The following is a 57,671-nucleotide window of genomic DNA, read 5'->3' as shown; positions in this document are numbered from 1 at the left end:
TGACATCGAAGCCGGCGCCGCACAGGCCTTCGACATCGAACTCCATCATGCGCTGGGCAACGAACTGGATCATTTGCTTGAGCAGATCAGCATCTGCCCCTTTCTCAACCAACTCGGTCAATGCGATAGTGGGCTTGGTCATCGTGGTTTCTCTGGTGAAGGTTAAGTCCGCAAACTCAACGTTAGCCAAGAACCACGATGACCATCCTCTTTCGCCCGCAGGGCGCCTTCGGCTGGTTCAGTTACACCACTTCCCGGGACACCATCGCCGACCCTATTGGCGGAGGCATGGAGGCATGGAGGCATAATAGCAGAGGTGGCCCGGCGGGGGATGCCTGAGGCGCAGCTGAACCTTTCAGTACGACACTCACCATTGGCATGAATGCAGTAGTCAAGTGGGCTGCTGGTCAGTTGTGGAGCTGACATAATGTGAGCCAGGAATGAGCTGCACCGACAATTGAGCGGTTACCTGCCAGAAGTCGATGCGCGCTTCTCGCGAGACAAGCGCTCTTGTCGTGACCAATAATTCCCATTGCTTTTAACCGCATCGCGGATTTCGCGGCGCAAAGGACCCGCGAAAGATGACTGAGAACATCAAGAAAACAGCAATCCCAGCCTCAGGCTACATCTATCAGAACCGGCAAGGGCTGCGGGTGTTGTGCGATTGGCTGGATGCACCGAATCGCTACGTAAAGATTAAGTTCGAGTGTGACGTTGGGGCGGATGCGCCGTCTGCTTTGGACGACATCGTGATCGAGCGCACGGATGGACTGCAAGATCTCATGCAGGTCAAGTTCACGCCAAACCCTGATGCACATGCGCTCTCCTGGGATTGGCTGCTTGAGAAATCCGGTAAGACGGAGCGATCCCGGTCGATGTTGAGGAAGTGGTTTGACGCGTATAGGTCGCTAGATCCTTCACGCATTGGCGAGCTCTCGCTGCTAACCAACCGGCGGCCGGATGCCGAGATCGAAGCTTGTCTCGCCAAGGGGAAGATTGATTTTTCCAAGGTTGCTAAACAGAGGTGCGCAGCGCTAATTACTGAATTAGGCGGCGACAAAAGCTGCGAGGAGTTTTTCGGCCGGCTGCTGATCATACACAGCGACAAGGGCTACAAGACCCTTGAACATGAGATTGACTCTCGGTTGCGCGCGCATGGTACGCCCGAGGGTATCGCCGTCCTCAAGAATGTCGCCCTGAACTGGGCCGTGCAGAAAAATTCTCCGCCACCGGCAGGTTGGATCACATTGCCGGACCTTTACGCGATTCTCCAGGCAACGCCGCCGGCACCACTGCCAGAGGACTTCGCGGTTCCTAGGGGCTATGAGGTTCCCGACGCGGATTTCCACGCCGCTTTCGTTGACGACACGCTGCATTCAGCAGGCAAGGCGATCGTCCTGACTGGTCCGCCTGGTCGCGGTAAAAGCACATACCTCAGCGCCCTGTGCGACACCCTCGCAGATATGGACGTTCCAACGATCCGCCACCACTATTTTCTATCGACAACGGAGCGTGGGCGGGATCGCATTCACAGCTACATCGTGGAGGAGTCTATTCGATCCCAGATCGAACGATTTCATCCTGAAGCCCCCCGACCGGCTGGTCTACGCGCGCTTTTGGAATCCACCGCTGCGCACTATAAGGCTCTCGAAAAGCCCTTCGTTCTGATCTTGGATGGCCTAGACCACGTTTGGCGCATTAACGCCGAGGACAAACAGCCCCTTGATGACCTGTTTGCGCAGTTGGTGCCATGCCCCGAGAATCTTGTGCTGCTCGTTGGCACTCAGTCGGTAGATGACGCTCAACTGCCGACAGACCTTCTTATTGTGGCTCCAAAGGCAAGCTGGAAGACGCTTCCCGTTATGTCCAGCGACGCTGTCCTTTCCTACCTGTGGCAGGCAGTGAAGGCCGGTCGGCTGAGCACGGGTTTCGAGCCAGCAGAAATCGATGGATTGGAGGTTGTTGAGGTGTGTGAGGGTGCTGCCGCGCACCATTCTGTTGCAGAAGCGGAGCTGCAGAGGGCTGCGGCCGCTCTTCGCATTAGAACCAACGGCCACCCACTGCACATCATCTACGCTACCTCCGCCTTGGTGCTTGCTGGTGGCAAGGCAACACGGTGGGACGTCGAACAGCTCGCCGGAGACCTGAGTCAGGACGTGAAGTTTTACTACGGGTCACTTTGGGAGCGACTATCACCCAGCCTGAAAGATGCGCTGCGACTGATGTGCGCCTTCCCGTTCTTCTGGCCGCGGGCTGCGTTCGGCGAGATCGCGACCGCAATGAAGCTGGCTGTGCCCGAGATCCAAAAAGTGGAGCATTTGCTTCACTCGTCGGCCGCGGGTCTGAAGGTTTTCCATGAGAGTCTGGCTGTGTACGTGCGGTCAACTGATGGTTACGTCGATCGCATTGTGGAGTTGCGGCCAGAGGTCGCGCGTTGGCTTGATATCTCTGCGCCCAAGGCATTGCGGGTCAACTGGCTTTGGACGGTGCAGGCGCAGCTCGGTGATCCAACCCAGCTGATCGCTGGCCTGACGCGAGACTGGGTGCTACTGCGGCTGGAAGAGGGCTATCCGCAATCTCTGTTTGACACGCTAATCACTGACGCCTTGGTTGCAGCGCTAAACCGGGCTGAGTTTGGGCAGGCATATCGACTCCAGCACTTGAGGGCCCGCATGGTTGAGGGCAGTCAGTACCAAATGCAGGATGAAGACATGGCCCGGTTGGTTTCTTACACGTGGGCACTGGCGCCGGACGACGGGGTGCTCCGCGAGGCTATTGCTTCTAGGCACGAGACAGATATCAAACTTGTGGCGGCACTGGGGCTGGCGCTGCGAGCACGCGGTGACCATATCGTGGCTCAGGTCTGTGGCGAGGAAAGCTTACGGCGCTTTCGCGGGGCGAGTCGGTTCTCGAATGAATACGCCACGGGCAACGGCTTGGATGCTTTCAGATTCTTGGCGGATGCATTTGCGCGTTTAGGCGCGGTTGGGGCGACACAGGAAGAACTCGAGCAGCTCGTGACACGAGTGCACCCAGAGGCGTGGTTGCCGCGCGTACGGTTGATGGCTAGGGATGGGTTAGTGGACGAGCTGATGTCGCTCGCTGCTTCTATGGGTGACGGCCGGAGCAAGTCCGTGGTCAGCGATGCCTGCCTCCGGGCCGCAGCTCAGGTCAATGTAAGCATCGTTGAGCGCCCCGACTTCAATACACTTGCCACAACATCGTTCGTAGCTGCCATGGAGGCGGCTCACACGCGGACCGCGACGACCTTAGGCGCAGCGATCCCAATCGATTGGCTGGGGCTCGACTACCGCGAGCGCAAGCTGGACCTTGCAAGGCTGGTGCACCACTGGTTCTTCAGCACTGTGCATTTGGCTTTGTGCATGGCCGCGGATGGGCAGACCCAGTTCAGTTTTGCACGGGCACCTGTCTATGCCGACCGAGAGAACGTCACGACCTTCTTGAACGGGCTCTCGGGCGTCGCCGCTCAAGTGGCTCTTCACTGGTGGCGTGGTGAGTTCGTGGACTTCCATGAGCTTTACGAACTGATGGACTCCGTGGAATTCCGACATTTTCGACAAAGCCATGACTGGCAATCGGCGGCCGACGACTTCCGGGCATCTTTGCATCGCGTGGCCTGTGATGTTCAGCTGGGCAGCATCCTGTTGGGTCATCCAGTAGAGGCTGAGCTGACGGAAGTAACGGTGACCGCGGCGGGTACTTTCAAATGGTTTGACGCCGCATCCTTCTGTGAGCAATACGTCGCTGGGCTACTGACGAAGATGTCCGATGAGGCCGCATTGACCTTTGTGCGATCGCAACACGAGCTGTTCGACGCGGAGGTCCGCCAAGAGACCAGTGTGCATTTGCAGAAGCCACTGCAGTTGTGTGGAATCGCAGTCGCCCACGGTTTGGTGGATCCAGCGCGCAAATTATGCCGGCAGACCTGGGAGCTGGCATCGGGCTTCTCGCATCGCAAGGATCCTACGCTGAATAACACCCTCGATGCGATTGGATACCTGGTTGAAGTCTCACCTAATGAGGCGCGTCGTCTGCTGGCGCAAATCTCCTCCCAAGTCCAGTCGGTGCTGGACTACACCGATGGCAGTGGCACCCGGCATGTGCTTACCAAAGCTGATGCGCTGCTGGGCAAGCTAGCGCCGGCCGCGCTAGTGGCTAAGTACGAAGAACATGTAAATGCTGGGGAATGGTTTGAAGCTGAAAACTGTCTGGGTGCCTATATAGAGCAGGGTGTGAAAGCTGGATGGCCGCTTGATGCGCTGATGCGCACTGGCTTGCACCCGAAGATTAGCGCTGTGCTGCATCGTCTTGCCGAGAAGGGAGTTACTGGTGCCACAGAGCGTTTACAGGTAATCAATGCTCATGCAGGGTGGGATGTCGGCGTGCTGTGTCGCGAGGAGCATGCGGGTTCGAGTATGAATCGCAAGCCCTTCGATGGTGATGTCTCGGCGTTTGAGCCTGAACAGCTGAAGGCCTTGCTTGATAAGTTATCGGGCGGTTCCTTCGATAAGGATGCGGCACTTGTGGCTTGGTACAGGCACTGGGAGGCTAAAGGCCAGGGGAAGCGGTTACTCGAAGCGCTCGATGACTCGCTCTTGTCCGGCCAAGGTCGAGGAGGTGGCCTGCTTGACCTCTCCGGTCACGCCTTCCATACCCGCCGCAAGCTAAGCGGGCCGAATGCAGCCTGGAAGTACCTCGTTAGCGCGCAGATCAACAGCGGCGCCTGGATTGGATACATGGAGCGCGAGGAGAAGACGTTCGCCCGACTGGACCTTGTGGCCAAGTACTATCCGAGTCGGTGTGACGAGTTCGTGATTGATACAGCATATGCCATGTTCGGTGAGCCAGAGCGACCGCGTTTCGCGCCGGGCGAGGCCATGGTCTACTTCTACGTGAAGCAGGGTCGCATTGATGAGGCAGTCGCGTTCGCCCAAGTCATGGTCGACTGTGTGCTCGAAGACACCCGAACCCTCCCGTTAAATATTCCGCGCTGGGGGGGCGAACTGGCTGCGGCAGGCGCTCAGGGGGAGATGGATGAGCTTCGATTACTCATTGCTCGTCTCGGATGGCCCATACCGGCTGTCCGGTGGTGGACCATTCAGGAGCTAGCGACTAGGCTGGGCGACCCTGCGACTACGGCTGAGACCGAGGCCGCGCTACTGCCATTGCTGCATTCGCGCAAACTTGAGGCGGAAGTCGTGGAGGTGCTGTGCATATTTTGGACGGCTGCAGGCGCGAATGGCTACGCTCCGAATGTCGAGCTACCAGCGCACGCGCCGAAGCCGTCACTTCTGTCCAATTTATTTATCGAGACGCTCGGTTTCGCGGCGCAGGCGCTCGATATGGACCTCAAAGTGGCGCCTAATGACTTCGAAACTCCAGTTGATTTCGAAGGTGTGCAGGGTGTGGATCTGGCCAGTATTTTCCGGAACACACTGGCCAGGCTTGAGTTTCGGACCAAACTCCCACTAATTCGGCAGATGGCGTTCGAGTGGGCTCAAAATCAGGCGACCTATCCTGACTCTCCCCTGCAGGCAGACCTTTGGCACTTTGCTCGGGCGCTGGGCGACGGTTTCGTTGGTCCTTACTCCTCCCGCGCCGCCCTTCGGGCAATCTCAGCCTATCTACGCACATTGGCGGTAGCGGAACGGTTGTGGGGATTGCCGTCTGCCGTTGTGCGTCATCACTCGCTGCTGGCGTTGCCCATTAATCCAACGCTCGCTGCACTAAGGTCGTCGCGTCCAGCATGGGTGCCAGTACAGAGGGACTTCAGCGGATCCACCAAAGCGATCGAAGGATGTCTGCGAAATATCGTCGATCGCGTCGCGGCCGAGCGCCCCGGCGATGAGCTGATTGCGTTGAGCACTCCCGTCGAGATGACGATGGAGCGCTGCGTAGAAGTGTCATTGGTGCGCTGGATGCAGGCCGGAGATAGTGAGGTGGCGGACCCAGATCTGGCTGTACATCTTGATTACTTCTGGCGCGACATGCCGGTGGTGCCGAGCTTGACCACGAAACCACTCGACAGGAAGACCTGGTTGGGGCCCGTTACTGTTGATCAGTTGCTGGACGATCCGTCAGCGTCGTTACCTTTGGCCGGGCGGATTGATCTTGATCGCATGGGGTATCTGCAACTGAACTTCTATCCATCTAAAGTCTTCGTGCCGACACTCCATGGGGCTGTTCAAGCCGAGATGCGTCAAGTGGGCAGCTTGCTTGAATTCCTCAAAAATGAACAAGTGATGGCTGACTATGTTCACTGGAATGCGGGCTGGGGTCCTGTTCGACCTGGAGCGCTGAGTGGAGCCTGCGGTGCAGCCTTGGTGTCGCGCGGAACGACCTATCGTGAGTTTCCGGCCGCCAAAGGACAGGTTGCTCGATCGTTCTATCTCTGGCAGGTTCGCCTGCTTCACCGGAACTACCCGCATGACGCTTATGAAGAAAGCCTGCAGAGCGGCGTGTTCTTTGTCTGATTTGCCGCCGTCTCAGCGTTCAGTGCACAGCGGCGGCGATAACAGACGGTGCCATATCGACTCTAATTGCGGCGCGGGTGGCTGCGTCTACTCGATTGAGCCCCGTAGCTAGCGAAAGCTTTTGGTCGAAAGTAGTCAGTAGCGAGGGGCTGCTTCCGGCCAAGACCAACCTTTTGTGTAGCGCAGCTAACGTCGACCGGCGTTCCAGACTTCTGCATCAATTCCTGTCAGATACTGGGACTTCTGCCATGGGGGTATGTTGTCAGCTTTTGCTCTAAGCCAAGCCGCGCCTGATTCTGATTGGCGGCAGGCATTGGCCTGTCACCTTCACAGAAAGCTCAGATTTCACCAGCAGTGGCAGCTCTACGACGCCTCTCTCTTTCCACGAGTGAATCGCCTTGGCCTAGGCATCGCCGTGTCTACGACGTGTGTGCTAAGCAAGACGACACACCAGAAATAGTATGTTTGCACCTGGGGCCCTAATATCAGTACAACAAGAAGCTGCTGCGCGAGATTGATCGTCGGGTCCGCTATCTGCGCAAACGTCTCGAGGACGTCAAAGTGGTGAGTTATTCGCCACAACAGGAGGGGCGCGTGTTCTTTGGCGCCTGGGTCGAGATCGAGAATGACGAGGGGCAGACCCTGGCGTTTCGTATCGTCGGCTACGACGAGATCCATGGCCGCAACGACTATATTTCCATCGATTCGCCCATGGCCCGTGCTTTGCTTAAAAAGGAGGAGGGCGACGAGGTGCGAGTGCGTACCCCAACCGGTGATGCGACCTGGTACATCAATCGCATCCACTATGGCGCGACCTGAGCACGCCATGGCGGAGGGTGGTCAGGTGTCTCGCAACACGCTCAAGGGTGATGCATTGAGCGCACGCCGGGTGCCGAAGACGCCGGCGGCGCCCACCAGCAGTGCGCCGATCAGTGGCAGCACCAGTAGCCACGGATGCGGTGCCCATTGCAGGTTAAAGGCGTAGCGGTACAGCCCCCAACTGATCAGCTCGCAGCCCAGTGCTGCCAATACACCGCTGGCCGCGCCGAGCAGGCCGAACTCGATGCGCCGGGCCTTGACCAGTAGGGCGCGTCCGGCACCGAGTGCGCGCAGCAGGGCGCCTTGGCGAATGCGCTCGTCCAGAGTGGCCTGTAATCCAGCGAGCAGTACCGTCACACCCGCCGCCAATACGAACAGCAGAACGTACTCTACAGCCAGGGTGACCTGGGCCAGGATGCTGCGCAGTTGCCCCAGCAGTGCATCGACCTGCAGCAGGGTCACGGCCGGGAAGGCGCGTGACAGTGCGACCACTTCAGCATCGTGGCCTGGCGCGAGGTAGAAGCTGGTCAGGTAGGTGGCTGGCAGTCCTTGCAGCGTACCCGGCTGGAAGATCATGTAGAAATTGGGCTGGAAGCTGTCCCAATGTACGGTCCGCAGGCTGGTGACCTGTGCCTGACGTTGCTCGCCCCGATATCGAAGGTCAACAGGTCGTTAAGTTCCAGGCCCAGGCTGGCAGCCAGATCGGCTTCGACCGACACGCCGGGAGGCCTGTTATCGGGGGGTGATGATTGCCACCAAGTGCCGTCGACTATGGCATTGCCCTGGGGCAGATTGGCGGCCCAAGTCAAGCTCAGATCACGCTGTACGGCCCGCTCCCCAGCAGAGTCCTTGCTCACCCGTTGCTGGACCGATTGCCCGTTGATCTGCGTGAGCCGGCCTGGCATGACGGGATACAACGGGGCGGATGTGGCGTTGAGTTCGCGTAACCGCTGAGTAAACGGCTCGCAGTCGTCCGGCAGAATGTTGAGGGCGAAGTGATTGGGCGCGTCTTCGGGCAACTGGGCCTGCCAGTTGTCGAGGAGCTCCGCGCGCAGCAGTGCGATCAGCGCCATGGCCAACAGTATCAGGCCGAAGGCGAGTGCCTGTCCGGCGGCGGCCAGCGGGTGACGCAGCAGTTGACCCAGGCCCAGTCGCCAGGCAAGCGGGGCGGCGGACAGCATTCGCCTCAGGCTGCGCAGGGCCAGCAGCAAAAGGCCGGCGAGCAGGGCTGCGGCCACGATCCCGCCGCCGAGCAGGGCGAATGTCAGGATCAGGTCGAGGCTCAGCCGCCACATGATCAGCCCCAGAGCAAACAGTGCGGCGCCGTACACCAGCCAACTGCTGGGCGGGGTGGGTAGCAGGTCGCGGCGAAGGACGCGTAGGGGCGGGACCCGTCCCAGCGCGGCCAAAGGTGGCAGAGCGAAGCCGGCCAGCGCGACCAGTCCGGTGCCGATGCCAGCCAGCGCCGGCGCAAGATTGCCGGAAGGGACCGCACTGGGCAGTAGCCCTTGCAGCAACGCGAACAGCCCAAGTTGTGCCAGCCAGCCCACCCATGCACCGCTCAGCGATGCGACCAGGCCCAACACGGCCAACTGCAGTGAAAAAAGGCCCAGTGCCTGGTGGCGTGACAAGCCCAGGCAGCGAAGCAGGGCGCTGGTATCGAGACGGCGAGCGGCGTAGCGGCTGGCTGACAGCGCCACTGCCACGCCGGCCAACAACACCGCCACCAGGCTGGCCATGTTCAAGTAACGCTCGGCGCGACCAAGAGCACCACCGATCTGACGATTGCCATCACGGGTATCGAGCAATCGCTGGTTGGCGGCTAACTGCTGCTCAATTGCCTGGCGATAGCTTTCCAGCGCTTGGGGCTCGCCGCGCCAGAGGTCGCGATAGGTAACCCGGCTGCCCGGTTGGATCACTCCAGTGGCCTCCAGATCGGCCATGTTCATCAGCACGCGCGGGGTAAGGCTGTAGAAATTGCCGGCACGATCCGGCTCGTACGTGAGCACACGGGTCATGCGCAGGGGTTTCATGCCCACGTCGATGCTATCGCCGAGTGACAGCCCGAGCGCCGTCAACAGGCGCGCTTCTACCCACGCCTCACCCGGCGCAGGGCTACCTCCTGGGCTTTCGCTGCCGTAAGACGTGGCTGCGCTGCGCAGCTCGCCGCGCAAGGGGTAGGCCGAGTCGACAGCCTTGATGCTGGAGAGCTGGATGCCTGCTTCGGCGGCCACCACACTGCTGAACTCAACCACGCGGGCGTGCTGAAGACCGCGTGATGTACCCGCGTCGAGTTGCTCGATTCGGATGGGGGAGGAGCCCTGCAGCACCAGGTCGGCTGCGAGGAATTCGCTGGCCCGCAGTTGCATGGCGCTGTTGAGGCGAGCGCCGAAGTAAGCGATGGCGGTGCTGGCTGCTACTGCCACCAGCACCGCCAAGAACAGCACTCGCACTTCGCTCGCGCGCGCATCGCGCAGCAGTTGGCGCAGGGCCAGCGTGCACAAGTGCTTGACCGACAGGCGGGTCATTGAGGCGCCTGCGGCACGACGAGGCGACCGGCCTCGAGGTGGATCAGGCGGCGGCACCGCTTGGCCAGGCGCTCGTCATGGGTCACCAGGACCAGGGTGGTACCACGCTCGCGGTTCAGCTCGAACAGCAGATCACTGATGCGCTCGCCGGTCTGGCTATCGAGGTTTCCGGTGGGCTCGTCAGCGAACAGTACCGCCGGATGTGCAGCAAAAGCCCGTGCAATCGCCACCCGTTGTTGTTCGCCGCCGGACAGTTGCCGAGGTGTATGACTCATTCGGTGGCCCAGGCCGACCCGATCAAGCAGGGCGCCCGCTTGTTCCCGTGCGTCGCGACGACCGTCGAGCTCCAGGGGTAGCATCACGTTTTCCAGGGCGTTGAGGCTGTCCAGAAGCTGAAATGACTGGAACACGAAGCCGACATGCTCGGCGCGCACCTGGGCGCACTGGTCCTCGTCCAGTGCGCCGAGGTCGTGGCCGGCCAGCAGTACATTGCCCCCGCTGGGCCGATCAAGACCGGCGAGCAGTCCGAGCAGGGTCGACTTGCCGGAGCCGGACGCGCCAACGATCGCCAGGCTGTCCCTTGGCTGAGATCCAGCGACAGGGGGTGGAGGATGGTAAGGTCGCCTTCCGTGCTCGAGACCACTTTGCTAAGGTTCTGCGCAACGAGAATGCTGGGGCTCATGGAGAATCCAATGCGAATGTGGTGGTTGAGCGCCGGTCTGGCCCTGTGCGGTCTGGCTCAAGGCGCGACGGCGGGGACGGTGCTGATTGTCGGCGATAGTATCAGCGCAGGTTTTGGCCTGGATACCCGCCAGGGCTGGGTCACGCTGCTGCAGCAGCGCCTGCATGACGAGGGATTCGCTGATCAAGTGGTCAACGCGTCGATCAGTGGTGACACCAGTGCCGGGGGGCAGGCGCGGCTACCGGCGCTGCTTGCGGCGCACAAGCCGGATCTGGTGGTGCTCGAGTTGGGCGGTAACGATGGGCTGCGGGGACAGCCGCCGCAGCAATTGCAACAAAATCTTGCATCAATGATCGATCGCTCGCGGGCCGCGGGTGCCAAGGTGGTATTGCTGGGCATGCGTCTGCCACCCAATTATGGTGTGCGCTATACCTCCGCATTCGCTCAGGTCTATGAGCAGTTGGCTAGCGACAAGAAGGTGCCCTTGGTGCCGTTTTTCCTCGAGGGCGTCGGTGGCGTCCCGACGTTGATGCAGGCCGACGGTATCCATCCGGCCGAAGGCGCCCAGCAGCGCCTGCTGGACAATGCATGGCCGACGATAAAACCCATGCTCTGACGCTTTCAACGGGGAACGCTTTCGGCTAATGTTGCGCCCCCGTTTCGAGTGCCCGCGATGCCCCGCCCCGCCTGGTCCCTGTACGCCTATCAACTGATCGAGCCCGACGAGCAATTGGATCTGTTCGCGTGTCAGGAGGTGCGTGTTCATCTCGCCGCGCGTCAACTCGAACTGGGTGCTCCAGCCGACCGCACCTTGTGTGGCGGATTGCTGCCAGCGCAGCCGCGCTGGTCTTCGGTGCAGCGTACGGTCTATCGCGATGAGCGCCTTTGCCCTTTGTGCCGCGCAATCCTCGATGCCCAGCGGCGGGGCACCCGGCCGGTGTGGCCCGAGCTCTGAGCACGCCTTTCATCATTTGTCATTCTTGCGTACCCGGCCGATGCCTCCCCTCGGCAACAGCCGAGTGTACAATCGAACCTCTTGAACCCTCTGTCGAAGGATTTACCGGATGCTGCCGCGCTTTACCGCCATCACCCGTTGCCTGTCCCTGGCTGCCCTGCTGATGGCCGGTCCCGCCGTCGCGCTGGAGCTGCCACTGCCACCGCCCGGAGAAGATGTCGTCGGCCAGGTGCGCACGATCAAGGCCAAGTACGAGGATACCTTCGCCGACATCGGCACCGCCAACGACCTGGGCTACCTGGAAATGATCGCGGCCAACCCCGGTGTCGATCCCTGGCTGCCGGGTGCCGGTACAGAGATCATCCTGCCGACGCGCTATATCCTGCCACCGGGGCCGCGCGAAGGGATCGTCATCAATCTGGCCGAGTACCGCCTTTATTACTACCCTAAAGGGCAGAATGTGGTGTACACCTTCCCGCTGGGTATCGGTCGTGAGGGCTGGGGCTCGCCAGTGGCCAATACCAAGATTACCGCCAAGACGCCCAACCCTACCTGGACCCCGCCAGCCTCCATCCGTGCCGAGCACGCCGCTGACGGGGATATCTTGCCCGCCGTAGTGCCGGCCGGCCCCGACAACCCACTGGGGCCCTTCAAATTCACCCTGGGCCTGCCGGGCTATCTGATTCATGGGTCGAACAAGAAGTTCGGCATCGGTATGCGCACCAGTCATGGCTGCTTCCGCATGCTCAACAACAATGTGGTCTCGCTCTCGGAGATGGTCCCTGTGGGCACGCCGGTGCGCATCATCAACGAACCCTACAAGTTCGGCGTGAGCGGCGGTAAGGTGTACCTGGAGGCGCATACGCCCTTGGACGAGCAGGGCAATCCTTCGGTCGTGGACAAGCACACGGCTGTCATCAATGCATTGCTCAAGCGCGAAGATCTCGCCAACAATCTGCGCATGAACTGGGACATGGTGCGCGACGTGGTCGCCGCCGAAGATGGTATCCCTGTCGAGATCGCTGTACCCGGCACGGGCCAGGGTGGCACCTCGATGGTGTCCGAAATTCCGCCCGAGATTCAGTAGCCGTAGCGATGTCTAGCCAGGCCCGCCTCATGGCGTGCTTTCTTCATCCTGAGCTTCTGTGTCGGCGGATGGACGCGCATAAAAAAGCCGACCCACGAATGGGTCGGCTTCTCAATAATCCGTGAGGACTATTACTTGCGGCTGGCTTTGTCCAGCATACGCAGAGCGCGCTCGTTGGCTTCGTCAGCGGTCTGCTGAGCCTTCTGAGCGGCGGCCAGAGCGTCGTCAGCCTTACGATAGGCTTCGTCAGCACGGGCTTGAGCGCGAGCAGCTGCGTCTTCGGTCGCAGTCAGACGAGCTTCGGTTTCTTTGGATACGCTGCTGCAACCGGTAGCCAGAACTGCGGCCAGAGCCAGAGCAGAGAATTTCAGAACGTTGTTCATCGTGTTCCCCTTCAAGGACTTTCTATTAAATAGCCATCTCTCGGAAAAGAGAAACTGGCCGGCGTACATACTACCCATTACTTGTAGTAAGTAAACTGACTGAGCGCAAGAAGCTTAAAAAAATGTTGCCAGAAGCCCCGTATGGCAAGCCTTGCGATGAAGTTGACGCTGCTGATCCATCCGCCTCTCAGCGCTGCCCCAAGAAACTTTTCGTTGAACTAAGGGTGACTTGCACGGTCTTGCAGCGTCTCAGGTACTAGAGCATCCGGCTGGCAGTTTGGTATTGATCAATGCCTGTCAGGCGATCCTTCTGCGCGCCTTTGTTAGTCTGCATGGCTTGAGCAACGGCGCCTTGTCCGCCTACTATCTACCGCATCAGCGACCGCGAACGATTGCCAATGCGTAGTGGTCGGAGTGGCATTGGGTGGCGTCGAGCGCGCTCCGCCGGATAAATCATCGTTCAAGGCCAAGGTCTGCCATAAGGCCTGCGAGGAGTAGTGATGAGTGAAGCGCTGACCATCCACCATGACCAAGTCGGTCATCAGTTCGAGACCAACGTGGACGGTCATCGTGCTTATCTCACCTACATGGATCTGGGCAAGCAGACGCTCGATATTTATCGCACCTTCGTTCCAAACGCGCTGCGCGGACGTGGCATCGCCGCCGCGTTGACGGAGAAAGCGCTGGAGTATGCCGAGCAGATGGGATACACCGTGATTCCCTCATGTTCCTATGTCGAACGCTACATGGAGCGTCAGCAGCGGCATTCCAGCAAGGCCTGATCGGCTTACACCTACGAAAACGCCGGGCAATTGCCCGGCGTTTTCGTAGGTGTTCCGTCACTGCGATGCATCAGCCACGCTGACGTTTTGGCAGTACGTCCTTGAGTTTGGCGTGCATGCTGCGCAGGCTTTTCTCGGTCGCGGCCCAATCGATGCAAGCATCGGTTACGGAGACGCCGTACTGGAGATCTTCCAGGTTTTTCGGAATCGCCTGACAGCCCCAGTTCAAATGGCTTTCCACCATCAGGCCGATGATCGACTGGTTGCCCTCGAGGATCTGGTTGGCCACGTTGTCCATGACCAGAGGCTGCAAAGCAGGGTCTTTGTTGGAGTTGGCATGGCTGCAGTCGACCATGATATTGGGCTTGATCTTGGCTTTGGCCAGATCCTGCTCGCACAGCGCCACACTGACCGAGTCGTAGTTGGGCTTGCCATTGCCGCCGCGCAGTACCACGTGGCCATAGGCGTTGCCTTTGGTGGTGACGATGGAGACGCCACCTTCCTGGTTGATGCCCAGGAAGCGGTGCGGCTTGGAGACCGACTGCAGGGCATTGATCGCAACGGTGAGGCCGCCGTCCGTGCCGTTCTTGAAGCCGACCGCCGACGACAGTCCCGAGGCCATTTCACGGTGGGTCTGGGATTCAGTGGTGCGCGCGCCGATGGCCGACCAACTGATCAAGTCCTGCAGGTACTGGGGTGAGATCGGGTCCAAGGCTTCGGTGGCGGTGGGCAGGCCCATCTCGGCCAGGTCCAGCAGCAGCTTACGACCGATGTGCAGACCGTCCTGGATCTTGAATGAGTCATCCAGGTACGGGTCGTTGATCAGACCTTTCCAGCCAACAGTGGTACGAGGTTTCTCAAAGTACACGCGCATGACCAGATAGAGCGTGTCGGACACTTCTTCGGCCAGCACTTTGAGGCGCTCGGCATACTCATGGGCAGCCTTGATGTCGTGGATGGAGCACGGGCCGATCACGACGAACAGGCGGTGATCCTTGCCGTCGAGGATGTCGCGTACCACTTCGCGGCCAGCCGTCACTGTCTGCAGGGCCTTGGCGCTGAGCGGGATTTCTTTCTTCAGCTGATCGGGGGTGATCAGGGTCTCGTTGGAGGCAACGTTGAGGTCATCGATCGGTAAATCAGCCATCGTGTTACTCGTCAGGTCACGGGTGCCGGCCGCCAGCAAACCCCGTGCGGCCCAGCAGCAGATTGTTCGCAGCGGGGGAGCCGAACCTTAGCGCGTTACGTCGGGCGCGACAATGGCCATGGCCCTGTCCAGGAGGATTAACCCTGGCGACGGAGACGCTCGGTATAGTGGCGCGATCAAACGACGGTCGCTGTCTGCAGGCATGCGGTCGAGCAGACTTCGCCTGGACAGGAGGGCAGCATGGTTTCCCGCACTATACGCATCGGCATCATCGGTAGCGGTGCAATCGGTGGCTTCTATGGATTGATGCTGGCCCGCGCTGGTTTCGATGTGCACTTTCTGTTGCGTAGCGAGTACGCGGTGGTGCAAAAGGATGGGCTGAGTATCGATAGCGCCCTCCATGGAGCACTGCACATGAAGGTGCAGGCCTACGCTTCGGCTGGCGACATGCCGCCCTGTGACTGGCTGCTGGTCGGCGCCAAGGCCACCAGTAATGCCGAGCTGGCGCCGCTGCTCGTCCAGGCCGCAGCACCCGGTGCCCGTGTCGTATTGCTGCAGAACGGACTGGGCGTCGAGGAGCAATTGCGCCCTGCGCTGCGCGACGACATGCATCTGCTTGGCGGGCTGTGTTTCATCTGCGTGAATCGCCAGGCGCCCGGGGTCATTCGCCATCAGGCGCTGGGTGCGATCAATCTGGGCTACCACAGCGGCCCGGATGGCGTTGATGCTGGCGTAATCGCTGCTGAAGGCGCTGAGCTGTTCCGCGCCGCAGGGGTTGATTCGCAGCCGATGGACGACGTTGGCCAGGCGCGCTGGCAGAAATTGGTGTGGAATGTGCCTTACAACGGACTCTCAGTACTGTTGCAAGCCAGCACCAAAGCACTGATGAGCGATCCAGACAGCCGTGAGCTGGTGCGCGCGCTGATGCACGAAGTAGTCATCGGGGCTCAGGCCTGTGGGCAGGTTTTACCTCAGGGCTATGTCGAGCACCTGTTGCGCGTGACCGATCAGATGCCCGATTACTGGCCGAGCATGTACCACGATCATGTTCATCGCAGACCGCTGGAACTGCAGGCGATCTATGCCGAGCCACTGGCCCGTGCGCGACAGGCCGGTTGTCATTTACCGAGGATCGAATCCCTGTACCAGGCGCTGACGTTCATCGACCGACGTAACCGCGCCGACTGAGCGACTTCCGCAACTCGGCCCGCGACGGCGAGACGCTGCCGTGCAGGCGCTGCTAAGCTCAAGCGTGCTCTGCCCGCCGAGGCAGTCGAGGAGGCCGTATGATCCGCTCCATGCTGTACGCCACCGATCTTGGCGTCTACGCGCCTTTCGTCATGCAGCATGCTCTGGCCCTGGCACGCACGTTCGAGGCGCAGTTGTATGTGATCCACGCTGTCGAGCCGATGGGCCAGTTCGCCGAATCGCTCCTGCAGAGCTACCTCGATGAGCAGACGCTCGAGCGGTTGCACTCCCAGGGAGTGAATACGGTCATGGCCAACATAGAGCAGCGTGTGCTGGAAAGCTTTCGCGACGAGCTGGGCGAGGATGCTGACCTGGCCGTGATCAAGGCTGTGCGCGTGCGTCAGGGTGATCCGGCGCAAGTCATTCTGGAGCAGGCCCAGCGTCTGGCGGTTGACCTGCTGATCTTCGGCAGTCACGCCGAGGGCGCAGGGGTCGACGTGCCGATTGGAAGGACTGCGGTGCGGCTGCTCCAACTATCGCCTGTACCGGTGTATATGGTGCCGTTGGCTCAACACCTGGGTCGTAGGAAAGGCTGAAACTGGCAGTAGGTCTTTTCCGTCAGACGTAACAAAATAGTTCTAGATTTCTTCATCTGACCACTAATATAGTTATAACTCGTCGCTGCCAGCAGCCGGTGAGCTACCGCTGATCCGAGGGAAACCTATGAAGCTTCAACAACTGCGCTACATCTGGGAAGTGGCGCACCATGACCTCAACGTCTCCGCCACTGCGCAGAGTCTTTACACCTCCCAGCCGGGGATCAGCAAGCAGATCCGCCTTCTGGAGGATGAGTTGGGGGTCGAAGTCTTCGCCCGCAGCGGCAAGCACCTGACCCGCGTCACGCCGGCCGGTGAGCGCATCATCACGACTGCCGGTGAAATTCTGCGCAAGGTCGAGAGCATCAAACAGATCGCCCAGGAGTTCTCCAACGAGAAGAAGGGCACGCTGTCGATCGCCACCACCCACACTCAGGCGCGCTATGCGTTGCCACCGGTGATCAGCAATTTCATCAAGCAGTACCCTGAAGTGTCCTTGCACATGCACCAAGGCTCGCCGATGCAGATCGCCGAGATGGCGGCCGATGGCACCGTCGATTTCGCCATCGCCACCGAAGCGCTGGAGTTGTTCGGCGACCTGATCATGATGCCCTGCTACAAGTGGAATCGTTGCGTCGTGGTGCCTCAGGGGCACCCGCTTACCAAGCTGCCCAAGCTCACCCTCGAGGCGCTGGCCGAGTACCCCATCGTCACTTATGTGTTTGGTTTCACCGGTCGCTCGAAGCTGGACGAGGCGTTCAATCATCGCGGTCTGACGCCGAAGGTGGTGTTCACGGCGGCCGACGCTGATGTGATCAAAACTTACGTACGCTTGGGCCTGGGCGTGGGCATCGTGGCCAAGATGGCGGTCGATGCGAAGCTTGACAGCGATCTGGTCTGCCTGGACGCCAGCGAGTTGTTCGAAGCCAGCATCACCAAGATTGGCTTCCGTCGCGGCACTTTCCTGCGCGGCTTCATGTGCGACTTCATCGAAAAGTTCGCCCCGCACCTGACCCGCGAGGTGATGGCCAAAGCCATCCAGTGCCACAACAAGCAGGAGCTCGAGGCCCTGTTCGAAGGCGTCGAGCTGCCGGTGCACTAGAACGGTAGCTGCAAGCTATAAGCTTTGAGCTTCATGAAAGAGCAGACCATGTGTGGTCTGCTCTTTTTGCTTGCAGCTGTTCAGCCTTTGCTGATCAGGTTGCCGGCATGCAGGCCGCATTCCTTCTGGGTCGATTCCTCCCACCACCAACGGCCTTCGCGTTCGTGCTGGTTCGGTAGCACCGGGCGGGTGCATGGCTCGCAGCCGATGCTGATGAAGCCGCGTTCGTGGAGGCTGTTGTAGGGCAGCTCAAGCATGCGGATGTAACCCCAGACTTCCTCGCTGGACATCTGAGCCAGGGGGTTGAACTTGTACAAGTTGCGCTCGGCTGTGGAGAAGGCCGAGTCGATTTCCAGTGCTGCCACCTGGCTGCGAGTGCCGGGGCTCTGGTCGCGGCGCTGACCGGTCGCCCAGGCACTGACACCCGCCAGCTTGCGGCGCAGAGGTTCGATTTTGCGAATGCCGCAGCATTCGCCGTGGCCGTCCTTGTAGAAACTGAATAGCCCTTTGTCCTTGACGAAGGGGTCGAGCTTGGTGCGATCCGGGCTGAGAATTTCGATCGGCAGGCTGTAATGCTCGCGGACCTGATCGATGAAGCGGTAGGTTTCCGGGTGCAGACGGCCGGTGTCCAGGCTGAAGACCTTGACCTGCTTGTTCAGCTTCCACGCCATGTCGACCAGCACCACATCTTCAGCACCGCTGAAGGAGATCCACAGGTCGTCACCGAAATGCTCGAAGGCGAGCTTGAGAATATCCTGGGGGACTTGCTGGCGTAGGTCGCCGCCAGGGTGGCGACATCGAAGATTTGGCTCATCAGGCGGTTTCCATCGTGTGTATGGCGCTGTGCGCTCGTAGTGGGGCGATGGTAACAAAAAATGGCGTGGCAGACGCTTCCATCTCCGTCTGTCCGACCGCAATCAGAGTCCCTGCAGGGTTTGCATCAGCACGCGGACTTTGGCGATGGATTCTTCGTATTCGGCTTCCCAGTTCGAATCGGCTACCACCGCGCCGCCTCCCCAACAACTGACTTGGCCGTCTTTGACCAGCAGGCTGCGGATGGCGATGGAGCTGTCCATTTCGCCACGTACGTCGATGTACAGCAGCGAGCCGCAATACAGCGCCCTTCGGGTCGGTTCCAGCTCGTCGATGATCTGCATGGCGCGGATCTTTGGTGCGCCGGTGATGGAGCCACCGGGGAAGCTGCCGGCGATCAGGTCGAGCGCATCCTTGTCGTCAGCCAGTCGGCCAGTGATGCTGCTGACCAGATGATGGACATTCGGATAGCTTTCCAGGCTGAACAGCTCCGGTACCTTCACCGAGCCGATCTGGCAAGTGCGCCCTATGTCGTTGCGCAGCAGGTCAACGATCATCAGGTTTTCGGAGCGGTCTTTTTTGCTGGCTTGCAATTCGCGCGCATTGCGCAGGTCCTCGGCAGGGTCTTCGGCGCGTGGGCGAGTGCCTTTGATCGGCCGGGTTTCGACCTGCCGCTGGCTGACGCGGACGAAGCGCTCGGGCGAGAAACTCAGTAGTGCGCTATTCGGAGTGAGCTGTTGGAACCCCGAGAAGGGCGTCGGGCAAGCGGCGCGCAGTGCCTGGTAGGCATGCCACGCGTCGCCTTGGCAGGGTGCGCGAAAACGCTGGGTCAGGTTGATCTGGTAGCAATCGCCCGCTTGGATGTAGCGCTGCACCTGATCGAATGCAGCTCGGTAGTGTTCCGGTGCGAGATCGCCCTGCATGGGGGCCAGCAGCCTGAAGGTTTCGACTGAAGGTGACTCTGTTTGCTCGAACAGGTCGATCAGGCGCAGACGTTCGGCATGTGGGAGTGCCGGGTGAAACATCAGTTGCGAGGTATGCAGCGCATGGTCCGTGATCATCGCCCAGGCATAGAGGCCCAATTGCGCATCGGCTAGTTTGAGGTCGTCCGTGGCCAGCTCGGGCAGGCGCTCCAGCCGTCGGCCGAAGTCATAGCTCAGATAACCGATCAGACCGCCGGCAAAAGGTAGCTCGCTGCCGTCGGGGAGTCTGGCTTCACCCAGTTCGCTCAGTCCCTGGCGCAGTCGATCCAGGAATGCCTGGCCGCTTTCGCCGTCGGCGGCTTGCAGTTGCTGAATGGGCCAGGCGCTGAACAGGTCGAAACGTCCACGCTCGGCACTCGGGCGCGCGCTGTCGAGCAGAATGGCGCCCGGAGCCTGACGCAGGCGACCGAAATAATGCCCTGGATCGGGTCGGTAGGGCAGGGGATGAAGGGTACAGGTCGGCATCGGCATCGGCGGCGCTGAAAAACAAGGAGGGGGATTGTAGGCCGCTGTAGGACGGGTGCCTAGCACCCGCCCTATTGGAGCCAGTACCTCACTGCTGAACGACGTGGCCGAACAGGTTTTGCGCCACATGCACGCGGGTCTCGGCATCTTCGCTGATACCATCCTTGGCCAAGGCCTCGATGTGCGCCTCGATGGCATGGGTACGTTGGGTCAGACCGCAGTCGTTGGCGATCTGAATATTCAAGCCCGGGCGGGCGTTGAGTTCGAGGATCAGTGGACCCTTCTCCTGGTCCAGCACCATGTCCACGCCGATGTAGCCAAGGCCGCACAGTTCATAGCAACTGGCCGCCAGCTTCATGAAACCGTCCCAGTTCGGCAATTGCACACCGTCCACCGAGTTGGTGGTGTCCGGATGCTTGCTGATGATGCGGTTCAGCCAGGTGCCCCGAAGGGTGACGCCGGTGGCCAGGTCGACACCCACGCCGATTGCGCCCTGGTGCAGGTTGGCCTTGCCGCCGGATTGCCGAGTGGGCAGGCGAAGCATAGCCATCACCGGATACCCCATCAGCACGATGATGCGGATGTCCGGTACCCCTTCGTAGCTGATGCTCTTGAAGATCTGATCCGGCGTCACCCGGTACTCGATCAACGCGCGGTCGCGATGCCCGCCCAGCGAGTACAAGCCGGTGAGGATGCTGGAGATCTGATGCTCGATCTCTTCATGGCTGATGATCTTGCCCGACACCGTGCGATAGCGATCCTCGAAGCGGTCGGCGACAACCAGGATGCCATCCCCCCCGCGCCTTGGGCGGGTTTGATCACGAAATCGCTGCGACCGCCGATGATCTGGTCGAGCTTGTCGATCTCTTTTTCGGTCTCGATGACGCCGTACATTTCCGGCACGTGAATGCCGGCTGCCAGTGCACGCTCTTTGGTGATGATCTTGTCATCGACGATCGGATACAGATGGCGCTTGTTGTACTTGAGTACATAGTCCGCGTTGCGCCGGTTGATGCCCATGATGCCCCGGGCTTCCAGGGCCTTCCAGGTCTTGATCAGTCCGAACATCAGGCGTCAGCCTTCTTCAGGAATGCCTTGAAGCGCACGAGCTCGGTCAGGCGGTAGCCGCGGTAGCGACCCATCGCCAGCATGAAGCCCACCAGAATCAACAGCACCGCCGGGAAGGTGAAGACGAAGTACACCGCTTCCGGCACGGTCATCAGCAGGTGCGCCAGCGAGGCGGCGAACAAGGTGCCGATGGCGACTTTCATCGCATGGCCACCACCGCGTTCTTCCCAAGTGATCGACAGGCGTTCGATGGTCATGGTCAGGATCACCATCGGGAACAGGGCTACCGACAGTCCGCGTTCCAGGCCCAGCTTGTGGCTGAACAGGCTGATGGCGGCGATCAGTACCACCACGAAGGTCAGCACCACCGACAAGCGCGGCAGCATCTGCAGTTTCAGGTGTTCGAGATAGGAGCGCAGCGACAGGCCCAAGGCCGTGATCACCGTGAACAGCACGATGCCGAAGCCCAACTGCGTCTCGCGGAATGCCAAGGCGATCAGTACGGGGGTGAACGTGCCCAGGGTCTGGATGCCGATCAGGTTGCGCAGCACCAGGATTACCAGCACGCCGATCGGGATCATCACCATGATCATGAAGGTTTGCTGGGTTTGCAGTGGCAAGCCGTACAGGGAGTACTCGAGGAAATCGGCGTCGGTGTTCTCGTCGGTCAGCTTGGCCAGGCGGATGGCATTCATCTCGCTGTTGTTCATGCTGAAAGTGACAGTGGCTTTCTTGCCGCCGTCGACGGTGATCAGGTTGTCATCGCCCGTCCACCACAGCAGGCGATCGTTGGGCAGGCCTTGCTCGCCGGTTTCCGGGTTGAAGTACAGCCAGTCATTGCCGTTGAAGCTGCGCAGCCACAGTTCAGGACTCTGCGGCGTATCGGCCACCAAGCGCACGGTATGGACCTTCTCCATCGGCACGTGGGCGATCGACAGCAGCAGGTCGATGACCTGGGCCTTTTTCAGCGGCGAGCTGTCACCGGCCAGCAGGAGCTTGGCGTTGTCGTCATTGGGGTTGTTGACGCGCTTGATGGTCTCGCTGACGAAGGTCTCGACGTCGGCCGAATGCTGGCGAATAGGGGCCATGAGCGCTTCGGCGGCGATCTTCTCCGGACCCTCGACGGCCAGGCTGTCGCGGAAAGTCGGGCCTTTGATCTTGGCCTTTTCGGTGCTGTAGCGCTTGGTCAGGACCAGGCGGTAGTAAAGGGTCTGGTTACCGCTGGCGCGACGGGCCGACCAGGTGACCTTGCGGTTGCCGTCAGCGCGGTTGACGCTGACGCCATAGTTGTTGGAGATGAAGCTCTCGTTGAGGCTGACGTAATCACGGTTCAGCGGCGGAACGTACATCTGGATCTTCACCGGGTCCTTGGGACTGGCGACGAACTCGACCTTGGCGTCGATGTTCCACAGATCGTCCGTCTCGTCTTCGGTCACCGGGATGCCGAGGACGAAGATCTGATAGCAAGTGACCGTCACGCCCAGCAACACCAAGATGGTGATCAGGACTTTCAGGTGCAGGGTCAGAGAGCGCATCGGGGTTACTCTACTTTGGGAGCTTCGGTGGCGCAGGCAGGTTTGCCGGCCGCGTATTTGAGGCTAGGGTCGACCAGCGCGTCGAAGCGCTTGAGCGCCTCGGAACCGATGAGCAGCGGGAACTGGAATGCGCTGCGGTCGGTGAGGTTGACTTCGATGGTGCGCAGGGCCTGGCCCATGCAGATGTTCAGTTCGATCACCGGACGATTGGTGTAGGCCTTGCCCTGGTCGGGATCGTAATCGCTGGCGCGTCGCTTGATCTTGCTGATACGGGCCAGGGGACGTTCGATGGGGTGCTTGTGGGCGGCGTCGATGGCCAGGTAGAAGCGTACCCAGCTCTCCCCGTTGCGCTTGAAGCGCTTGATGTCACGGGCGCTGAGCGACGCGGTCTTGGCGCCGGTGTCCAACTTGGCGGCCACTTCGAGGTCGAGGTCGCCCAGGCGGGCGTATTCGTTCAGGCCGTACACGGTCTTCTCGCCCGCGTGGCCGAGCGCCGGCAGTGCGGCGAGGCAGAACAACAGTGAAGAAAAAATGGGTCTCATAGTCCTGGCGCGGTGCTGTCTGAGTTCGGGGCAGGGCGCGAGCGCCTCGTTCATCTGTCAACAGCATGAAATGATGACAGGCACACTATCCGTGATCCTTCGGGAGCGCGGCATTCTATCACGCCGACGTCTTGACGCCAGCGCGCTGCGATCAGACCGCAGCGTTGGGCGGTAAGTTCTGCATTGGTAGATTGTCGACAATATAGTTTTCTCCTTTGACTATAAGTCTGTTTATGGCTAAATTCAGGGTATTAAGCCCTAAAGGTGTCGACAATAATGCTACAAGCACCCTCAGCCTTTGCCCCGGCTGCCGAGGATGGCGAAACCCTGTCCGAGCATGTGTTTCGCCGCATCCAGGCGGCCATCGTCAAAGGCGACATCGCGCCCGGCAGCAAGATCTCCGAGCCCGAGCTGGCGCGCACCTATGGCATCAGCCGTGGCCCTCTGCGCGAGGCCATCCACCGTCTGGAGGGGCAGCGTCTGCTGGTGCGCATTCCCCATGTCGGTGCGCGGGTGGTCTCGCTCGATCCTGCCGAGCTGGTCGAACTCTATGAAATCCGCGAGTCGCTCGAAGGTATGGCCTGTCGCTTGGCCGCCGAGCGCATGAGCGTGGAGCAGATCGACGAGCTGCGCCGCGTGCTCGATACCCACGAGCGCGACGCAGCCTTCCAGGCAGGGCTGGGTTACTACCAGCAGGAAGGCGATTTCGACTTCCACTATCGGATCATCCAGGGCAGCGGCAACCAGACCCTCGTGAAGATGCTCTGTGGCGAGTTGTATCAACTGGTGCGCATGTACCGTATCCAGTTCTCGGCCACGCCCAACCGGCCGCGCCACGCTTTCGCCGAACACCACCGCATTCTCGATGCCATCGCCGAACGCGACGGCGAGTTGGCCGAACTGCTGATGCGTCGCCACATCGCGGCGTCCAAGCGCAACATCGAGCGTCACTACCAAGGCGCCGACAACACTAGTCCACGAGGTGAGTCATGACTGTGAAGAGCACTCCCGGCCAGCGTTTCCGCGATGCGGTCGCCGCCGAACATCCGCTGCAGGTGGTCGGGACCATCAACGCCAACCACGCGCTGCTGGCCAAACGTGCCGGATTCAAGGCCATCTATCTGTCTGGAGGGGGCGTCGCCGCCGGTTCCCTGGGGTTGCCTGACCTGGGCATCACCGGGTTGGACGACGTACTCACCGATGTCCGTCGGATCACCGATGTCTGCGATCTGCCGCTTCTGGTGGATGTGGACACCGGCTTTGGCGCCTCGGCGTTCAACGTGGCTCGCACGGTGCGCTCCATGAGCAAGTTCGGAGCTGCAGCCATTCATATCGAGGACCAGGTCGGCGCCAAGCGCTGCGGTCATCGACCGAACAAGGAAATCGTCTCGCAGCAGGAGATGGTCGATCGTATCAAGGCGGCGGTCGATGCGCGGACCGATGACAGCTTCGTGATCATGGCGCGCACCGACGCGCTGGCAGTCGAAGGGCTGAACGCGGCCCTGGACCGCGCTGCGGCCTGTGTCGAGGCGGGCGCCGACATGATCTTCCCCGAGGCCATTACCGAGCTGCAGATGTACAAGACCTTCGCTGACCGAGTGAAGGCGCCTATCTTGGCCAACATCACTGAGTTCGGCGCCACGCCACTGTTCACCACCGAGGAGTTGGCAGCCGTCGACGTGTCCTTGGTGCTGTATCCGTTGTCGGCATTCCGCGCCATGAACAAGGCGGCCGAGAACGTCTACACCGCGCTGCGCCGTGATGGCACGCAGAAGCAGGTGGTGGACACGATGCAGACGCGTATGGAGCTTTACGATGCCATTGGCTACCACGCCTTCGAGCAGAGCCTCGATGCGTTGTTCGCGCAAAAAAAAGGCTGATGACCGAACAGGTCAGGCCCGATTAGCCAGCAAGACTTCATAACAATTTCAAGAAAGGAGAACCATCCCATGGCCGAAGCAAAAGTACTCAGCGGTGCCGGCCTGCGCGGCCAGGTGGCCGGGCAGACCGCGCTGTCGACCGTCGGCCAGGCCGGTGCCGGCCTGACCTACCGTGGCTACGACGTGCGTGATCTGGCAGCAGGTGCCGAATTCGAGGAAGTGGCGTACTTGCTGCTTTATGGCGAGCTGCCGAACAAGGCCGAGCTCGCCGACTACAAGCACCGACTGAAAGCGCTGCGTAACCTGCCGCAGGCGCTCAAGGAAGTCCTCGAGCGTATCCCGCGCGACGCCCACCCGATGGATGTCATGCGCACGGGCTGTTCGCTGCTCGGCACGCTGGAGCCGGAGCTGACCTTCGATGCTCAGCGCGACAGGACCGACCGTCTGCTGGCGCTGTTTCCGGCAGTCATGTGCTACTGGTATCGCTTCAGTCATCACGGCGTGCGCATCGACTGCAGCAGCGACGAGGACAGCCTGGGTGGTCATTTCCTTTATCTGTTGCACGGCAAGAAGCCCAGCGATCTGCACGTGAAGGTGATGAACGTCTCGCTGATCCTTTACGCCGAGCACGAGTTCAACGCCTCCACCTTCACTGCGCGCGTTTGCGCCTCGACATTGTCCGATCTTTATTCGTGCATCACAGCGGCCATCGGCGCGCTGCGCGGACCGCTGCATGGCGGCGCCAACGAGGCGGCCATGGAGCTGATCGAGCGCTTCCAAAGTCCGCAGGAGGCCAGCGCCGAACTGCTGCGCATGCTTGAGCGCAAGGACAAGATCATGGGCTTCGGCCATGCGATCTACAAGGAGTCCGATCCGCGCAACGAGGTGATCAAGGGCTGGTCGAAACAGCTCGCCGACGAGGTGGGTGATACCGTGCTCTACCCAGTCTCCGAAGCCATCGACAAGACCATGTGGGAGCAGAAGCGGCTTTTCCCCAACGCCGATTTCTACCATGCCTCGGCGTATCACTTCATGGGCATCCCGACCAAGCTGTTCACACCGATCTTCGTCTGTTCGCGGCTGACCGGCTGGGCCGCGCATGTCTTCGAGCAACGGGCGAACAACCGCATCATTCGACCCAGTGCCGAATACACCGGTGTCGAGCAGCGTCAGTTCGTGCCGATCGATCGGCGCTGACTCACCGATCGTGGGGCTGCATTGCAGCCCTGTTGCGATCCAAGACCGCTCCCGCAGGGGCGACGCTGTACCTGTTGGAAGCGGCCTTGGGTCGCGAAAGGGCCGCGCAGCGGCTTCCGATGCCCGGCAATGCTACTGCTACCGATCACCGTGACGAGCTTGATAACGACATGAACAGCGCATACCGCAAACTCCTGCCAGGCACCGGCCTGGATTATTTCGACGCGCGCCAGGCGGTCGAGGCGATCACGCCCGGCGCCTACGACCGTCTTCCCTACACCTCGCGCGTACTGGCCGAAAACCTGGTGCGCCGCTGCGACCCCGCGACGCTGAACGCCTCGCTGACGCAGTTGATCGAGCGCAAGCGCGACCTCGATTTTCCCTGGTACCCGGCACGTGTGGTGTGCCACGACATTCTTGGCCAGACTGCATTGGTAGACCTGGCGGGCCTGCGCGACGCCATCGCCGACATGGGCGGCGATCCTGCACAGGTCAACCCGGTGGTGCCGGTGCAACTGATCGTCGACCATTCGCTGGCCGTGGAGTGCGGCGGCTTCGATCCGCAAGCGTTCGAAAAGAACCGCGCCATCGAGGATCGGCGCAACGAAGATCGTTTCCATTTCATCAACTGGACCAAGCAGGCGTTCAAGAATGTCGATGTGATCCAGCCGGGCAACGGCATCATGCATCAGATCAACCTGGAGAAGATGTCGCCGGTCATTCAAAGCGACCATGGCGTGGCGTTCCCGGATACCTGTGTCGGTACCGACAGCCATACCCCGCATGTCGATGCCTTGGGGTGATCGCGATCGGTGTGGGCGGTCTCGAAGCCGAGAACGTGATGCTGGGGCGTGCGTCGTGGATGCGCCTGCCGGAAATCGTCGGCGTTGAGCTCACCGGCAAGCTCGACCCAGGCATCACCGCCACCGACCTGGTGCTCGCGCTGACCGAGTTCCTGCGCAAGCAGAAAGTGGTCGGCGCCTACCTCGAGTTCCACGGCGTCGGTGCCCAGGCGCTGACCTTGGGCGACCGCGCGACCATCTCCAACATGGCGCCCGAGTACGGTGCCACGGCGGCCATGTTCGCCATCGACCAGCAGACCCTCGACTACCTGCGTCTGACCGGGCGTGAGGATCGCCAAGTGCAGTTGGTGGAGACTTACGCCAAGGTCGCCGGCCTGTGGGCCGACAGCCTGGCCAAGGCCGAGTACGAGCGCACCCTGAGCTTCGATCTGTCGAGCGTAGTGCGCAACATGGCCGGTCCGTCCAACCCGCATGCCCGCGTGGCCACTTGCGACCTGGCGGCCAAGGGCATCGCGGGGCGTGGGAAGACGTGCCGGGGCAGATGCCCGATGGGCGGTGATCATCGCGGCCATCACCAGTTGCACCAACACCAGCAATCCGCGCAACGTCATCGCCGCCGGTCTGCTGGCGCGCAACGCCAACCGCCTTGGACTGACACGCAAGCCGTGGGTGAAGTCGTCCCTGGCGCCGGGTTCCAAGGCGGTCCAGTTGTACCTCAAGGAGGCGGGCCTGGAGCAGGAACTGGAACAGCTGGGCTTTGGCATCGTCGCTTTCGCCTGCACCACCTGCAACGGCATGTCCGGCGCGCTGGATCCGGCGATCCAGCAAGAGATCATCGACCGTGACCTGTACGCCACTGCTGTGCTATCGGGCAATCGCAATTTCGACGGACGCATCCATCCCTACGCCAAGCAAGCGTTCCTGGCCTCGCCACCGCTGGTGGTGGCCTACGCCATTGCCGGGACCATCCGCTTCGATATCGAGAAGGATGTACTCGGCGTCGTCGACGGTCAGCAGATCCGCCTGATGGACCTGTGGCCGAGCGATGAGGAGATCGACGCCGTGGTGCGCGCCTCGGTCAAGCCTGAGCAGTTCCGTCAGGTGTACATCCCCATGTTCACCATCGAGGAGGACACCGGGCCGAAGGTTGCGCCGCTGTACGACTGGCGCCCGATGAGCACCTACATCCGTCGCCCGCCTTACTGGGAGGGGCCCTGGCCGGTGAGCGCAGCCTGCGCGGCATGCGGCCGCTGGCGGTGTTGCCGGACAACATCACCACCGATCACCTGTCGCCCTCCAACGCCATCATGCTCGACAGCGCTGCCGGCGAGTACCTGGCCAAGATGGGCTTGCCGGAGGAGGACTTCAACTCTTACGCCACGCACCGCGGCGATCACCTGACGGCTCAGCGCGCCACCTTCGCCAACCCGAAGTTGTTCAATGAAATGGTGCGCAGCGAAGACGGGAGCGTGAGGCAGGGTTCGCTGGCGCGCATCGAGCCGGAAGGCAAGGTGACGCGCATGTGGGAAGCGATCGAGACCTACATGCAGCGCAAGCAGCCACTGATCATTGTGGCCGGTGCCGATTATGGCCAAGGCTCCTCGCGCGACTGGGCCGCCAAAGGCGTGCGCCTGGCGGGGGTCGAAGCTATCGTTGCCGAGGGCTTCGAGCGTATTCACCGCACCAACCTGATCGGCATGGGTGTGTTGCCGTTGGAGTTCCATCCTGGAACCACGCGCCTGACCTTGGCCTTGGATGGCAGTGAAACCTATGACGTGCTTGGCGCGCGTACACCGCGCGCGACCTTGACCTTGGTGGTCAATCGACGCGATGGCGAGCGCTTGGAGGTGCCGGTCACCTGTCGACTGGATACCGCCGAGGAAGTGTCGATCTATGAAGCCGGTGGCGTGTTGCAGCGCTTTGCCCAGGATTTCCTGGAAGGCAAGGCCTAACCCACCTCTAGCCCCTGTAGGAGGGGAATCGGACATGACACATGCAGCGCAAATCAAAATTGCCGCCACCTACATGCGGGGCGGCACCAGCAAGGGCGTGTTCTTCCGTCTGCAGGATCTTCCCGAGCGTGCTCAGGTGCCTGGGCCTGCACGCGACGCCTTGCTGTTGCGGGTCATCGGCAGTCCCGACCCGTACGCCAAGCAGATCGATGGTATGGGCGGTGCGACTTCCAGTACCAGCAAGACCGTGATTCTTTCGCCAAGCACACGCCCCGATCACGATGTCGACTATCTGTTCGGTCAGGTGGCCATCGACAAGGCTTTCGTCGATTGGAGCGGCAACTGCGGCAACCTGTCGGCGGCGGTCGGCTCGTTCGCCATCGCCAGCGGTTTGGTGGACTCGACCCGTGTACCGCATGACGGCGTCGCCACTGTACGGATCTGGCAGGCCAATATCGGTAAGACCATCATCGCCCATGTGCCGATCAGTGCAGGGCAGGTGCAGGAAACGGGTGATTTCGAGCTGGACGGCGTGACCTTTCCCGCAGCCGAAGTGCAGTTGGCGTTTCTCGATCCCGCTGCGGACGAAGAAGGTGAGGGGGCGGGGCGATGTTTCCCACTGGTAACCTGGTCGACGACCTGGAGGTGCCCGGCATAGGAACCTTCAAGGCGACGCTGATCAACGCCGGGATCCCGACCATCTTCGTCAACGCCGCAGACCTTGGCTATACCGGTACCGAGCTTCAGGAAGCGATCAATGGCGATGCCGAGGCGCTAGCGCGTTTCGAGACGATCCGTGCCCAGGGGCGGTGCGCATGGGACTGATCGACCACATCGAGCAAGCGGCCGGTCGCCAGCACACGCCAAAGGTCGCCTTCGTGGCGCCCGCCACCGGGTACAACGCTTCCAGCGGCAAGGCAGTGGCTGCCAGCGATATCGACCTGGTGGTGCGGGCGCTGTCGATGGGCAAGCTGCATCACGCGATGATGGGCACCGCTGCGGTGGCCATTGGCACCGCTGCTGCGATCCCGGGCACGCTGGTCAATCTGGCTGCCGGCGGTGGCGAGCGCAGTGCCGTCCGTTTCGGGCATCCCTCCGGCACTTTGCGGGTCGGGGCCGAAGCGCATCAGGTCAATGGTCAATGGACGGTGACCAAAGCCATCATGAGCCGCAGTGCGCGGGTGCTGATGGAAGGGTGGGTGCGGGTCCCGGGAGATAGTTTCTAGGTCATCCAAGCGTCTAGTCCTGAAGGGAGGTCAAAAGGTGTAAACCTTCTTCAGGATGGGGCACACAAAAAAGCCCGGCACATTGGCCGGGCTTTTTCTTGTCGCTTGCAGCTTCTAGCTTGCCGCTGCCTTACGCCTGAACCACCGGGATCTGGGCGTTGGCCGCTGCTTCGCGGAACTCGGCGATCTGGTCGAAGCTCAGGTAGCGGTAGACGTCGGCAGCCATGCTGTCGATGTCCTTGGCGTACTGCAAGTACTCCTCGACGGTCGGCAGTTTGCCGAGAATCGAGGCGACTGCCGCCAGCTCCGCCGACGCCAGATAGACGTTGGTGGCATCGCCCAGACGGTTGGGGAAGTTGCGGGTCGAGGTAGATACCACGGTCGAGCCGGTCTGAACGCGTGCCTGGTTACCCATGCACAGCGAGCAGCCTGGCATTTCCATGCGTGCGCCGGCCTTGCCGTAGATGCCGTAGTAGCCTTCCTCGGTCAACTGATGCGCGTCCATCTTGGTGGGCGGCGCCAGCCACAGGCGAGTCGGAATACCGCCCTTGACCTTCTCCAGTAGCTTGCCGGCTGCGCGGAAGTGGCCGATGTTGGTCATGCACGAGCCAATGAACACCTCGTCGATCTTCTCGCCCTGGACCTGCGACAGCAGGCGAGCGTCGTCCGGGTCGTTCGGCGCGCAGAGCACGGGCTCCTTGACGTCAGCCAGGTCGATTTCGATGATTTCAGCGTATTCGGCGTCGGCGTCGGCCGAGAGCAGTTGTGGATTGGCCAACCAGGCCTCCATGGCCTGCGCGCGGCGCTCCATGGTGCGTGCATCACCGTATCCTTCGCTGATCATCCAGCGCAGCAGGGTGATGTTCGACTGCAGGTACTCGGCGATGGCCTTTTCCGGCAGCTTGATGGTGCAACCCGCCGCCGAGCGCTCGGCCGACGCATCGGACAGCTCGAAGGCCTGCTCGACGGTCAGTTCGTCCAAGCCCTCGATCTCCAGGATGCGACCGGAGAAGGCGTTTTTCTTGCCCTTCTTCTCGACGGTCAGCAGACCCTGCTGGATGGCGTAGTAAGGGATGGCATGGACCAGGTCACGCAGGGTGATGCCGGGTTGCAGCTTGCCCTTGAAGCGCACCAGGACCGACTCCGGCATGTCCAGCGGCATGACGCCGGTGGCAGCGGCGAAGGCGACCAGGCCGGAACCGGCCGGGAACGAAATGCCGATCGGGAAGCGGGTGTGCGAGTCGCCGCCGGTGCCGACGGTGTCAGGCAGCAGCATGCGGTTCAGCCAGCTGTGGATGATGCCGTCGCCTGGACGCAGGGACACGCCGCCACGGGTGCGGATGAAGTCCGGCAGGGTGTGGTGGGTGGTGACGTCGATCGGCTTTGGATAAGCAGCGGTGTGGCAGAACGACTGCATGACCAGATCGGCGGAGAAGCCCAGGCAAGCCAGGTCCTTCAGCTCGTCGCGGGTCATCGGGCCGGTGGTGTCCTGGGAGCCGACGGTGGTCATCTTCGGTTCGCAGTAAGCGCCCGGGCGAACGCCTTGGCCTTCGGCCAGGCCACAGGCGCGGCCGACCATCTTCTGCGCCAGGGTGAAGCCCTTGCCGGTGTCGGCAGGCTGCTCGGCTTTCTTGAACAGGTCCGAGGCCCCGAGGTTCAGTTGGGCGCGCGCCTTTTCGGTCAGGCCGCGGCCGACGATCAGAGGGATACGGCCGCCGGCGCGGACTTCGTCGAGCAGCACTTCGGTCTTCAGTTCGAAGGTGGTGACCAGTTCACCGCTGTCGTGGCGCTTGACCTCGCCCTTGAATGGGTAAACGTCGATCACGTCGCCCATGTTCAGGTTGGTGCAGTCGAATTCGATCGGCAGAGCGCCGGCGTCTTCCATGGTGTTGTAGAAGATCGGCGCGATCTTGGTGCCGAAGCAGAAGCCGCCAGCGCGCTTGTTCGGCACGTTGGGGATGTCGTCGCCGAAGAACCACAGCACGGAGTTGGTGGCCGATTTACGCGAGGAGCCGGTACCGACCACGTCGCCGACGTACGCTACCGGATGGCCTTTGGCGCGGACCGCCTCGATTTGCTTGAGCGGGCCGACGGAGCCGGGTTGTTCTGGCTCGATGCCGTCACGGGCCATCTTCAGCATGGCCAGGGCGTGCAGCGGGATGTCCGGGCGCGACCAGGCATCGGGCGCAGGAGACAGGTCGTCGGTGTTGGTTTCGCCAGGCACCTTGAACACGGTCAGGGTGTACTTGTCGGCGATGGCCGGACGCGAGGTGAACCACTCGCCAGCAGCCCAGGATTCCAGGACGGCCTTGGCGTGCACGTTACCGGCCTTGGCTTTTTCCGCCACGTCGTGGAAGGCATCGAACATCAGCAGGGTGTGCTTGAGCTGTTCGGCCGCGACGGCGCCCAGTTCGGCGTCATCCAGCAGCGCGACCAGCGTTTCGATGTTGTAGCCGCCTTGCATGGTACCCAGCAGCTCGGTGGCGTGCTTGCGGTCGATCAGGGGCGACTTGGCTTCGCCTTTGGCGAGCGCGGACAGAAACGCGGCCTTGACGTAGGCCGCTTCGTCGACGCCTGGCGGAACACGGTTGGTGATCAGGTCTACGAGGAAGGCTTCTTCGCCGGCCGGCGGGTTTTTCAGCAGCTCGACCAGGCTTGCAGTTTGTTCGGCGTTCAGCGGCTGGGGCACGATACCCAGGGCGGCACGCTCTTCGATGTGTTTGCGGTAGGCTTCAAGCACAGTTATTACCCTCATCAGTGGTCCCTAAAGGGAGTCCGGGACGCTCATCCAGCATTCCCCACACCCATGCGCGGTTCACGGCTTTTTGAGCCGTCCAGCCAGGGTCGCAGAGAATCCTTACAGAAGCTGCTTTCAAAGTTTTACGCCTGTAGAACGGGAGGCTGATGAGGGGTTGGCGCGGCCATGCTAGGGGCATGGTCCGGGCCAACGCCGTTCTACCGGATCAACTGTGCTCGTGACGCTTTGAAAACAGCTTCCAACGGACATGGTTGCCTTGAAAAGGCGGGGTGATTCTACGGCAAAAAAAGGCGGAAGGTAAGTTGCCGTCGCTGACTTTAGCCCGTGACCCCGGTTAGACAAAGGGCTAACATGCCCGGGTGTGCCACCCCCAGATCATTGTTTTCTCATGTCCAACCAGTCCATCAAAACGCCCTGTGTCGGTCTTTGCTCTACCGTGTATGGCGATACCGTCTGTCGGGGCTGCAAGCGTTTCCACCATGAAGTGATTCATTGGAACGGATACGACGAAGCGCAGAAGCGGGCTGTCTGGCAGCGACTGGAACAGTTGCTGGTGCAGGTCATGATGGCCAAGCTGGAAATATTCGACAGCGACCTTCTGCGCCAGCAACTGGAGCAGCGCTCGATCCGCTTCGTGCCGCAACAATCGGTGTATTGCTGGGCCTACCAATTGATCGCTCGCGGTGCCCGCATGATCCGTGATCTGGACGCCTACGGCATGGTCCTGCTGCCTGAGTTCCGCGAATGGGAGCTGCCCCAGTTGCGCGACGCCATCGACCGCGAGTTCTTCCTGCTGTCCGAAGCGCATTACGATCGTTACATCGCCCCCGCCTTCCTCAAACAGACGCAGGGGTAGCGATTTCTACCTGCCTGATGCTGCACACAACCGCCAGGGTAGTGCCTCATTTTCGAGGAGGCACCTGTCATGGATTCATTGAAATTCGAGCCGCTGATCAGTTTCACCGCCCGCTGCCAGTGGCAATTGGACGAGGCGCCAATGCATCCTGGGCAGTGGGACGAAGACAGCGATTTGCTGCGCCCCTTCTGGGTCGAATTCGATGATTGGAATGGCAACGATGGCTGGTTGATTACCAGCACCGACTACAGCGAAGAGATGATCCAATCATTTCTGATCGACCAGTTGCTGGGCCCCCAGGCACGGCAGCGGCGTTTCTGCGACAGTTTCTGGTTCGGCGTGTATCGGCACGCCACCGGCTTTTTCTATGAGATCCGGCCCGCCTACGAGGGAGACAATGTAGACTCGTGGCCACTCTTGGACTACTGGCTGAATGTGAGTCGCAACGGCTACTTGGGCTTCTACACGGCCCGCTCACCGGCGGGAAAGTGTGTGACCGAGCAGGCTCGGCTGGAAGTGCGTGATCCCTTTGGTGTGAGTGCCGGGATGACATTGCCGATCGATCCACCGTTCGAGATCGCCACCCCTCTCTACACACTCACCTGCTCACGCGGAACACCTCTGTGGCATGTTCCCGAACTCGATCCTTCGGACTTGGAGGCTGGCGACGTACTGACCAACCTGACGCTTCACAGTCCGTGGGGGCGACGCGTCAGGCGGGTTGCGGAAGATGTCGCCTACCTCAACGATCACCAGGGCACGAGCGGACGCTTCAGTTTGGTGATTCAGAACCCCTGTGTGCCCCCACACCCCAAACCCAAGGCCTGACTGCAGGCTCAGTCGCCGGTGTACTCGCAGCCGCTGGTGCAGGTCTCGTGGATGCGCACCTTGGACAGTTCCGGCAGCAACGGCTTGACCTGCTCCCAGATCCACTTGGCGATCACTTCGCTGGTGGGGTTCTCCAGGCCGGGAATGTCGTTCAGGTAGTTGTGGTCGAGGCGTTCGTAGATGGGTTTGAAGATCGCCTTGACCTCTGCGAAGTCGCGGATCCAGCCGGTATGCGGGTCGAGTGGGCCGGTCAGGTGCAACGCGACCTTGAACGAATGGCCATGCAGGCGTCCGCACTTGTGGCCGGCGGGAACGTTGGGCAGGCGGTGGGCGGACTCGAAGGTGAACTCTTTGAAAATTTCCACGCTGGCAGAACTCTGTGTGAATCGACAATGCGCGCAGTCTACCAGCATGCTTCCTACAAGGCTTGCAACCGTTCGTGCAGGTGCCCGCTGGCGACCAGTTCGAGTAGCTCATCGCCCAGGCGCTGGCTCTCGGCAATCGCCTTGTACCAGTAACGCTTGCGTGCCGGCGCATCACCGATGAATCGCTTGAAGTCGCCACGATCTGGGAGCTTGCCGTAAGGCAGGGTTGCCAGATACTGCGGTGATGGCGTCATCAGCAGTACGTTCTGCAGGCGCGTCGCGTCGCCCCGGCGCCAGGGCAGTGCCTTGTCGAACCAGCCGGGTATCACCTTGTCAGTGAAGTGCGGGTAAAGCACCAGATCGTCGCCGCAGTAGGGCAGGTCCAGGTGATAGTCCAGCAGACCGCCGTCGCGATAGGTGCCGGTGCCAGCGCCGGGAATGTCTCGTACCCCCTCCATCACCAATGGGATGGAGCCAGAAGCGAGCAGGGCTTGGCGCAGGTTGTCCAGGTGCAGCGGCAGGAAGCGTGACGGGAAGTCGGTGAGCGCATCCAGTGGAGGCGCGCAGCGGCCGTCGTGAAGGATCACCCGTTCGAAATGTCGAGCCAGGCGTGAACGACCTATCAGATTGCTGGCGATGACTGAGGACAATCCCGCGCCGAGTGTCGCCCTACCGTCAAATGCCAACGCTCCATGGCTTTTGACAGCCAGAATGTTCAGCCGGTAGTTGGGATTGGCAAGGATCTCGCTGTCCCGGCCTTGCAGTAAGTCGTCGAGCATGCGCTGGCAGCTCTGGGTCACTTGCGCCGGAGTCACGCCCCTGGCGAAGTCCTGTTCGGTGTACAGCTCGCCCAGGCGGCGCAGGCCGGCAATGGGATCGTTCAGGCAGGCGCTGGCGAAGCGCCAAGCGCCGATCGAGGCGCCGATCAGCGAGCGCTGGCGCGGCGCTGAAGGTAGCAAATGGCCGAAGATCGCCAGGTCCAGGCCCTGGATGCCCAAGGGTTTGGGGCCTCCTGCGGCGCCAGGCAGCGTGCCGATATCGCCAGCGCGCAGGCCGCGTTCGCGAATGTGTACCAAGGCGCGTCTGCCCGCTTTGAAGGTAAGGGCGGGGTACTTGATATGGATGGCGCTCATGGCAGTCTCTAGTCGGGCAGGCACGCATTATAGGCAAGTCACCTGGGTGTGTGCCGAAGTGCTGGATAACGGCGCTATCATGTCGCCCGTTATTTTCAGGTTGAGTTAAGGGCTAATGATTAATCTCATTGGCGTAGACAACTCGTAAAGTTCGATGGAGAAACATCATGAAAACCCTGACTGCTCTGTTCGCCGCCGCTGCTCTGACTTTCGGCACCACTGCCGCGTTCGCCAAGGATGTCCAGCCCGACCAAGTGGTCAAGCTGGTCAACGAAAAGACCATCAAGTCGCTGGATGAACTCAAGGCGGCTGCGGTGGCCAAACATCCCGGCTCAACCGTTACCGACAGCGAGCTCGAAGAGGAATATGGGCGTTACATCTACAAGGTCGAGCTGCGTGATGCGCAGAACGTCGAGTGGGACGTGGACCTGGATGCCAAAACCGGCGAAGTTCTGAAGGATGCGCGAGACAGCTGATGAACACCTTGCCGCGAGCAGTGCCTTGCCTGGCCTTGGCACTGCTGGTCGCCTGTCCACTGGCAAGTGCCCGTGACCTGGATCAGGATGAGGCCCTGGCGTTGCGCCAGCAGGGCGTTATCCTGCCGCTCGAACAACTGCTCGAAGCCGCCCTGGGGCGTCACCCCGGGGCGCGCTTGTTGGAGGCCGAGCTTGAGGAAAAACATGATCGCTACGAATACGAGGTCGAACTTCTGACCCCGAATGGCGTGGTTCGCGAGATCAAGTACGACGCCCGCACTGGGGTCTTGATCAAAGACGAGGAAGACGACTGAATGCGCCTGTTGCTTGTCGAAGACAATGTCCCGCTGGCTGATGAGCTCACGGCCAGCCTGCAGCGCCAGGGTTACGCCGTGGATTGGCTGGCCGATGGTCGTGACGCGGTGTTTCAGGGGCAGAGCGAGCCCTATGACCTGATCATCCTCGACCTCGGCCTGCCTGGTCTGCCCGGGCTTGAAGTGCTCGAGCAATGGCGCGCCGCCGCCCTGGCTGTGCCAGTTCTTATCCTCACAGCCCGTGGCTCGTGGGCCGAACGTATCGAAGGGCTCAAAGCAGGGGCCGATGACTATTTGAGCAAGCCTTTTCATCCGGAAGAGTTACAGTTACGCATCCAGGCGCTGCTGCGCCGTGCTCGCGGCCTGGCCAACCAGCCGCGGCTGGAGGCTGCCGGCCTGCATCTGGATGAAGGGCGGCAATGCGTCACACGCGACGGCGTGGACATCCAGTTGACCGCTGCCGAGTTCCGTTTGCTGAGGTATTTCATGCTGCACCCGCGTCAGGTGCTGTCGAAAAGCCATCTGGCCGAACATCTCTACGACGGCGAGACCGAACGCGACTCCAACGTGCTTGAGGTGCATGTCAATCACTTGCGACGCAAGCTGGGTCGTACTGTGATCGAGACGCGCCGGGGTCAGGGCTATGTGTACGCCGGGAGTGCCGGCGGGTGAAGTCGATCCAGGCGCGCCTGAGCCTTGGTCTGGTGGTGGTGCTGGTGGTGGTTGGTGTGGCGGTGGCGCAGGTGACCCTTTGGCTTTTCGAGGCGGGCCTGCAACGCTACCTTGAAGCAGGATTGCGCAAGGAAAGCGAAAACTTGCTGGTGGCGCTCGTGCATGGGCCGCGCGGCTTGCAGTTGGACGAGCGACGGGTGTCGGCGGCGTACCACCGCCCGTTTTCAGGCTACTACTTTCGTATCGACTTCGCCCAAGGTACCTGGCGCTCACGCTCGCTCTGGGATCTGGACATGCCCAAGCCGGAGCGGCCAGGCCTGGATGATGGACATGAGCTAGGGCCCGAAGGCCAGCAACTGCTGGCTTATCGCGGCGATTACCGGCGTCTGGGCCAGCAGGTATCGATCAGTGTCGCGCAGGACTATTCACCTGTAAGTGCAGCGTTCAGGCGCCTGCAGCAGGTAGGTCTGGGCATGGGCGTGGTGGCCTTGGCGCTGATCCTGATCCTGCAGCGCATCACCATCACCCGCGCGCTGCGCCCTCTGGAGCGTGCCCGCCAGCAGATCGCACAGTTACAGCAGGGTCAGCGTTCGCAACTAGATGCCGAGGTGCCAAGCGAACTGCAGCCGCTGGTGGAGCAGATCAACCATTTGCTCGCACACACCGAAGACAGCCTGCGGCGCTCGCGTAACGCCTTGGGCAATCTCGGACATGCCCTGAAAACGCCCTTGGCGGTTCTGTTGAGTCTGGCTGGGAGCGAGCGCCTGCGCGACACGCCTCAGCTCCAGTCGCAACTGCGCGAACAGCTGGAGCAGATCCAGCAACGTCTGACGCGAGAGCTCAACCGCGCGCGGTTGGCCGGCGATGCTTTGCCTGGTGCCCGGTTTGATTGCGATGCTGAACTCCCAAGTCTTCTGTCGACCTTGAGCATGATTCACGGCGCCGGGCTTACGCTCGAGCAGGACGTTCCGGCGCGTTTGCAACTGCCATGGGACCGTGAAGATTTACTGGAACTGCTGGGTAACCTGCTGGACAACGCCTGCAAGTGGGCGGACAGTCAGGTTCGCTTGTCGATCCGGTCAACGCCGCAAGGTTATAGGCTTTGGGTGGACGATGATGGTCCAGGTATTCCTGACCAGTCTCGACAGCAAGTGCTCGAACGCGGCTCTCGTCTGGACGAGCAAGTGGCGGGGCACGGGCTGGGCTTGGGTATCGTTCGCGACATTGTCGAGGCTTGGCAGGGCCAGATCGAGCTTCAGGAAAGCCCGCTGGGTGGCCTGCGCGTCGATATCCGCTTACCGCGCAAGGGCCGCTGATCGACAGCACGCTGTTCGTCGTTGCCTGCCCACCGCTATGCTTCAACCTGTCCATGCCCGAGCGTTGCCCACATGACCTTGCTGCCGCTCCAGCTTCGCGCTGCCCGCGATGCCGACCGCGATTTCGCTCGCGACTTGACCCGGCGAGCCATGCTTCCCTATTACCAGCAATTCGACCTGCTCTGGATTGAGGACGCCTTCGATCAGGCCTGGGAATGGCGCGAGCAATGGCTGATTACCTCGGGCGAACAGGTGATTGGTTTCTGCAGTTTGAGCCAGGATAGCCAGGCTCTGTTCATTCGCGAACTGCACCTGTTGCCTGAGTTTCGTGGTCAGGGCGTGGGTAAATGGGTCCTCTGTCAGTTGATCTGTTGGGCGCAGCAACGCCGTCTGCCACTGCTGCGCCTGATGGTCTTCAGTACCAACCCTGCTCGGCGACTCTACGCAGCTATCGGTTTTGTTGAAATGGGCGAGGATGCCTGTTTCGTTCGGATGCAGCGCTGGGTCGACAGATCTACCGCCACCACCACGTGAGAGTGTTTCTGCTGGGCTGAGAGGATCGGCTCGGACGGGTGGTAGGTGCTCGGCTTGTGTTCATTGGATCCAATGTGCATAGTGCCACCTTGGCACCGAGCTGAGCGCCCGTGGCCGCCTGCATCTCAGGGATGTCGGATGAGTCGATAAGGACATCAAATGAAAGGTTTTGGACTGCGATTGAGGGAAGAGCGTGAACGGCTGGGCATGACCCAGCGGGTATTCGGCGACATTGGCGGCGTCGAGCCCAACGCGCAAGGCAAGTATGAGAGCGGGGAGCGTACTCCGCGGATCGACTATCTGGCCGCAGTGGCTAGCAAGGGGGTCGATGCGCTCTATGTATTGACGGGTACGCGCACACTCGCGCCGTTGGAGTGTTTGAGTGCCGAAGAGAGCCGACTGCTGCGCGGCCTCAGGCAATTGATGCCAGCCGACCGCGCCGCCGTCTGGCACTTGCTCGGTCGCTTGGTTGCGGACGGCCATTTGCAGGGGAGCGGCCTGCAGCGCAGAGGAGAGGGTCAGACTTATCTGCATGACGCGTTGCGCTAGGTTTGCAGTGAAATTTTTTGTTAAGGTGGCCGGATCCAATCGCCCCACTACGAGGTGTCTGCTTGATTAGGGTACTGGTGGTCGATGACCACGATCTGGTGCGTACCGGCATCACCCGTATGCTGGCTGATATCGATGGCCTGCAGGTGGTGGGCGAAGCGGACTCTGGTGAAGCGGCCCTCAAGCTGGCCCGCGAACTCAAGCCGGATGTAGTGCTGATGGACGTCAAGATGCCTGGCATCGGTGGCCTTGAGGCAACACGCAAGCTGTTGCGCAGCGATCCGGACAGCAAGGTGGTGGCGGTCACCGTTTGTGAAGAGGATCCGTTTCCTACGCGTCTGCTTCAGGCCGGGGCAGCAGGTTATCTGACCAAAGGCGCCGGGCTCGACGAAATGGTCCAGGCCATTCGCCTGGCCTTCGCGGGACAGCGCTACATCAGCCCGCAGATCGCCCAGCAACTGGCGCTGAAATCGTTCCAGCCGCAGGGCTCGCCGTTCGATGCGCTGTCGGAGCGGGAAATTCAGATCGCGCTGATGATCGTCGGCTGTCAGAAAGTGCAGGTCATCTCTGACAAGTTGTGTCTGTCCCCCAAGACCGTCAATACTTACCGTTATCGGATCTTCGAAAAACTCTCGGTCACCAGCGACGTCGAACTGACATTGCTGGCCGTTCGCCACGGTATGGTTGACGCAAGTCTGTAATCCCTCATGTCCCAACTCTTTGATGCCAGCGCGTTCCTGGCGACCTGCAGTGGTCGCCCGGGCGTGTACCGAATGTTCGACGCCGAGTCGCGGCTGCTCTATGTGGGCAAGGCGAAAAATCTCAAGAAACGTCTGGCCAGCTATTTCCGCAAAGCTGGCCTGGCGCCGAAGACGGCTGCCCTGGTGGCGCGCATTGCCCAAGTCGAAACCACCATCACTGCAAACGAAACTGCAGCGCTCCTGCTGGAGCAGACGCTGATCAAGGAATGGCGTCCGCCCTACAACATCCTGCTGCGCGACGATAAGTCCTATCCCTATGTGTTTTTGTCCGATGGCGAGTTTCCGCGCCTGGGCATTCACCGGGGTGCCAAGAAGGCCAAGGGCCGATACTTCGGGCCCTATCCCAGTGCTGGGGCGATCCGAGAAAGCCTGGGTCTGCTGCAGAAGGCCTTTTCGGTGCGCCAGTGCGAGGACAGTTACTACGCCAACCGAACTCGCCCCTGCCTGCAATACCAGATCAAGCGTTGCAAGGCGCCGTGCGTGGGTTTGGTCGAGCCCGGTGACTATGCCGAAGACGTGCGCCATTCGGTAATGTTCCTCGAGGGCCGCAGCCAGCAATTGGGCAACGAACTCAACGCCGAGATGGAGCAGGCCGCTATGGCACTGAACTTCGAGAAGGCTGCCGAGTTGCGTGATCAGATCGCGCTGTTGCGCCGCGTTCAGGACCAGCAGCATATGGAAGGCGGTTCAGGCGATGTCGACGTGGTCGCCGCCTTCGTCAACCCGGGCGGCGCCTGTGTTCATCTGATCAGTGTGCGCGGCGGGCGGGTGTTGGGCAGCAAGAATTTTTTCCCGCAGGTGGGTATCGAGGAGGAAGTTTCAGAAGTGATGGCCGCGTTCCTGTCACAGTACTACGTCGGCAACGCCGAGCGGGAACTGCCCAGCGAACTGATCGTCAACGTGGTGCACGAGGACTTCGAAGCAATCATCGAGGCGGTGCAGAGCCTGCGAGGCCGTGATCTGAGCATCAGCCATCGGGTTCGTGGCACGCGTGCGCGCTGGCAGCAGTTGGCGGTCACCAATGCTGAGCAAGCGCTCAATGCGCGTTTGGCGAACCGTCAGCACATGGCCGCGCGCTTCGACGCGCTGGCGCAGGTGCTGGACCTGCCGGAGGTGCCGCAACGCCTGGAGTGCTACGACATCAGCCATTCCAGTGGCGAAGCGACTGTGGCGTCCTGCGTGGTGTTCGGTCCCGAGGGCCCGATCAAGTCCGACTACCGCCGTTTCAACATCGAAGGTGTGACGGCCGGCGACGACTATGCCGCGATGCAGCAGGCCCTGACTCGCCGCTTCGGACGCATCAAGGACGGGGAGGGTAAGCTGCCGGATGTACTGCTGGTCGATGGTGGCAAGGGTCAGTTGAACATGGCGCGAGAGGTCATGCAGTCATTGGCCTTCACCGACCTCACCTTGCTCGGGGTGGCCAAGGGCGTGACCCGCAAGGCCGGTTTCGAAACGCTGTATCTCAACGATGCAGCTCACGAGTTCACACTCAAGGGCGACTCGCCGGCGCTGCACCTGATCCAGCAAATTCGCGACGAGGCTCACCGCTTTGCCATCACCGGTCACCGTGCGCGACGCGGCAAGGCTCGCCGAACGTCCAGTCTGGAGGATGTGGCCGGGGTCGGCCCCAAGCGCCGTCGCGACCTGCTGAAACATTTCGGCGGCCTGCAAGAGCTGAACCGGGCCAGTGCCGATGAGATCGCCAAGGCGCCCGGCATCAGTAAAAAGCTTGCCGAGTCGATTTATGCCAGCCTGCATAGCGAGTAGAATGCCGGGCTCAACCTGCAGCCAGTCGTATCGATGAATATTCCAAACCTGCTCACCGTTCTACGCGTCCTGCTCATTCCGATCTTCATCCTGCTGTTCTACGTGCCTTATCACTGGAGTTACGTAGCGGCCAGCAGTGTGTTCGCGATTGCTGCGGCGACCGACTGGCTCGACGGCTATCTGGCGCGTCGACTGCAACAGAGCACGCCCTTCGGTGCGTTCCTGGATCCTGTGGCAGACAAGCTGATGGTCGCCGTCGCCTTGGTGCTGCTGGTGCAGGTGCATGCCAACTTCTGGCTGACGCTGCCAGCGGCCATCATCATCGGTCGCGAGATCGTGGTCTCGGCGCTACGCGAGTGGATGGCCGAATTGGGCGCGAGGGCGCACGTGGCGGTGTCCAACCTCGGCAAGTGGAAGACTGCTGCGCAAATGCTGGCGCTGGTGATCCTTCTGGGCAATCCGCCAGTACTGACCTTCTGGGTCGCGTTGGGCTACGCGTTGCTGCTGGTGTCGGCAGGATTGACGCTGGTGTCGATGGTGCACTACCTGCTGGCGGCGTGGCCGCACTTGCGCGAAGGCTCGGAGCAGAAGTAAAAGTTTTTTTGAATCAAGGGGTTGACCTTCGCTGGCAGCTCGTTAGAATGGCGCCTATCACGACGCGGGAATAGCTCAGTTGGTAGAGCACGACCTTGCCAAGGTCGGGGTCGCGAGTTCGAGTCTCGTTTCCCGCTCCAAATATTGATTTTCAGGTTTACTCAAATCTGCAAATCCTCGAAAAAAGACGCTTAGGCGTCTTTTTTCGTTTCCGTCAGAGCCACTTCGATCCATGGCCATCCGGGCTTTCCTAGCCCAGAAATGAGTCCACGAAATCCAGACTTGCAACGTGCCGGTTTGTTGATCTACTCCTTCAAAGCGCAACTATTCCGTTCTCGACATCCCTGACAGGCTGCACGATGACTGCAGCGGCTGTGTAGTCATCGACTTGTTAGGCAAAACCACCCCGCAGATACCCGGCGCCACACAGTCGATGGCGCCCCGGGCTAATTTGTCTCCTCGCTTCCTGGTAACAGCAACCTAGCCTCCAGCAGGTAGCGCACTGGCCACACGTAGGCTATTGAACTGATTGCCGTGCACCCCGTTAAGGTCGATCGAAACGGTGCACGACAGGTGACGCGACGCGGCCGGGCGATGCGGTTTGGCCTTCCAGTACCTGCCCACTGAGCAGCAGGTTCACCGCTGCCGTCCTAGCGGTGGCTGACTGGGACATTTTTCATGCGATTTGCCAATCTGAGTCACCTTCTATCAGCACGCCACCATGATCGGTGCAATCGCCTTGGCGGGCGACCGCTTTCCCTCCTACGTGAAAGCTCGATGCCCCGGTCTGGATAATGGCGCCGCAACTAATGCGGTCCCCCACAAGCGCGGCCGCTCGGCCTTTCACAGTGAGGCTGGAGTGCCGGAGATGACTTCGCCCTCGCCATGAAGGGGGCAATCATGTTTATGGCCGATCAACACGATGGGTTTCACAGGGGATCTCCTTTTCGGGGGCGAGGTTTCCACTTCGGTCTTTGGCTTACGCGTAGAGGTGCGTTTCTTTCTCTCTGGACGCTTGCCTGGGCGAGCAGCCCAGAGGTAAGCGTTTTCGCGCAACCGTTCTTGGATAACCGGTGGATAGTCTTCAAGGGTGGTCAATGGCGGAACGGGCTTTCCGGGTAGGCCGGCTTCGCGAATGATCTTGGGCCAGCGCGGTTTCCAGCACAGGATGAGGCTCAGCCAGTGACCGGTTCCGATGATCAGGAAGGCGGGCGAGATCAAGAGCAGGCCGATCTTGGTGATTCGGGAGGAGGTACGAAAGTAGTGGGTCAGCCCTTCGAATTGAGGGGTGAAAGCTTGCCAGGGCCAAGGGAAGTGCGAGGTGATGCGGGGGCGTGGTAGACCCTCTGGCCCCTCATCCATGAAACGGCGGATGAACTCCCATTCGGCTTGCAGTTCTGCGAAGTTGTTAGTGGCCTTGCCTACGTAGATGAATTCGGGATGAAGTGCGCCGGCGAATGATGCCGGCCATACGAGATCCAAAGGAAGGCTTAAGCCACCGGCAGTGGCATATTTTTTATCCGAGCCACTGGACGTGACGCCGTGCCAAGGGAGTGTGACGATGCCGCCACAGTACGTTGGTCGGTGCAGGTAGACTTGCTGGGTAGTGCGGTTGAAGCGTATTAGCAAGTGGCGAGATGTGAACATCTCGAATCGTGTGAAGCGCAGTCCAAACTTCAAGTAAAGCCATAAAGTACCCACGCCCATGGTTAGGAAAAATAAAGCCAGGAAAAGTCGCTCACTGTAGGGTTCACCGTTATAGTTTTGGCTAAGTCTGGCTAAAATCATTATAGAGTTTGTAAAAATATAAATATCGCTAATTATCATGCATATTATGGTGAGAGACAGTATGCTTATCAGTCCTCGTTTATCTTCAAACATGCCATAGCGCATTTCTAGTATTTGCTTGTTGTAAACATAGACTGGTCCACGACTCTTGGGGGTGTTGCAAGCAGGTCTCTTGGCAGATTCGAGCATTTCTTGATTGTCGCTTTCATATAAAACTTCTTTTTTAACTTTTTTATGCTGCTTCTCAAAAGCATCACGCTCTTCTTTTGGATCAATATAAGCAAGCCATGAAAGCCATTCAACAAAATACATTATATGACCTCGCTAATCGCATATAACAAAGCTTCAAGCTCTTCCACATCCTCTGCGTAACCTTGGTGAGATAGCTGAAGGCGGAAGCAGCATTTGCTGCACCATTTTTCTAAAGTGGAAGCTCGAAGCCCCACAATGGAAGATGGCGCCGGAGACCACTTCGCCCTCGCTATGAAGGGCGCAATCATGTTTATGGCCGATCAGCACGATGGGTTTCACAGGGGATCTCCTTCTCGAGGGTCGAAGTTTCCACTTCGGTCTTTGGTTTACGCGTAGAGGTGCGTTTCTTTCTCTCCGGCCGCTTGCCTGGGCGAGCAGCCCAGAGGTAAGCGTTTTCGCGCAACCGTTCCTGGATAGCCGGTGGGTAGTCATCAAGCGTGGTGAATGGCGGAACGGGCTTTCCGGGCAGACCGGCTTCGCGAATGATCTTGGGCCAGCGCGGTTTCCAGCACAGCATGAGGCTCAGCCAGTGACCGGTTCCGATGATCAGGAAGGCGGGCGAGATTAAGAGCAGGCCGATCTTGGTGATTCGGGAGGAGCTTCGAAAGTAGTGGGTCAGCCCTTCGAATTGAGGGGTGAAGGCTTGCCGGGGCCAGGGGAAGTGCGAGGTGATTCGGGGGCGTGGTAGACCCTCTGGCCCCTCATCCATGAAGCGGCGGATGAACTGCCATTCGGCTTGCATCTCCGTGAAATTGTTGACGGCCTTGCCTACGTGGACGAGTTCGGGATGTAGAGCGCCGGCGTACGAGGGTTGCCACATGAGATCCAAAGGAAGGCCCAAGCTACCGGCAGCGGCGTATTTTTTATCCGAGCCACTGCACATGACACCGTGCCAAGGGAGTGTGACGATGCCGCCACAGTACGATGGACGATGCAGGTAGACTGTAACCGCTCCATGAACCCCACATTCAAAGCGCGAAGTTGATCCCCAATGCTGTGCTCCCGATCTCTTTCTGGAGCCAGCCCCGTCATGATGCGACCCGACGCCAAAGTCGAAAAAGTCTATCTCTACCCCAAGCCCGTCGACTTCCGAAAGTCGATTGACGGCCTGGCCGCTCTGGTCGAACTGGATATCAAAGTGGCGGTGTTTGACCCCGTGCTTTTCGTGTTTCTCAACAAGCCGCGCAACCGCGTGAAGATCCTCTACTGGGAACGAAACGGCTTCTGCCTTTGGCTCAAGCGCCTCGAATCCGAGCGTTTCAAAACATCGCCTGACGCCACCGACGAGGCGATCATTCTGACCGTCCAGGAACTCAACTGGCTGCTCGACGGTTTTGACCTCTGGCGTAATCGTCCTCATCAGGTTTTGACGCCGCGCTACGTGGCGTAACCCGGTATAATCCGGGCCATGATTTCTCTGCCCGATGACCTTCCTGATGATCCTGTTTTGCTTAAGCAACTGTTGCTTGAGGCCCTCAATCGTCAGGAGGAAACCACTCAGGCTTATCAGACTCACATCGTCGACCTGAAAGAACAGATCAAGCTGTTGCGTGACCGTTTGTTTGGACGCAAGTCCGAGCAATCCGTGGAACCCAACACGCCACAGTTGGCCTTGTTCAATGAGCCTGAAAGCGAGCCAATGCCGTTGGTTGGCGACGTCGATGAAGAAGTTGTCGCACCGACACCACGCCGTGGCAAACGCAAGCCGTTGGCGGCCGATCTGCCGCGTATCGAAGTCATCCACGAACTGCCCGAACACGAACTGACCTGTGCTTGCGGTTGCCGCAAACATGCCATCGGGGAAGAAACCAGTGAGCAACTGGATATCGTGCCGATGCAGATCCGGGTCATCAAACATATCCGCAAGATCTACGCTTGCCGTGGCTGTGAAGCCGCACCGGTCACCGCCGACAAGCCTGCCCAGTTGATCGAGAAAAGCATGGCCAGCCCCAGCGTGCTGGCCATGCTACTGACCACCAAGTATGTCGACGGTTTACCGTTGCATCGGTTTGAAACGGTACTTAGCCGCCACGGTATCGATATCCCTCGGCAAACGCTGGCACGCTGGGTGATCCAGTGCAGCGAGCATTTCCAGCCACTGCTTAATTTGATGCGTGATCGGTTGCTGGAAAGCCCAGTGATTCACTGCGATGAAACCCGTGTACAGGTGTTGAAAGAACCGGATCGAGATCCGACCAGCCAATCCTGGATGTGGGTGCAAGCCAGTGGCCCACCGGATCGAAAAGTTGTGCTGTTTGATTACACGTCCAGCCGTGCGCAGGAGGTGCCGTTGCGCTTGCTGGAAAGTTACCGTGGCTATGTCATGACTGATGATTACGCCGGCTATAACGCGTTGGCGTTGCAGCCGGGCGTGGAGCGACTGGCGTGCATGGCCCATGCGCGACGCAAGTTCGTGGACGCGCAAAAAGTGCAGCCCAAAGGTAAAACCGGACGGGCTGATATCGCGCTGGCGATGATCAACAAGCTGTACGGCATCGAGCGCGAGTTCAAAGACGTCAGTGATGAACAGCGGTTTGCTGGTCGACAGGAGAAAAGCCTGCCGATCCTGACACAACTGAAAAGCTGGCTGGATAAAACCCAGTCGCAGGTGACCGCACAAAGTGCGTTGGGCAAGGCAGTGCATTACCTGGCGAACAACTGGAGTCGACTGGAGCGCTATGTCGAAGCGGGTTACTTGCCCATCGATAACAATACGGCCGAAAGAGCGATCAAGCCGTTTGTCATAGGGCGCAAGGCCTGGCTGTTCAGCGACACCGTCAACGGCGCCAGTGCCAGCGCGAAGATCTACAGCCTGATCGAGACCGCCAAGGTCAACGGCCAAGAGCCTTATACGTGGCTGCGCCACGTACTAGAGCGGCTACCGCACGCCTCGTCGGTAGCAGACTACGAAGCGCTGCTACCGTGGAACTGCTCGCCAGAGATGCCACGGTAACCCGTTCCCCCACTGTTGGGCAGGTGGGGTTTATGGATCGCGTACGGTAGACTTGCTGGGTCGTGCGGTTGAATCGTATCAGCAAGTGGCGGGATGTGAACATCTCGAAGCGTGTGAAGCGCAGTCCAAATTTTAGATAAAGCGCTAATGTACCTAAGCCCATGGTGAGAAAAAAGGACACCATGAAAAGCTGCTCACCATAGGGCTCGCCGTTGTAGTTTATTGATAGGCTGAATAAGAATTTTATGTCCTCTAACACAATCGCTATGTTTACTAATGAGTAGGCTATAAGCGCAAGGGATAATATGCTTATCAGTCCCCTTTTATCCTCACACATGCCGCAACGCATTTCCAATATGCGCTCATTGTAAATATAGACTGGTCCTCGACTATTAGGTGTGCTGCTGGCTGATTTCTGCGCAGATTCAACCATCTCCTGTTCGTCGCTTTCATATATAATTTTCCTTCTCACTTTATTGTGCTGTTTTTCAAAAGCATCGCGTTCTTCTTTTGGGTCAATATAAGCAAGCCATGAAAGCCATTCAACAAAGTACATTATATGACCTCGCTAATCGCATAGAGCAAAGCTTCAAGTTCTTCTGCATCCTCTGCGTAACCTGGGTGAGATAGTTGAAGGCGGAAGCAACATTTGCTGCACCATTTTTCTAGCGCGTTTTCATCGAGGATTAGTAAGGCGATACTGGTCGCGAGCACGACGGCGCCTCCAATCCAGCTCAAACGACTGAGCCAGAGCATGGCTACTCTGTTCGCCGCCAATCGTGCAGATAATCTTGACAAGGTCGCGCTTAAGCTACTTCTGAACATATTGGAGTCGCTAATCGACAGCCAACGGAAAAGCGCACTAGCCTGTGAAAACGCTATGCCTCCTTGTCCCACCAGTAGGGCGAAAGTAGCACCTGTTCTAATTCCAAAAGCTGTTGCTAATATTGGTTTGGACTTATTTTTCGCATCTATAGCGTCGGAGACATCCCATGCCATACTGATAACCCCACCCACCGTCGCCAATCCAGCCCCCACAGCCGATAACGCCCCAAGCTAACTTGCGCACCCCGCGCAGTGACGCTGTTCTCCCCAATACCTCTAAGCGTCACTTCAGTCCCCACTGCAAGTAGTTCCATCCCTGCAGCCGCACTGGTCAATGCGGCCGCAGTCACTTCGCTCCAAAAGCGTCGGTTCTTGTCATCTTTCCGTCCTTGCAACAGCAGCAACCCAGCCTCCAGCAGGAGTAGCGCACTGGCCACACGCAGGCGATAGAACTGATTGCCGTGTACCCCTTGCAAGTTCTCGACATAAGCGCGATCAAGGCGGCGCACGACAGGTGCCGCGACACGACCGGCCGACGCGGTTTGACCGTCCAGCGCCTGCTCACTCAGCCGCAGGTTCACTGCTTGCTCGCCCAGTGAGGCGATGAGGTAAGTGCTCAGGCGTCGGTACAGCAAGCGATCGACGCTGCCCGGGGCCCCACTGACAAGCTCTGTCGCCCCAATTGCCCGAGCCAGGCCAACGCGCCGGCCGTGTTGGCAGGGCTGTGTTGCGCGAGCTGGTCTAGGTGGCTGTCCACCTGGCTGAAGTGTGCGGCGAGTTCCTTGGCGTGTTTGAGCGACGTATCCAGTTGCTGCCAATGATCGCCATCCGGCGGCAATGCAGCCAGTTTTGCGCGCGTTTGCTCGAGCACCTCTGCGGTCCCGCGCTGGTTCAAGACAAACGAGCGCAGTGCCAAGTTATCGGGGGAAATATTGTCGGCGTGCCACCATCGGGTAAGTAACGCTGCGCCAGCGGGCACGCCTTCGAGACCGACCACGCACAGCCCTGTCTGGTGTGCAAAGCATAGGCCGTTGGTGATGTCGTTCTCGTCGTAGTGGGCAAGTGCGTTCAGCAGCTCGGAGGACTTCAACCACGCGAGGTGATCTGCCGCTCTGGACTCGGCCAGACGTTGGGCTTCAAGGCTCTGCGCATCGAACGAATCAAGGTGTTGGTGCATGCCTTGCAGGTTGACCTTTGACAGATAGCGCTCTTCAAAATGCTTGGCGAATTCGCCGCTTCTCGCACGGGTCTCGAGACTCTGCCTTTTCAATTCACTGGCGCTGTCGAGAATGGCTTCTTGGGTCTGCGCCCACCATTCGGCCATCTGCGGATGAACGGCCTGTTCGCTGGGGGCGAGATAAGCGCGCATCGCCTCTTTATGGTGATCGACCAGCGCGGCGACTTTGCGCTCAGTGAATTGCTGATGCAGTTCTGTGAATGCGTGTGCGACCAGAACCTTGCGCTCGTTGCTAGGGCCGTCTTTGTCGGCGCTGGATTCCAACCAGTACTTGAGGTGCTCTATGCCCGCATTGCGCCAGGCGTTGAGTTCCTGAGTAATACCGATGGCATCCTCCACCACGATGGCGACGCCCCGTACTTGAGGTCTATCGCCCAAAGGCCCCAGTGCCTGCCGCGCCGCAGCCAGTGAGCTGATGCTGGGGGCACTGAATACTTGGGCGTCCAGCAGCGTGCGCAACGCGTCGTCGGATTCGGCGGCAAAGTCGGCGACAAGCTCCAATTGGTCATGACGGAGCGTGTAAGGCCTGGCTGTCGGACAGCTGGGACCGGCGAAGGGCGCTATGTTCAAGGCCGGTAGCCTGTCGCGTCGATGCAGCAATTGTTGCTGGGCTGCGATGGTCAAAGGGTCAGGGCTGTAGAACAGGCGCAGTTCAAGCAGGTCATCGAGGTCCTGAATCTGGAACGCCCAAGCCATGTTGCGAATGAAGGCCTGGAGGGTTTGGGTACCTGACGGTTGAGGCTCTGGATGTTCAGGATTGACGAGCGACAGGGCCCCGTTCGCGGCGATTCGATAGGGTAGGTGCAGACTGTGTCGCCCAGTGCTTTTGCGCTTTTCCATGACATACAGGAAGCCTTCGCGAAGCGGGCGAATCGCGTAGTCGGCATGGCGCAGCGAAGTGACGTGATACGGATGACGCAGGTGTTCAGGCAGGGCAGGTAATCGTTGCCGCTGATGGGTGCTGCCGCCCACGGCGGCGTAGCGCAATGGCAGCACCGTAAAGGTGCGTGTGCAGTTGACCTCCGGCCCTTTGGAAAAAGGATCTTGCAACGCCTCGCAGTTCTGCCGGTTGATTTCTAGCAGTGTCTTTAGATCTAGCATGAGCGGTCCCTAGCGAAGTAACGGGTGCAGGTGTGTTTCAAGGCGTTGGGCAAGTGGCAGTCTTTGCTCAAGAGACTCTTTCATGGCCGCCTGCCAAATGGGGTCGAGCGTCAGTCTGTCGCCAAGCAGCGCTGAATAGGTGACGTAGGTGATCAAGTCTTGTTGTTCGATAAATCCTGTTTCTCGCGCAGCAGCGAGGTACTTGCGTACCCTGCCCAGACGTACACCGTGGCATTGTTCAGGTTGCCCACTTGCGGTCAGCGAGCTTTTCAATTGATTGGCGAGTTGATGTTCAAGCGGGTCTCCTGCCAGTGCCTCCCAGCACGCATGGTCTAGCGTAAGGTTTTTGAGTTCATCCGTTGCCGATCTGTCGCCACCCATCAGACAGCACCAGATTTCTTCATCGGCGTCTGGATAAGGCACCCACCAACTATGGATGGGCGCAAACCATTCGACGATTCCAGGCAGATCCTTACGTGCATGCAGCACACGCAGGCATTGTTCGGTGTGATAGCGCAGTAAGTAGCGTTGGCCGTCAGGTGCCAGAACGGTGTTGGCTTGCGCCAAGTGCGTGGCTAACGCAGCAGTAGGCAACGCGCTGATGATCCAGCCGCAGATTGCATCGGTTGCGAACTCGCTCAACTCCCAGAAGAAATCAGATTGGCCCTGTAATGTGGTGTTGGTGGTGGCTGCATATAAACCAGTGCCGAACTGGCGCACGTTGCTGAGCTCATCCTGTTGCATCAGCGGACATAATATTCCGCGCTCCTGCTGTACCAGGTTTTCCAACTGGTCAATGCTTAATCGTGAAAGTTCGAGAACGGCGGAAAGTCGATAGTGTTCTGCTTGCCGTAGAGGACGGAATAGTTTTTCGACGAGGAGGTCTTTCATTTATTCTCCCCTTCCATGCGAATGACATTGCGACCTTCTGCAATGGGTTTCAGTAAACAGCTGATGCAGATAGGTTCCGCAGGCGCTGGCGCGGAACTAATGGTGAGGTTATGTGTGCTTCCTGTCGGGCTTTGTGCGACGGGGCCATTGATTTTGATTGCAACGGCGTCAAGTGTGATGCCGCTCCCATCGAGCCTCAATGTTGCTCCCGGAGCCTTGATGGTCAGACTGTTTGATACCTGAAACTCTATGACTTGCGTTTCTTGGCGAATCGCTTGCCCAGCCCTTAGCTCAACATGTCCAACCACCTGTTGCTCCAAGTGGCCTCCAATCTCTATCGAGTGATTGGCTGTGGTTTTGTCGCACCTGTTATTACCCACCTGCTCGGTACGGTCTTCTGCAGTTGTGATCATGCGATGGCGGCCAATTTGAAGCACGTCATCCCGGCCTATTTGACGATGATGGTCTCTTCCAACTCTCAAACTTTGATCGTTACCCACTTCCTCGTGTCGGTCATGACCAATGTTGATCTGCTCATCCCGCGCGACACGTTCAGATCTATCATTTCCAATCCGGGTAGTCTCATCGTGCTTGACCACATTGTTCTGATCCCGCTCGGCATGAATGAATACCTCTTGCCGTCCCAGTTCATCCTCGAAGCGCAGCTCGTTGAAACCATCCCCTTTGTGGGTCTGGCTCTTGATTGTCATGCGGGTCTTGTGTTCGGGCAGGTCATAGGGCGGCAGTTGATCGCCACAGTAAGTGCGCCCGGTAATCATGGGTTGGTCGGGGTCGCCATTGACGTACTGGATGATCACGTCCTGGCCGATGCGCGGAATGGCCATCGAGCCCCAACTGCCCCCGGCCCAGCCTTGGGAGACCCGCACCCAACAGGAGCTGAACTCGTTGTTCTCGCTCTCGCGATCCCAAGGGAAACTGACCTTGACCCGCCCCCACTCGTCGCAATAGATCTCTTCACCCTTCGGACCGACCACGGTGGCCATGTGCGGGCCGTCGATTCGCGGTTTTGCCAGTGGGGAGGGTCGCCATTCGGTCTGGCCGGGGACTAGTACGGCGGTCTGCTGATAGCGCGTACTCTGGTCGATACTTGTGGCTTCTTCCTGCAGGCTCGTGAGTTGGCTGCCCTTGTGAGTGACCGTGTTCACTCGCCAGTGGGCATTTAGGTCGCCTCGCGGGTGTCCGGTCAGCGTGAAGCTCAGGCCCGGTTGCAGGCGAACATCGTCACCCTCAACCTCCGCAATGCGGACATCGTGACGCAGTGCCGTGATCCGGTTTTCGGTGAACGGCTTGCCCACGGCATCGCGCTTGTAGCGGCCTGGGTAATCGAAGTATTCGTAGTCTTTGGATTGATGTTCCAGGAAGGGGCCAGCGGCTCTGTGCTCCTGTCGATAGGCAGGGTTGGTGAAGGTGTAGTCGCGCTGAACCTGGGCAGCGGTGCGCACCTGCTCGCTGTAGCGCAAGCGGCGAAGGCGGGGTTGGGTCTGATCGCCACCGCTGCTGGCTTGGTACAGCACGCTGTCAGGGGCTACAGGCTCGTCGTTGTCGAAGAAGCCCTCGTCTTCATTCTCGGGCTTGATGGCGCCATGGCTGATCAACCCCAGTGATTGCAGTCGATCGGTGATGATCAGCTTGTGCAGCTTCTCGCTGTGGGCGAAGCGATAGACGAAGCCTTCCTCAGCAGCAAGACGCGCGATGAACGCCAGGTCCGTCTCGCCGGCCTGGACGCAGAACTCGCGGACCTGGTGGTCCATACTGGCACGCAGTTCGTACTGGTCGATGCCCTGACGCTTGAGCATCAGTTCAAGAATTTGCGGCACGGTCTTCTGTTGGAAGATACGCCAGTTCGAGCGCAGGTCGGCACGGGTCAGTTGTGGCTCGACCAGCGCGTGATAGTAAGTGCGGTAGAAGCCGCTTTCAGCCTGGCTGAAACGGCTGACCAGGCCGTGCACGTAGCGCACAGGGCGTTCACCTTCCCAGATGGTGAAGAGCACTGGCTTGTCGAGCAGGTGGCTGAAGTCGATATCGTTGTCGTGGCTGATCAGCTGAAGTTCGAGTGCGAACGGCTGACTGATGCCCTCGTTGAGGGTGAACGACACCACTTCGAACTGGGCGTTGCCAACGAGTGGCTGGAAGCTGTAACGCAATTTAGATTGGCTAGGCATAAGCAATCCCTGTCCGCCGTCTGAGGTACGAAATGCCCAGGCAGCGATGACTGCCAGGGCATTTCTGTTAAATCAGGCGATCGGCTTACGCCAGTCGTCGGAGCCCTCGGTGCCCGCGGTTACGTGGGTCCAAGAGATCTTGCGGTACGACAGCGATACCTCGATAAGCTGGGTAAACTCCGCGTTACTCTTGTTTTGTGCATGAGGCAGCACCGTATTGATATCAACGATGGTTGCATCCTCCATCTTGGTCGTGAAGAAGTGCTCTTGCTTGCCTTCGACCGAGGTGCGGTACCAGTTGACTTCGACGGTAGGCAGCATTTCACCGCTGGCTAAGGCTTGATACATCAACGGTGTGGCTTTGTTCAGCGAACTGGTGAAGATGAACGGTTTATGCACCCGTTGTCCGGCGGGCTGACCGCTTTGCGGATCTGTGGGCACGGTCACTTGGTGCTTGATTTCCTGCACCAGAATCTCGTCTTCGTGGCCCTCGACAAACACATTGCCCACCGAGTCGGACGTGAAGGCGCCCGCGGTAATGTTGCCTTGGGTCTGGCCTTCGATCTTGATGTAAGCGGGTGTTGGCATGGCAGTTTCTCCTGCGTCCATGTAGATTGAGCACGCGCACAGGCGGTGGCGTGGCCATCGGGAACGATGGGCTTGTCAACGAAGCAATTGCCTCGTCAATTCGTTGAATTCCATTACGCCGGATGTCGGCTGACTACTGCTGCAAGATGCCGTTGAGCGATGCCAGCACCTCTGTGGTAATGAGGTGCAGGCGGTAGCTGTAGATGCTGTAGGCCACAGCCATGGCTGCGGCAGATATTGCCAGCGGGCTCCACCATGGCCATTGCCGGTTCATGCGGTAGTTGCGCGGGGCCACGTTGGTGTAGGGATCGCAGACGTGTACCGGAGCTGGGCCGCGTAGTTCACGGATGATCCCGTGCAGCTTGTGGATCAAAGCGTTCAAGGATTCATCGCCTTTCGGAGCGATGGCGTATTTGCCCTTCAGGCCTAGGCACAACGCGAAGTACATGAACTCCAGTACGTCGTGATAACGCTTGGGTTCTTGCATCAGCCGAGCAAGCACCGTGAAGAGTTTTTCCCCACCCCAGGTTTCGTCGTGGAAGATGCTGAGCAAGGGTTCCTGACTCCAGCAACTGGCTTTACCCCATGGCCGTTCCATGACCGCTTCATCAATGTAGAGACATAGACCGTACGAGTACGCCAGCAACTGAGCATGCTCGTAGCCGTGCTGGCGCACCTGTGCCCTGATGGTGTCAATCTGGTTGCGGACCTGCTGATACACATCTTTGATGTTGGGCAATGCATCAAGTGTCCGCAGACGCATTACCAGACCGAACAGAGGTACGGCAGCATCCAGCATAGGATTGGCGTATCCGCCGCACAGTTGGAAGTCGGGATCGGCGAAGTAGCTTTGAAAAGAAGTTTTTGCCTGCGCATTCGGGTCGGTGTCGACGGATGATTTCCTAGCTTCCCTACTTGCCTTGGCCATCGTGTCGAAGAGGCCGCTGTCGCCATCCTGGCTGACGTGAATAACATCACTCATCTCATTCACTCCTGATTGCCCAAAACTGCAGTTCGAGCCCGGGGAACTCGCCAGCGACATGGATACCGAAGCCGGTCGAGGTCTTCATGTCCGACCATGCCGGACCGCGACGCTCCAGTTCGAAGTAGGTGAAGCCTGCATGGAAAGGCAGATCTCGAGGTGCCACGGGCAGTGCAAGCAATGGAATACCCGGCAGTTGCAGTGGCACTGCCTCGTTCAGTGACTCCAGCGCAACGACTTTTGCCTTCTGCACGAACATTTGCCGCAACGTGTCCGGTGGCAGATTGGCCCGGACCGCCAGGATGAAGTCCGCCTGGTCGATCAGGCGGCGGTCTTCCAGTAAGGTCGTCATTACGCCGTACTCCAGCGTCTGCAGAGGCAATGAAACGGCGCGCGGTTGTAGTACGGTGCTCAGCGCCCGGCGTAGGGTATCTTGCAGTGGTTTGAACGACGTGCGCAGCGCTGTGTGCTGATACGTAGGGTATTCCTGCGGCAGCCGGGTCTCGTCAGTGAAGGTGACGAACTCGCCACTGGCCTGGCTCATGCACAGATATAGCTGCTCGGGATGTGTCTGGCCTTGCCTGGCTAGGTGCTGGAAGCAAGGCCACCAGCGGTTCATGGCCTGCAGCAGGTTGAAGTCGCGGATGTCCGCGATGCCGGACTGCCCAGAGGCGCCGATTCGGGCTGCTAGATTGCGTGCGCGTTCGCGCAGCGTGTGGGTGATCTCTTCCAGGAAGCGCTGCAGCGCTGGTATGGCGCGTACCGAAATGCTGGTGGGGTAGAAGCCTTCGTCCAACTGCAGGCTGCCATCGGGACGCCGCTCCAGAATCCGTGTCACGGCCAGGCGGGTGTAGGAACTGCTGTCATCGGCCTTGCGCTTGAGCTGAAAGTTGGGCACTGCCAGGTCGACCTGTACCAGGTCACCGTCCGCGCTGTGGGTGTCCTTGATCTCCTCGGCATGAGCGCTGTATCGGTAGTTGGCGGCATTGTCTGGCCAGCTTACCTCTCGACCACCTTCGGTGCGCAGCGGCAGGCACAGGTAGATCTCGCTGTCTTTCGCCCCGTCGTCCTCGATTTCCAATGGTGGAGGGGGCGGCAGATCGGCCGGGATATCGAACACTGTACCATCCGGCATGATGCCCCGCGCACGGGTGATAGCGATCTTGCCCAGGCTGAGGTACTCGTCGTTCAACAGCAGTTCGCTGAACCCAAAGAAAGCTGCATTCAAGCTCCCTATGCGTTGGAGCAGGGCCGCTTCGCTGGCTCTAGCCGCCTGTTGAAAATGCTGCGGTTTGACGAACAGGCCTTCAGGCCACAGGACGGAATTGCGTGAACTCATGAGCGCTCCATGTCAGCGTAATTAAGAAAGGAAGGCTGGGCGGGCATCAGTCTTCCTCTCTGAGCAGAACCTGCGTGTCGTTGAGCAACACCGACAGGATGATCTGGTGGCCGCGAGGGGAAATGCGCAGCACTTGGCTCCAGGTGGCGTTTTCCTTGTTGCGGTAGCCGGCGATCACCGCGATGAAGTGGGTTTCCGGATCAACAGGCGCAAAGGGGATGAACTTGAACTGGCCAGGTCGCAGCAGGTAGTCGTCATCACGGATGTAGGTGCTGCGCAGCGCCTTGGCCGGATCCTTTTCCAGCAGTTCGTAGACGCTATTGCGCAGGAGCGAGTCGTCACGCAGTTGCAGGATCTTGATCGCTATGGGTGTAGCGAT

Annotated in this window: 43 protein-coding genes, 1 tRNA gene and 9 pseudogenes (2 of these 53 cut by a window edge); 28 read left to right on the top strand and 25 right to left on the bottom strand. The window is 59.9% G+C overall.

Going from position 1 to position 57,671, the window contains the following annotated elements:
* Positions 1-142 carry the 5' end (the start) of an IS256 family transposase gene (locus GKC70_RS15740; protein ID WP_342649226.1) on the bottom strand. 1,055 nt of this gene lie to the left of the window's left edge, so 142 of the gene's 1,197 nt are visible here — the first part of the coding sequence; the start codon lies at positions 140-142; its stop codon lies off the left edge, out of view.
* Between the two features lie 439 nt (positions 143-581).
* Between GKC70_RS15740 and GKC70_RS15735 the strand changes: the two genes are divergently transcribed.
* Positions 582-6,494 carry an ATP-binding protein gene (locus GKC70_RS15735; protein WP_342649225.1) on the top strand — a complete coding sequence of 1,971 codons (5,913 nt, stop codon included), beginning with the start codon at positions 582-584 and terminating at the stop codon, positions 6,492-6,494.
* A 483-nt stretch (positions 6,495-6,977) separates the two neighbouring features.
* A pseudogene (gene greB, locus GKC70_RS15730) lies at positions 6,978-7,313 on the top strand (transcription elongation factor GreB); the annotation flags it as partial.
* 21 nt (positions 7,314-7,334) lie between these two features.
* On the opposite strand, the pseudogene GKC70_RS15725 reads toward greB, so the two are convergent.
* Together GKC70_RS15725 and GKC70_RS15720 are read right to left on the bottom strand one after the other, a co-directional pair.
* Positions 7,335-9,841: pseudogene (locus GKC70_RS15725) on the bottom strand (ABC transporter permease).
* A pseudogene (locus GKC70_RS15720) lies at positions 9,838-10,523 on the bottom strand (ABC transporter ATP-binding protein). The pseudogenes GKC70_RS15725 and GKC70_RS15720 overlap by 4 nt, the downstream one beginning before the upstream one ends.
* A 10-nt stretch (positions 10,524-10,533) precedes the next feature.
* On the opposite strand from GKC70_RS15720, the gene GKC70_RS15715 reads away from it, so the two are divergent.
* From GKC70_RS15715 to GKC70_RS15705, 3 genes are all read left to right on the top strand, one after another.
* Complete coding sequence (locus GKC70_RS15715) at positions 10,534-11,139, top strand: arylesterase (RefSeq protein WP_342649224.1); 606 nt, start codon at positions 10,534-10,536, stop codon at positions 11,137-11,139.
* A gap of 57 nt (positions 11,140-11,196) precedes the next feature.
* Positions 11,197-11,478, top strand: a complete 282-nt coding sequence (locus GKC70_RS15710) for a hypothetical protein (RefSeq protein ID WP_039576600.1) — start codon at positions 11,197-11,199, stop codon at positions 11,476-11,478.
* 109 nt (positions 11,479-11,587) lie between these two features.
* Positions 11,588-12,565 (top strand): L,D-transpeptidase family protein, encoded by a 978-nt coding sequence (locus GKC70_RS15705; RefSeq protein WP_342649223.1) that lies wholly within the window; start codon positions 11,588-11,590, stop codon positions 12,563-12,565.
* A 131-nt stretch (positions 12,566-12,696) separates the two neighbouring features.
* On the opposite strand, the gene oprI is transcribed toward GKC70_RS15705, so the two are convergent.
* The gene (gene oprI / locus GKC70_RS15700; protein WP_003259780.1) at positions 12,697-12,948 is read right to left on the bottom strand and encodes an outer membrane lipoprotei OprI; all 252 of its coding nucleotides are present in this window, start codon (positions 12,946-12,948) and stop codon (positions 12,697-12,699) included.
* A gap of 500 nt (positions 12,949-13,448) precedes the next feature.
* On the opposite strand from oprI, the gene GKC70_RS15695 reads away from it, so the two are divergent.
* Positions 13,449-13,730 carry a GNAT family N-acetyltransferase gene (locus GKC70_RS15695; RefSeq protein WP_029613543.1) on the top strand — a complete coding sequence of 94 codons (282 nt, stop codon included), beginning with the start codon at positions 13,449-13,451 and terminating at the stop codon, positions 13,728-13,730.
* Between the two features lie 70 nt (positions 13,731-13,800).
* Here GKC70_RS15695 and GKC70_RS15690 read toward each other — a convergent pair whose 3' ends face one another.
* Entirely contained in the window at positions 13,801-14,877 is a 1,077-nt protein-coding gene (locus tag GKC70_RS15690; protein ID WP_039576648.1) for a 3-deoxy-7-phosphoheptulonate synthase, read from the bottom strand.
* Positions 14,878-15,117: 240 nt separating this feature from the next.
* Between GKC70_RS15690 and GKC70_RS15685 the strand changes: the two genes are divergently transcribed.
* The 3 genes from GKC70_RS15685 to cysB all read left to right on the top strand — a co-directional run bounded on the left by GKC70_RS15685 (position 15,118) and on the right by cysB (position 17,763).
* Entirely contained in the window at positions 15,118-16,065 is a 948-nt protein-coding gene (locus GKC70_RS15685; RefSeq protein WP_342649222.1) for a putative 2-dehydropantoate 2-reductase, read from the top strand.
* Between the two features lie 98 nt (positions 16,066-16,163).
* The gene (locus GKC70_RS15680) at positions 16,164-16,661 is read left to right on the top strand and encodes a universal stress protein (RefSeq protein ID WP_029613546.1); all 498 of its coding nucleotides are present in this window, start codon (positions 16,164-16,166) and stop codon (positions 16,659-16,661) included.
* Positions 16,662-16,788: 127 nt separating this feature from the next.
* Positions 16,789-17,763, top strand: coding sequence for an HTH-type transcriptional regulator CysB (gene cysB / locus GKC70_RS15675; RefSeq protein WP_029613547.1), 975 nt, complete (start codon positions 16,789-16,791; stop codon positions 17,761-17,763).
* A gap of 80 nt (positions 17,764-17,843) precedes the next feature.
* On the opposite strand, the pseudogene GKC70_RS15670 reads toward cysB, so the two are convergent.
* The 5 genes and pseudogenes from GKC70_RS15670 to GKC70_RS15650 all read right to left on the bottom strand — a co-directional run bounded on the left by GKC70_RS15670 (position 17,844) and on the right by GKC70_RS15650 (position 23,169).
* Positions 17,844-18,577: pseudogene (locus GKC70_RS15670) on the bottom strand (phosphoadenylyl-sulfate reductase).
* 103 nt (positions 18,578-18,680) lie between these two features.
* Positions 18,681-20,024 carry an aminodeoxychorismate synthase component I gene (gene pabB, locus GKC70_RS15665; protein ID WP_304484991.1) on the bottom strand — a complete coding sequence of 448 codons (1,344 nt, stop codon included), beginning with the start codon at positions 20,022-20,024 and terminating at the stop codon, positions 18,681-18,683.
* 88 nt (positions 20,025-20,112) lie between these two features.
* Positions 20,113-21,092: pseudogene (locus GKC70_RS15660) on the bottom strand (alpha-L-glutamate ligase-like protein).
* A complete protein-coding gene (locus tag GKC70_RS15655; RefSeq protein ID WP_029613550.1) occupies positions 21,092-22,627 on the bottom strand; it encodes an inactive transglutaminase family protein in 1,536 nt (511 codons plus the stop codon). The pseudogene GKC70_RS15660 and the gene GKC70_RS15655 overlap by 1 nt, the downstream one beginning before the upstream one ends.
* 5 nt (positions 22,628-22,632) lie before the next feature.
* A complete protein-coding gene (locus GKC70_RS15650; RefSeq protein ID WP_342649221.1) occupies positions 22,633-23,169 on the bottom strand; it encodes an ATP-dependent zinc protease in 537 nt (178 codons plus the stop codon).
* A 276-nt stretch (positions 23,170-23,445) separates the two neighbouring features.
* Between GKC70_RS15650 and GKC70_RS15645 the strand changes: the two genes are divergently transcribed.
* The 5 genes and pseudogenes from GKC70_RS15645 (at position 23,446) to prpF (ending at position 30,227) form a co-directional block, all read left to right on the top strand.
* The gene (locus GKC70_RS15645) at positions 23,446-24,162 is read left to right on the top strand and encodes a GntR family transcriptional regulator (protein WP_304484989.1); all 717 of its coding nucleotides are present in this window, start codon (positions 23,446-23,448) and stop codon (positions 24,160-24,162) included.
* Positions 24,159-25,049: a methylisocitrate lyase gene (prpB, locus tag GKC70_RS15640; protein ID WP_039576667.1), complete on the top strand. Its 891-nt coding sequence runs from the start codon at positions 24,159-24,161 to the stop codon at positions 25,047-25,049. Before GKC70_RS15645 ends, prpB begins: the two co-directional genes overlap by 4 nt.
* Positions 25,050-25,118: 69 nt before the next feature.
* Complete coding sequence (gene prpC, locus GKC70_RS15635) at positions 25,119-26,246, top strand: 2-methylcitrate synthase (RefSeq protein WP_342649220.1); 1,128 nt, start codon at positions 25,119-25,121, stop codon at positions 26,244-26,246.
* A 170-nt stretch (positions 26,247-26,416) separates the two neighbouring features.
* A pseudogene (gene acnD, locus GKC70_RS15630) lies at positions 26,417-29,001 on the top strand (Fe/S-dependent 2-methylisocitrate dehydratase AcnD).
* A gap of 34 nt (positions 29,002-29,035) precedes the next feature.
* A pseudogene (prpF, locus tag GKC70_RS15625) lies at positions 29,036-30,227 on the top strand (2-methylaconitate cis-trans isomerase PrpF).
* Positions 30,228-30,357: 130 nt separating this feature from the next.
* Here the strand turns inward: prpF and acnB are convergent.
* Positions 30,358-32,967 carry a bifunctional aconitate hydratase 2/2-methylisocitrate dehydratase gene (gene acnB / locus GKC70_RS15620; protein ID WP_342651537.1) on the bottom strand — a complete coding sequence of 870 codons (2,610 nt, stop codon included), beginning with the start codon at positions 32,965-32,967 and terminating at the stop codon, positions 30,358-30,360.
* Between the two features lie 406 nt (positions 32,968-33,373).
* Between acnB and GKC70_RS15615 the strand changes: the two genes are divergently transcribed.
* Both GKC70_RS15615 and GKC70_RS15610 read left to right on the top strand, forming a co-directional pair.
* On the top strand, positions 33,374-33,841 hold the full coding sequence (locus tag GKC70_RS15615; protein WP_342649219.1) for a DUF1289 domain-containing protein: 468 nt from the start codon (positions 33,374-33,376) through the stop codon (positions 33,839-33,841).
* 69 nt (positions 33,842-33,910) lie between these two features.
* Positions 33,911-34,669, top strand: coding sequence for a hypothetical protein (locus GKC70_RS15610; RefSeq protein ID WP_342649218.1), 759 nt, complete (start codon positions 33,911-33,913; stop codon positions 34,667-34,669).
* A gap of 8 nt (positions 34,670-34,677) precedes the next feature.
* Here the strand turns inward: GKC70_RS15610 and queD are convergent, their stop codons facing one another.
* On the bottom strand, positions 34,678-35,034 hold the full coding sequence (gene queD / locus GKC70_RS15605) for a 6-carboxytetrahydropterin synthase QueD (RefSeq protein ID WP_039576684.1): 357 nt from the start codon (positions 35,032-35,034) through the stop codon (positions 34,678-34,680).
* 53 nt (positions 35,035-35,087) lie between these two features.
* Positions 35,088-36,167, bottom strand: a complete 1,080-nt coding sequence (locus tag GKC70_RS15600) for a patatin-like phospholipase family protein (protein WP_342649217.1) — start codon at positions 36,165-36,167, stop codon at positions 35,088-35,090.
* 167 nt (positions 36,168-36,334) lie between these two features.
* Here GKC70_RS15600 and GKC70_RS15595 point away from each other — a divergent pair, with 167 nt between their 5' ends.
* The 10 genes from GKC70_RS15595 to GKC70_RS15550 all read left to right on the top strand — a co-directional run bounded on the left by GKC70_RS15595 (position 36,335) and on the right by GKC70_RS15550 (position 43,293).
* On the top strand, positions 36,335-36,643 hold the full coding sequence (locus GKC70_RS15595) for a PepSY domain-containing protein (protein ID WP_029613557.1): 309 nt from the start codon (positions 36,335-36,337) through the stop codon (positions 36,641-36,643).
* On the top strand, positions 36,643-36,957 hold the full coding sequence (locus tag GKC70_RS15590) for a PepSY domain-containing protein (RefSeq protein ID WP_029613558.1): 315 nt from the start codon (positions 36,643-36,645) through the stop codon (positions 36,955-36,957). Before GKC70_RS15595 ends, GKC70_RS15590 begins: the two co-directional genes overlap by 1 nt.
* Complete coding sequence (locus tag GKC70_RS15585; RefSeq protein ID WP_029613559.1) at positions 36,958-37,629, top strand: response regulator transcription factor; 672 nt, start codon at positions 36,958-36,960, stop codon at positions 37,627-37,629. It abuts the gene before it with no gap.
* Positions 37,626-38,945, top strand: coding sequence for a sensor histidine kinase (locus tag GKC70_RS15580; protein WP_342649216.1), 1,320 nt, complete (start codon positions 37,626-37,628; stop codon positions 38,943-38,945). The genes GKC70_RS15585 and GKC70_RS15580 overlap by 4 nt, the downstream gene beginning before the upstream one ends.
* Positions 38,946-39,026: 81 nt before the next feature.
* Entirely contained in the window at positions 39,027-39,479 is a 453-nt protein-coding gene (locus GKC70_RS15575; protein WP_342651536.1) for a GNAT family N-acetyltransferase, read from the top strand.
* Positions 39,480-39,638: 159 nt separating this feature from the next.
* The gene (locus GKC70_RS15570) at positions 39,639-40,028 is read left to right on the top strand and encodes a helix-turn-helix domain-containing protein (RefSeq protein WP_029613560.1); all 390 of its coding nucleotides are present in this window, start codon (positions 39,639-39,641) and stop codon (positions 40,026-40,028) included.
* Between the two features lie 62 nt (positions 40,029-40,090).
* Entirely contained in the window at positions 40,091-40,729 is a 639-nt protein-coding gene (uvrY, locus tag GKC70_RS15565; RefSeq protein WP_039576693.1) for a UvrY/SirA/GacA family response regulator transcription factor, read from the top strand.
* A gap of 6 nt (positions 40,730-40,735) precedes the next feature.
* A complete protein-coding gene (gene uvrC, locus GKC70_RS15560; RefSeq protein WP_342649215.1) occupies positions 40,736-42,559 on the top strand; it encodes an excinuclease ABC subunit UvrC in 1,824 nt (607 codons plus the stop codon).
* Between the two features lie 33 nt (positions 42,560-42,592).
* Entirely contained in the window at positions 42,593-43,153 is a 561-nt protein-coding gene (gene pgsA, locus GKC70_RS15555; RefSeq protein ID WP_039576696.1) for a CDP-diacylglycerol--glycerol-3-phosphate 3-phosphatidyltransferase, read from the top strand.
* Positions 43,154-43,217: 64 nt separating this feature from the next.
* Positions 43,218-43,293 (top strand) — tRNA-Gly (locus tag GKC70_RS15550).
* A 536-nt stretch (positions 43,294-43,829) separates the two neighbouring features.
* On the opposite strand, the pseudogene GKC70_RS15545 reads toward GKC70_RS15550, so the two are convergent.
* The 3 genes and pseudogenes from GKC70_RS15545 to GKC70_RS15535 all read right to left on the bottom strand — a co-directional run bounded on the left by GKC70_RS15545 (position 43,830) and on the right by GKC70_RS15535 (position 46,013).
* Positions 43,830-44,086, bottom strand: a pseudogene (locus tag GKC70_RS15545) (PAAR domain-containing protein).
* Between the two features lie 261 nt (positions 44,087-44,347).
* A pseudogene (locus tag GKC70_RS15540) lies at positions 44,348-44,800 on the bottom strand (DUF6708 domain-containing protein); the annotation flags it as partial.
* A gap of 643 nt (positions 44,801-45,443) precedes the next feature.
* The gene (locus GKC70_RS15535; RefSeq protein WP_342649214.1) at positions 45,444-46,013 is read right to left on the bottom strand and encodes a hypothetical protein; all 570 of its coding nucleotides are present in this window, start codon (positions 46,011-46,013) and stop codon (positions 45,444-45,446) included.
* Between the two features lie 210 nt (positions 46,014-46,223).
* Here GKC70_RS15535 and tnpB point away from each other — a divergent pair, with 210 nt between their 5' ends.
* Together tnpB and GKC70_RS15525 are read left to right on the top strand one after the other, a co-directional pair.
* Positions 46,224-46,583 (top strand): IS66 family insertion sequence element accessory protein TnpB, encoded by a 360-nt coding sequence (tnpB, locus tag GKC70_RS15530; protein ID WP_029614001.1) that lies wholly within the window; start codon positions 46,224-46,226, stop codon positions 46,581-46,583.
* Positions 46,584-46,601: 18 nt separating this feature from the next.
* Positions 46,602-48,146 (top strand): IS66 family transposase, encoded by a 1,545-nt coding sequence (locus tag GKC70_RS15525; protein ID WP_342649213.1) that lies wholly within the window; start codon positions 46,602-46,604, stop codon positions 48,144-48,146.
* 555 nt (positions 48,147-48,701) lie between these two features.
* Here the strand turns inward: GKC70_RS15525 and GKC70_RS15520 are convergent.
* The 9 genes from GKC70_RS15520 to tssJ all read right to left on the bottom strand — a co-directional run.
* Complete coding sequence (locus GKC70_RS15520) at positions 48,702-49,145, bottom strand: hypothetical protein (protein ID WP_342649212.1); 444 nt, start codon at positions 49,143-49,145, stop codon at positions 48,702-48,704.
* Entirely contained in the window at positions 49,118-49,552 is a 435-nt protein-coding gene (locus GKC70_RS15515; RefSeq protein WP_342649211.1) for a hypothetical protein, read from the bottom strand. The genes GKC70_RS15520 and GKC70_RS15515 overlap by 28 nt, the downstream gene beginning before the upstream one ends.
* A 35-nt stretch (positions 49,553-49,587) precedes the next feature.
* Positions 49,588-51,309 carry a T6SS effector BTH_I2691 family protein gene (locus GKC70_RS15510; protein WP_342649210.1) on the bottom strand — a complete coding sequence of 574 codons (1,722 nt, stop codon included), beginning with the start codon at positions 51,307-51,309 and terminating at the stop codon, positions 49,588-49,590.
* Between the two features lie 9 nt (positions 51,310-51,318).
* Positions 51,319-52,200 carry a DUF4123 domain-containing protein gene (locus GKC70_RS15505; protein ID WP_342649209.1) on the bottom strand — a complete coding sequence of 294 codons (882 nt, stop codon included), beginning with the start codon at positions 52,198-52,200 and terminating at the stop codon, positions 51,319-51,321.
* Positions 52,197-54,383 (bottom strand): type VI secretion system tip protein TssI/VgrG, encoded by a 2,187-nt coding sequence (tssI, locus tag GKC70_RS15500; protein WP_342649208.1) that lies wholly within the window; start codon positions 54,381-54,383, stop codon positions 52,197-52,199. Before tssI ends, GKC70_RS15505 begins: the two co-directional genes overlap by 4 nt.
* 72 nt (positions 54,384-54,455) lie before the next feature.
* Positions 54,456-54,971, bottom strand: a complete 516-nt coding sequence (locus tag GKC70_RS15495; RefSeq protein WP_342649207.1) for an Hcp family type VI secretion system effector — start codon at positions 54,969-54,971, stop codon at positions 54,456-54,458.
* A gap of 133 nt (positions 54,972-55,104) precedes the next feature.
* Positions 55,105-55,953 (bottom strand): type IVB secretion system protein IcmH/DotU, encoded by an 849-nt coding sequence (icmH, locus tag GKC70_RS15490; protein WP_342649206.1) that lies wholly within the window; start codon positions 55,951-55,953, stop codon positions 55,105-55,107.
* 1 nt (position 55,954) lies between these two features.
* Positions 55,955-57,292 carry a type VI secretion system baseplate subunit TssK gene (gene tssK, locus GKC70_RS15485; RefSeq protein WP_342649205.1) on the bottom strand — a complete coding sequence of 446 codons (1,338 nt, stop codon included), beginning with the start codon at positions 57,290-57,292 and terminating at the stop codon, positions 55,955-55,957.
* Between the two features lie 46 nt (positions 57,293-57,338).
* On the bottom strand, positions 57,339-57,671 hold the 3' end of the coding sequence (gene tssJ / locus GKC70_RS15480) for a type VI secretion system lipoprotein TssJ (RefSeq protein ID WP_342649204.1). Its footprint extends 462 nt past the window's final position; the window shows 333 of its 795 coding nt (coding positions 463-795); its start codon lies off the right edge, out of view — the gene reads right to left on this strand; its stop codon occupies positions 57,339-57,341.

Origin of the sequence: Pseudomonas sp. REB1044 (assembly GCF_038813925.1) — a bacterium.
Classification (GTDB): Bacteria; Pseudomonadota; Gammaproteobacteria; order Pseudomonadales; family Pseudomonadaceae; genus Aquipseudomonas; species Aquipseudomonas boreofloridensis.
Note: the sequence above shows the minus strand (reverse complement) of the source record. Positions and strands in the feature narration are given on the sequence as shown.

What these genes read in the sequence shown, in the direction of transcription:
- GKC70_RS15655 (WP_029613550.1), bottom strand. Translation starts at nt 22,627, where the DNA reads ATGCGCTCTCTGACCCTGCACCTGAAAGTCCTGATCACCATCTTGGTG.
- GKC70_RS15570 (WP_029613560.1), top strand. Translation starts at nt 39,639, where the DNA reads ATGAAAGGTTTTGGACTGCGATTGAGGGAAGAGCGTGAACGGCTGGGC.
- GKC70_RS15645 (WP_304484989.1), top strand. Translation starts at nt 23,446, where the DNA reads ATGCTACAAGCACCCTCAGCCTTTGCCCCGGCTGCCGAGGATGGCGAA.
- prpC (WP_342649220.1), top strand. Translation starts at nt 25,119, where the DNA reads ATGGCCGAAGCAAAAGTACTCAGCGGTGCCGGCCTGCGCGGCCAGGTG.
- icmH (WP_342649206.1), bottom strand. Translation starts at nt 55,953, where the DNA reads ATGAGTGATGTTATTCACGTCAGCCAGGATGGCGACAGCGGCCTCTTC.
- GKC70_RS15705 (WP_342649223.1), top strand. Translation starts at nt 11,588, where the DNA reads ATGCTGCCGCGCTTTACCGCCATCACCCGTTGCCTGTCCCTGGCTGCC.
- tssI (WP_342649208.1), bottom strand. Translation starts at nt 54,383, where the DNA reads ATGCCTAGCCAATCTAAATTGCGTTACAGCTTCCAGCCACTCGTTGGC.
- GKC70_RS15710 (WP_039576600.1), top strand. Translation starts at nt 11,197, where the DNA reads ATGCCCCGCCCCGCCTGGTCCCTGTACGCCTATCAACTGATCGAGCCC.
- GKC70_RS15520 (WP_342649212.1), bottom strand. Translation starts at nt 49,145, where the DNA reads ATGGCATGGGATGTCTCCGACGCTATAGATGCGAAAAATAAGTCCAAA.
- tssK (WP_342649205.1), bottom strand. Translation starts at nt 57,292, where the DNA reads ATGAGTTCACGCAATTCCGTCCTGTGGCCTGAAGGCCTGTTCGTCAAA.
- GKC70_RS15615 (WP_342649219.1), top strand. Translation starts at nt 33,374, where the DNA reads ATGTCCAACCAGTCCATCAAAACGCCCTGTGTCGGTCTTTGCTCTACC.
- GKC70_RS15505 (WP_342649209.1), bottom strand. Translation starts at nt 52,200, where the DNA reads ATGAAAGACCTCCTCGTCGAAAAACTATTCCGTCCTCTACGGCAAGCA.
- GKC70_RS15650 (WP_342649221.1), bottom strand. Translation starts at nt 23,169, where the DNA reads ATGAGACCCATTTTTTCTTCACTGTTGTTCTGCCTCGCCGCACTGCCG.
- GKC70_RS15535 (WP_342649214.1), bottom strand. Translation starts at nt 46,013, where the DNA reads ATGTGGCAACCCTCGTACGCCGGCGCTCTACATCCCGAACTCGTCCAC.
- GKC70_RS15680 (WP_029613546.1), top strand. Translation starts at nt 16,164, where the DNA reads ATGATCCGCTCCATGCTGTACGCCACCGATCTTGGCGTCTACGCGCCT.
- GKC70_RS15590 (WP_029613558.1), top strand. Translation starts at nt 36,643, where the DNA reads ATGAACACCTTGCCGCGAGCAGTGCCTTGCCTGGCCTTGGCACTGCTG.
- GKC70_RS15735 (WP_342649225.1), top strand. Translation starts at nt 582, where the DNA reads ATGACTGAGAACATCAAGAAAACAGCAATCCCAGCCTCAGGCTACATC.
- GKC70_RS15595 (WP_029613557.1), top strand. Translation starts at nt 36,335, where the DNA reads ATGAAAACCCTGACTGCTCTGTTCGCCGCCGCTGCTCTGACTTTCGGC.
- pgsA (WP_039576696.1), top strand. Translation starts at nt 42,593, where the DNA reads ATGAATATTCCAAACCTGCTCACCGTTCTACGCGTCCTGCTCATTCCG.
- GKC70_RS15510 (WP_342649210.1), bottom strand. Translation starts at nt 51,309, where the DNA reads ATGCTAGATCTAAAGACACTGCTAGAAATCAACCGGCAGAACTGCGAG.
- GKC70_RS15610 (WP_342649218.1), top strand. Translation starts at nt 33,911, where the DNA reads ATGGATTCATTGAAATTCGAGCCGCTGATCAGTTTCACCGCCCGCTGC.
- GKC70_RS15695 (WP_029613543.1), top strand. Translation starts at nt 13,449, where the DNA reads ATGAGTGAAGCGCTGACCATCCACCATGACCAAGTCGGTCATCAGTTC.
- cysB (WP_029613547.1), top strand. Translation starts at nt 16,789, where the DNA reads ATGAAGCTTCAACAACTGCGCTACATCTGGGAAGTGGCGCACCATGAC.
- GKC70_RS15600 (WP_342649217.1), bottom strand. Translation starts at nt 36,167, where the DNA reads ATGAGCGCCATCCATATCAAGTACCCCGCCCTTACCTTCAAAGCGGGC.
- tnpB (WP_029614001.1), top strand. Translation starts at nt 46,224, where the DNA reads ATGATGCGACCCGACGCCAAAGTCGAAAAAGTCTATCTCTACCCCAAG.
- GKC70_RS15685 (WP_342649222.1), top strand. Translation starts at nt 15,118, where the DNA reads ATGGTTTCCCGCACTATACGCATCGGCATCATCGGTAGCGGTGCAATC.
- prpB (WP_039576667.1), top strand. Translation starts at nt 24,159, where the DNA reads ATGACTGTGAAGAGCACTCCCGGCCAGCGTTTCCGCGATGCGGTCGCC.
- pabB (WP_304484991.1), bottom strand. Translation starts at nt 20,024, where the DNA reads ATGCCGACCTGTACCCTTCATCCCCTGCCCTACCGACCCGATCCAGGG.
- GKC70_RS15495 (WP_342649207.1), bottom strand. Translation starts at nt 54,971, where the DNA reads ATGCCAACACCCGCTTACATCAAGATCGAAGGCCAGACCCAAGGCAAC.
- GKC70_RS15690 (WP_039576648.1), bottom strand. Translation starts at nt 14,877, where the DNA reads ATGGCTGATTTACCGATCGATGACCTCAACGTTGCCTCCAACGAGACC.
- GKC70_RS15585 (WP_029613559.1), top strand. Translation starts at nt 36,958, where the DNA reads ATGCGCCTGTTGCTTGTCGAAGACAATGTCCCGCTGGCTGATGAGCTC.
- oprI (WP_003259780.1), bottom strand. Translation starts at nt 12,948, where the DNA reads ATGAACAACGTTCTGAAATTCTCTGCTCTGGCTCTGGCCGCAGTTCTG.
- uvrC (WP_342649215.1), top strand. Translation starts at nt 40,736, where the DNA reads ATGTCCCAACTCTTTGATGCCAGCGCGTTCCTGGCGACCTGCAGTGGT.
- GKC70_RS15715 (WP_342649224.1), top strand. Translation starts at nt 10,534, where the DNA reads ATGCGAATGTGGTGGTTGAGCGCCGGTCTGGCCCTGTGCGGTCTGGCT.
- GKC70_RS15525 (WP_342649213.1), top strand. Translation starts at nt 46,602, where the DNA reads ATGATTTCTCTGCCCGATGACCTTCCTGATGATCCTGTTTTGCTTAAG.